Origin of the sequence: Stieleria mannarensis, assembly GCF_014154935.1 — a bacterium.
Taxonomy (GTDB): domain Bacteria; phylum Planctomycetota; class Planctomycetia; order Pirellulales; family Pirellulaceae; genus Stieleria; species Stieleria mannarensis.
In genome coordinates this window covers 1-57,671 of sequence record NZ_JACEHH010000023.1, presented here as the reverse complement: position 1 = coordinate 57,671, position 57,671 = coordinate 1, and the positions used below count along the sequence as shown (strand labels likewise).

Here is a 57,671-nt window from a genome sequence, read left to right as displayed (position 1 = left end):
GCGTCGCCGGCGGATTCCTGTCCGGCGAATTGCACTACACCGGCGACGAAAAACAACCGCGATTGACCCTCCGCCACCACAAGGTCGACGGAGCCCCCGTCAGCAAGTTCGTCTTCCCCGCAACAAAGGGGACGGGGGTTGATTCCGACGACATCGCCCCGGCTGCCGACCAAAACATCGACCCGAGTGCCGAGTGAAACTCACATTCCCAATCATTTAAAAACTCCCGTCCGAATGACACCGGCTTAAGCCAATACGCTGAGCCGTAGGCGCTAGCCTCGTGCCTTACCGCCGTGTTAAAGGCGTATCAAGGCCCGCGGCTAGCGCCGTCGGCTCACTAAGCCCGTGCCATTTGGGACGGGGGTTCATTCGGTTTTTCAACCCCCGTCCCCTTTAGCGTCAGGCGTCCAGGCGTTCGCGGATGAAGGTCGGATTGGGGGTTCCGCGGCCTTTGCGATCACAGCGAAAGAATTCCGAGACGTAACGCACCGGCGTCTTCTTTTCGGGGACTTTAAAACGGTCGCCTTTTTGCAACACCGGGCGGGTTTCGTCCATGCGGCCGAACTGGCGGGTTCCGGCGGCCTGACAGGGATACCAGTGTCCGATGCCGTCGGCGTCTTCCAGATAGAACTCGGGGTAGCAGTGATCGGGGATCCAGACGACCCGCGCGGGAATTTTTAGATTGCGGCAGATCGCGACGAACAAACTGGTCATTTCCTCGCAGTCACCCTTGCCCTCTTTCAAGGCCACCGAGGCGTTTTTCAGATCGCCTTCGACGTACTGCACCTTGTCGCGAACGTAGTCATAGGCGAGTTCGACACGTTGCCAATCGCTGTCGGCATCCATCTGCTCGACCTGTTGGGCCGCTTCGCGGATGGATCGGTGCGAGGCGTCGATGAAGGGACTGTTTCCGGTGTAGAGCCTTAGGTCACGCGACAGTCGTTTGGGGATCACCAGGGTCGACGTGTCGTCTGGGGGCAGAATCCGCGACCGCTGGATATCGACTTCGATCGTGAACTCGGCCGTCGATCCGGCGGTGACCCGAGGCATCTGCAGCACGACCTGTTTCGTCCCGCCACCGAGTTCACGGATCTCCCAGCGTGAGACGTGGGGAGTGATGTTCTGTTTGCGAACCGTAACGGTTTGTTCGGGCCAATCGGTGGGGATCGGAAACGTCGCCAACACATTCGTGCAGGTCACCGGGGTGGTCAGCACCAGTCCGATCCGCCAATGCGTCATCGGTTGGTCCTGGTAGCTGAGCGACTGAGCGCATGCCCGCGGTGTTGCACCAAGCTCAACCGAGCCGATCGCGGCGGCGCTCAAGACCAACGACTTCTTCATCCATTGTCGTCGCAGAATCGATTCGTCAGTTCGCATTACGTTGCCAGTGTTTCCGGGTAATCGGTAGTGGACGACGCGAGCAGTCCTCGCAGCGGGCAATCCGAATGGACTCGTCGCCTCTTCCACGACTCGAAAATCATGCTGCGGTGAACTACTAGCGTAGTCTGAACAATAAAATGCACGAAACGCAAACGTGTGAGCATCCCCGTGCCCGTCTCACCCGCTTGCGTTTCGTGCGATGGTCGCTGGTGTCAGTTGACCGCTCGTGCTCCGGGCGGAAGCGGATCTTCGTAAACGATCCGGTTGCCGTCTTCGTCCACCCGATAGCCGACATCGGGGTAACCCATGTAATTCGTCCGATAGCCTTGGGCGTCGGTAGGGGCGGGTTGCCAGACGCCGCTATAGGGTTGCACGTAACCTTGCCCGTCAACGATTCCACCGGCGGCGTATCCGGTCCCACAGCAGTAGGGATCGGCCGGGTAGGCCCGCATCGTCTGGCCCGCCGGGACGTAGCCGGTGGCACAGGGATTCGGGTTACAGCCATAAACGCTCGGCTGCGGCACGTAGCGTGGCTGCGCCGCCAGCGGTTGATTGCAGGTCGGCTGAGCGGCCGCGGGCGGGGCTTGCCGACGAAGCGGCGTGGACAATCGGTTGCACAAGCCGCACTCTGCTCCGCGGCCGAAAAAGAAGTTTCGGAACGGGGTGCAGCCGGAAGTCGTCGTTACGACAGCGGCAGTCATTACGACTAGAATAAAACGGTTGTTCATTGGAGTTTCCGCGATTGGCACAGGGAGCGTATTCGTCGGCCTCGGATCGAGAACCACACAAAACTAGGACGCTCTGAATGATGTGCAAACGCAACATCGTTTTTTTTCTGCAACAATTTGTTGCGTCTGGTCAGACGCTAGGTCTCACCCACCCGCCTTTGATCCCACCCTTAAGCCCGATGATGCGGATGTTCCCGCCGATCCGAATGTGCGTGTTGCTCGTCTGCCTCGCGTCGACGGCCCTGTGCGTCGATGTGTCTGCCTGTCGAGCCGACGCCCCTACCGAAGTCGCAGCCGAAGTCGCAGCCCACGCGGTTGATGCCCCGTCGACCGATGACGAGCCGACGCTCGTGTCGACTTGCGATCACGACTGTGCCGCCGCGGCCGACTTCATCGCCGACAGCAATGTGTGTGTCTGTGATTGCGACCGTGTCTTTCTGGTCTCGACGCGCCACTTGACGGCCAATGCCTGTTGCGCCCCGCTGGTCGACATCCCGTTCCGGATCTGGCGTCTCGATTCGGGTACACCCTGCGAAATCACTCACAATGATTATCTGGCCTCTCTTTCGCCCGATCGGCCTGTCGTGTTTTATGTCCATGGCAATCGAATGCCGGTGGCGGACGTCGTCTCGCGGTCGACGATGATTCGCAACCGGATTCGGATGCGAGGCGCCCGCGGCCCGATCGACTGGATCATCTACAGTTGGCCCAGCGAGAAAGAGACGATCGGCGTCAAGGATTTTCGGCTCAAGGCGGATCGCTGTGACGCGCAAGGTCTATACCTGGCTTCGTTCTTGCGTCAGCACGTCCAGACAGCGATTCCGATGGCGATGATCGGGTACAGCTTTGGAGCCCGGGTCGCGACCGGAGCACTCCACGCGTTGGCCGGAGGAAAATTGTCCGGGCGAACCTTACCCGACCCTCCAGTAGTCGGCGCGAACGTGCGCGTCGGGTTGGTCGCCCCCGCGATCGAATCGAAATGGCTGGGCGGCAACGGCTACCATGGCTGTGCGACCAAGAACATGGATCAGCTGGTGCTGCTGTACAACCGCCGCGATGTGGTGCTGAAACGCTATTGGCTGCTCGAAAAGATTCGTCGCGACACGGCGCTCGGGTACAGCGGACCGACGACCTTTGCCTCGCGTGTGGATGGAACGCGATTGCCCGTCCGATCGCGTGACTGTGCGTCGATCGTCAAACTGCGTCACTCGGAGATCGACTATTACCAGGGCGGATGCAATGCCGGAATCGATATGGCGAGGCTGATCAATGGAATCCGATCCATCAGCTTCTGATCCCGATCATCCCCAGCCGCCCCGTGCCGTGCGTCTGGCCTATCACAACGGCCAATGGGTTTCCGGCGACGAGGCCTGTCTCTCCATACGAGATCCGGCGATCACCCAGGCGGTGACCGCCGTCGAACGCGTCCGTGCCTACAACGGGCGGCTGTTCCAGTTCGACCGACACCTCGATCGCTGGCAACACACCACCGCAGCCCTGGCAATCACAGGGCTGCCGGCCCGCCAAGCACTCGCCGAGCAGATCGACGCAGTGATTCGGCGAAACGATGCTTGGCTGCAGACTCACAATGAGTTCGGCGTCGTCTGGTTCGCTTCCCCCGGCATCGCCGGTTCGCCGACTCTGGTGATCGATCTGTACCCGATCGATTCGGCGTTGATGAAGCGTCGAATCCGATCGGGCAGCCCGCTGGTCGTCACCTCGGTCCAGCAGCCCGCCGCGGAGTGCTGGTCACGAAACCTCAAAGTCCGCTGTCGACTGCACTACTACCTGGCCGATCGAGAGGCCGCGCGGCAGCACCCCGACGCGCTCGGCGTCCTGTTGGACAGCGACGGTTCGATCACCGAAACGAGCATCGCCAACGTGTTGATCGTCCACGCCGGCCAGGTGGTTTCGCCCCCCGACGATCAAGTCTTACAGGGCATTTCACGACAGGTCGTGCGTGAGTTGTGCGACGCGTCAGGCGTTCCCTGGCGAGAGCGACGCATTTACCCCGACGAGTTGCGTACCGCGGACGAGGTGCTGTTGACCGGCACCAGTTGCGGACTCTGGTTCGCCCACTCGATCGACGGATCCCCGCTGCGATCCGCCGGTCCGGTCTATCAACGGCTCCGTGCGGGCTTTGACGCTTTGGTGGCCTGAAAGCCTGTCCCACTTTTCCAGTCCGACATGGTTACAATGGCCGGTTGATTCCCAAGTCACCTCCAATGGCCAGAATATCAAATGGGTTTGCGTCTGCTTTCCATCGGGCTGATCGCCTGGATCGTCTCCTGCCACACCGCCGGGATTGCCGCCGAACGCGTCGATCCTGAACGCGTTGATTTTGCCCGAGACGTTTATCCGATTTTGGAAACGTACTGCGTCGGATGCCATAGCGTCGATGATCCTCAAGGCGGATTGGTGATGGATTCCTATGCCGGCTTGGCCAAGGGCGGTGATTCCGGATTGGCCGTCACGCCGGGGGTTCCTGCCAGCAGTCGGTTGTTGTTGATGATCACGGGCAAACTGGAACCGGTGATGCCGCCCGACGACGCCGAGGGGCCCGACGAAGGCGAATTCGACGTGCTGTCCCGTTGGATCGAACAGGGCGCGGCCGGCCCCAAAGGCGACCTGCCGATCCGACGCACGCTTCGCACCCCATCGATCGAACCGTCCCCCTCGGTCGCCGCACCGATCACGGCCATCGCTGTTTCCAACGACGGCCGATCGACCGCACGGGCGATGTTTGGTCGCATTGAAGTGCGGAAGGGTGAAATCGTCACGACGGAGATCCGTGATGAACAGCTGGGCAAAATTAATTCACTCGCCTTCGCTTCCGACGCCAGGCGCCTGTTGGTCGCATCGGGGCTGACCGGCGCCTACGGCCGTGCGGCGATCTATGACACCGACTCGGGCAAATTGATTCGGGAATTCGTCGGACACAAAGACACGCTGTACGCGGCGGCCTTTTCGCCCGATGAGTCGCTGTTGGCGACCGCCGGCTACGACCGATCGATCGTGTTGTGGGATGTCGCGACAGGCGAGGTGGTCCGCCGATTGACCGGTCACAACGGCGCCATCTTCGATCTGGCGTTTTCACCCGACGGCAGCGTCTTGGTCAGTGCCTGCGCCGACGAAACCGTGAAAGTATGGAACGTCGAAAACGGCATCCGGCTGGACACGCTCAGCCAACCCGAAGGCGAGGTGTTTGCCGTCGCGATCACGCACGACGGCAAATTCATCGTCGCCGTCAGTGCCGACAATCGGTTGCGTGCATGGCGGTTGCGGGCGACCACCCGTCCACGCATCAATCCTCTGGTAGCGACCCGGTTTGTCGACGAGACGGGAATCGTCAACTTTGCCATCGCCCCGGACGACCGCTCACTCGTCGCCATCTCCGAATCGGGAAACGTCAAACTGATTCGCACGGCCGATTGGCAACCTGTCGCGTCGCTCAAGGCACTGGGAGAAACCGGCACGGACCTGTTCATCACGCCGGACGGCCGGTTGGCCAAGATCGCTTTGATGAACGGTCTGGTCGTCTCCCGAGAACTGCCGCCGGTGGATTCGATCCAGACGAAACGATCTGGTACCGAGTTGCAACGCGTGCTGATGGACTTGGGGGAACCTGCCGCACTCGACGAATCCGAGCTGCGCGATGCGATCCGTCAGACCGGTGTTGCTGTCACTGCGTCCGAGAGTCCTGACGGCCAGATCCTGGACGTCGATCGCCATGTCACGATCAATGGAACGATCTCGCAAGCCGGCCAGGCCGACCTGTTTCGCTGGCGGGCCGGTAAGGGCGAGGTCTGGGCGATCGACGCCGATGCCGCGTCGGCCAGCCGCATCGATCCGATCGTCACCGTGCTTGATGCCAGCGACCAACCGGTGCTGAGGGTCCGGTTGCAGGCCGTCCGCGATTCCTACTTCACCTTCCGTGGCAAGGACAGCAACCAGATCAGCGACTTTCGCGTGTTCAATTGGGAAGAAATGAATCTGGGTGAATACCTGTACGCGGCCGGCGAAGTGACGCGATTGCAGATGCATCCCCGCGGCCCCGACTCGGGTTTCAACGTCTATCCGGGTGCCGGAAAACGATGGACCTATTTTGGAACCAGCGGGACGACACACGCGCTCGGCGAACCGGCCTACATCGTGCGCCCTCTGCCACCGGGCGCCGAACCGCTGGCCAACGGGTTGCCGGTGTTTGACGTGACGTACGAAAATGATGACGATCCGCAACGTTTAGCGGGAAAGAACAGCCGGTTGCTGTTCACCGCGCCCCAAGACGGCCTGTACACGGTGCGCATCGCCGACACACGTGGCGAAGGGGGCGACGGCTACGGGTACAGGCTTGCGATTCGACCGGCACAACCCGGTTTTCAGCCGTCGACAAAAACCGTTTCCAAACCGTTCCATCCGGCCAGCGGCCGTGAGTTCCAAGTGCAAGTCGATCGGGTCGATGGCTACGACGGCCCGGTGACGTTTGAAATCGACGGTTTGCCCGAGCGTTTGGTCAGCAACTTTCCGTTGACGATCGAAGCGGGCCAAAAATTCGCAACCGGAATGATTTGGGCCGACCCGCACGAGCAGGGCTGGGACGGCGAGATCGAACCGACGCTGACGGCCTGGGCGACGGTCGCCGGAAAACGTGTCGAGCGGCGGGCCGGATCGGTGGGGAAACTGAAGTTCGATTCTGCCCCCGCACAAGTCGTCTCGGTCATCAAACCCGTCGGCGCCGAGATCGCCGCCCATGAAAACTGGACCCTTCAAGTGCCTCGCGGCGAAACCGTCTCGGCGCGCGTTTTGATCCAGCGGCGCGAGGGTTTCAAAAACGAAGTTTCGTTCGGCAAAGAACAATCGGGGCGGAACGCCAGCCAAGGCGTTTACGTCGACAACATCGGCTTGAACGGATTGTTGATTCTGGCGGGACAGTCGGATCGCGAGTTCTTTGTGACGGCCGACAAGACAGCCGTCCCCGGGAAACGCTCGTTCTTCCTGACCGCCAACATCGACGGCGGCCTGACCTCACACCCGATCACCGTCGAAGTCCTGCCGTAGTCCCCTGTGAGACAGACTTCCAGCCTGTCAAACCGCCCCCATCATTCTGCCCCGTCTCATTCTGCCAACCCGTTGCCGCCGAAGAGGCAAGACACCATGGCTGGGTGGCTGGATGGAGAGAGGTAAGAAGATTTTGGAGGTAGGAGAATTAACCGCTACGCCAACACTTCGTCCACGATGCGTCCGTGGACGTCGGTCAGGCGGAAGTCGCGTCCGGCGTAGCGGTAGGTCAGGCGTTTGTGGTCCAGCCCCATCAATCGCAATAGCGTGGCGTGCAGGTCGTGGACGTGCACGCGGTTTTCGACCGCTTGGAAACCGATTTCGTCGGTCGCCCCGACGACGTGCCCTCCTTTGACCCCGCCGCCGGCCATCCACACGGTGAATCCATAATGGTTGTGGTCGCGGCCGTTCATCTTGCCCTGGTTGGTGCCCTTGCGCGGCATCTCGACCACCGGTGTTCGGCCGAATTCGCCGCCCCAGATCACGATGGTTTCATCGAGCAATCCGGTGCGTTTTAAATCCGCCAACAGCGCCGCGATCGGTTGGTCGACTTGTCCGGCCAGCCGCCGATGGCCCTTTTCCAAATCGTCATGATTGTCCCAGGGTTGTCCCGCGCCGGTATAAAGCTGGACGTAGCGGACGCCGCGTTCGACCAGACGCCGCGCGATCAGCGTTTGCCGGGCAAAGTCCCCTTCGCCGTAGGCGTCGCGGACCGACTGGGGTTCACGTGTGGTGTCGAATGCATCGGCCGCTTCACTTTGCATCCGATACGCCAATTCAAACGACTCGATACGCGACTGTAACCGTTCATCGTGCTGTCGCGCGGCGGCATGTTGCCGATTCAGGTTTGCCAACAAATCCAGTTGTTGGCGTTGGTCCGTCGGCGCGACCAACTCGCTGCGGATGTTCTCGAGCAATCGATCGACCTGGCGGTGGCTGGTGTCGACATAGGTCGCTTGATACTTGCCGGGCAGGAAAGCGTTTTGCCAGTTCTGTGATTCTTTGATCGGATAGCCGCCGGGACACATGGTCACGAACGCCGGCAGGTTGTTGTTTTCGCTGCCCAACCCGTACGTCAACCAGGATCCGACGCTGGGACGCACCAACCGCGATTCCCCGGTGTTCATCAGCATCAACGACGGTTCATGGTTGGGGACGTCGGCCCGCATCGAGTGGATCAGACAGATGTCGTCGATGTGCTCGGCCGTTTTAGCGAACAGTTCGCTGACGTGAATCCCCGCTTCCCCGTACGGTTTGAACTTAAACGGCGTGCCCAGGACATTGCCGGTAGGCCGTTCCGTTTTTAACGTTCCCGTCGGCGCGGTTTTGCCGGCATAGCGGTTCAGTTCGGGTTTGTAGTCGAACGTGTCGACCTGGCTGGGGCCCCCGTTCATGAACAAGTGGATGACATGTTTGGCCTTGGCGGGAAAATGCAATTCGGTGGGCGCGGCTTCGCGGGCGAGCAGATCCGAAAGCGCCAGGGATCCCAGTCCGGTGCCGCAGCTGGCCAGTAATTGTCGTCGTGTGAGCATCGTGTTCGTGGTGGAGGTCTCGAGTCAGAACAACCAGAATCGCTTCTTCGTGACGTCTTTGCGATTCGGGTCCAGGACTTCGTTGTAACCGGCTTTGTCGAAACGTTTCAGCAGGTTTTCGGTCCCGTACTTTAATTTGAAATCCATTTCGTTTTGGTACAACGGGATGGCGGCGAGAAAGTAGATCGATTTTTCCTCGGATACTTTCAGCCGAATGAAGTCTTCATCGGTCGTCGCCGGAAATGTCAACAGCCAACCGATGAAGCCCGTGCTTTCGTCCAGCGGGTCGGCCGGGTCGCCGTTGGGGATCGTATGCCCGTCAAACAGCCAGGTTTCGTACTCGTGCGGGAATCGGGCCAGGTACTTCAGCCACTGGATCGGCCAATAGTTCGCCGTGTCGCTGAGCGATTGTTCGTCGAGTTTCCAGTCCGGCGGCAAGCAGATCATCAGCTCGGCATAGGCCAATTCTTCGGCGCCTTCGGGAGGCGACATCGGCCGATCACTCATTCCGGTCGTGACCAGCGTGTGGAACGGCCGCTCGGGCGACGGTTTCACCCAGTGCACGTCGATGTGCACCAGGTCCGAAATCAATTCGTGCCAAACACTTTCCACTTCGCCGATATGTTTGGCGATGTGGGCCTCGACGCGTTCGATGTTCTCACCATCACCGATCGCCAATTCGAACTCCCGCGACCTCGCCTCATGACGGTAAACCGTACTTCCTCCGTCGGTCACTTCGTCCGGGATTTCCAGCGGCGGGTAGGGGACTTCGATCGTCTCGCCACAGCCACTGCACTTGGTCTTTTTTCCCGAGTGTGCTTCGCTGGTCTTGTAGCGTTTGGCACACTTGGGGCACCGGAATTCAACGTCCACCACGGTTCACCGTTCACAATTGCGTCGATCAATGTTTATCGACGCAACAGTCTAGCAGGTTTGCCGGGGGAGGGCCTTGCAGGGGGTTTGGACCGGCACGTGATAGGCGTCTATAACGACGTAGCGGAACTCGCCAAGAGTTTCGCTCCACGGCGAGGAGCACGGGACGCCGAAAGCCTTGGCGGCTTCCGCTACCGTCTCCCTTCCGAAAGCCTTGGCGGCTTCCGCTACCGTCTCCCTTCCGAAAGCCTTGGCGGCTTCCGCTACCGTCTCCGTTCCGAAAGCCTTGGCGGCTTCCGCTACGCTGTGGAGGGCTGGTCATCGCGCCCTCACTGGCGCTCGCCGCGGCCGGCGGCGGCGATGATTTCGGGGCGGTCGATCACCAAGTAATGTCCGTGATCGGCGGTGACGATCACGGCGGTGTGGTCCCAGGCGTTGTTCTCGTCGACCCAGTCCATGACTTTGACGAACGCCGCTTCACCGCTCAGCACTGCGCCGATGCTGTTGTCCAGATTGTTGGCGTGATTGGCCCAATCCACATCGCCGGCTTCGATCATCAACCAAAACCCGTCGATCGATTGCTCCAAAACCAACAGGGCGGCTTCGGTCATGTCGGCAAGCGTGGGGTTCTCCATCACGTCGGATTCGGTGTATTGCTCGGCACCGTTGACGTCGGTCGTCGGATCATAACCTCCGTCGGCGGTCGCATACGGCAGGTGACCTCCCGTGGTGCCAAAGAATCCGAGCAGACGTTCCTGGTTGTCGGCGGCCGCCTGGGCGGCTTGCCGCAATAACTTGCGCCCCGGCTTGCCCGGCGTTCGCTGCACCACGCGGTACCGGCCACCGTTGCGCAGATCGGCGACGCGGATATCGTCTTCATGCAAGTACGGGTTGCCTTGCAAGAAATTCATCCCCTGCTTTTCGTCTTGGTCCCGGTGTTCTCCCCAACCGCCGCCCAACAAAACATCGACACCGGGCAACGGCTCGCTGCGGTGGGCTGCGGAAGGCAAACCGATCAGATCACGGGACAGGTCTTGATAATCTTTTCGCGAGACGTTGTTCGCATAGGCGGCCGCGGACGTCGCGTGGCTGACCGGAACACTGGTCACGACGCCGACCATGAAGTCTTGGTCCCGTTGCAGTTGTCGAGCGATGGGAACGACTTGCGATCCGTCGAGCGCCACATTGATTGCGCCGTTGTACGTTTTGATGCCGCTGCAAAGGGTGGTCGCTGACGCGGCGGAGTCCGTCACGGTGTGGGGCCGCGAAAGGTCAGCTCCGATCAAGTAGCCGCTGCCATTGTGTTCATTCCAAGGCGTTCGACCGCCGAGCCGGGCGTCGTATCCGAAGTGCATTTTTTCGCTGACGCTGATCACCCGTTGTGCGTCGACATCCGTGGTCGCACTTTCTGCCGCCGCGCTCGTCCCGAGCAATCCGAAGTCCGTTTGAGTGCGGCGGTCGTCTTGAAACGCCAACCCCGTTCCGCGTCCGGATTCGTAAGCGATGCGTCCGGTCTTGTAGATCGCAGCGGCACGCGACGTCTGCCAATCCATGCCGTCAAAGAGGATCAAGATGATGTTGCTGTAACCGGCGTCGATGGCAGCTTGTTGCAACTGGTAGACGTCGACTTGGTCATAGTACATCGCGGTCGGATTCACCGAGCTATCATCCGAGGTGGGATCTAAGGTGTTCAATCGATCGGCGTCGGCATACACGCTGCCACGCTCGCGCAAGTCCGAAAGCGTCACCCCGAACGTGTAAACAGGTACCAAGCGGTTGCTATGATCGGTCCAACTGCTGTACTTCGACGCGTCCACACCCCAGTGACCATACACAGGAACCCTGCCCTCGGACGACCGGGTCTGCAACTCGCACATCGGGTCGCTGTGTTTCGCGTCCGTCGGCTGGACTCTCGCCACGTCCCGTTTCGCCGGACCGACCGGCCCGGGTTCCTCGGCCGAGGCCAGACCGGAGAACAAAACAATCGTTACCGGCAACCAGATCGACCATCGGAAAGCGACGAAGAAACGCGAATCAAAACCAGCTTGGCAAGGACGCATCTGTGTGAAGATTTGATGAAGGAAAGGGGCCTCCATTTCCGTCTCCGCAACGTTGACGGAGTACTCGGAACACAGGGGGCAATTGCGGCGGTCAGAATAGTCGTTCTTGCCCCGTTGTCCGAGTGGGGCTCACCCCAATTCTCGAATGCTAACCGAACCTTCAGACGCCACGACGATGTGGTCCAACACGGTGATCCCCAGCAACTTGCCGACTTCGGTCATCCGGTCGGTCACCTGATGGTCTTCGCGACTCGGTGTCGCATCCCCAGACGGATGGTTGTGCACCAGGATGACGGCCGACGCGGAGTCTCGGATGGCCGGCCGAAACACTTCACGGGGATGCACCAAACTGGCGTCCAATGTGCCTCGCGTGATCAAGTGAGTGTTAATCGGCAGGTGTTTGGTGCTCAGGGTGACGATATGGAACTCCTCCTGGACGCCGCTGATCGCCAACCCGCTGAAGGCATCGTCACAGAACTCGACCGCGGCACTGGTGCTGGTGATCGGTGCGTGGGCGCGGCGGTGCAATTGCTCATGACGGGCGACCCGGCGGCCCAATTCGACCCCTGCCATGATCGCGGCGTAACTGGTGACCGTGATCGCGGGGCTGATGTTCCGCAGCTCGTCTTTACCGCTGCGTCGCAAATCGGAAAGCTTCTCCGAGAAGGTTTTTGAAAGACGTCGCCCCGCTTCGATCGCCGATTCGCCCTTGACGCCGACCCGGATCAAAATCGCCAGCAGGTCGGCGTCGCTAAGTGTTTCTGCACCGGCGGCCAGCAATCGTTCCCGCGGTCGTTCCTGCTCCGGTTGGGCGGTGACCTGGTTGCCGCTGACTTGGCGATCGATCCAGTGCGACGGATCGACGCGGACCTGGGCGTTTCGCCAGGCAAAGGTCTCCTGGTCGGAGGACTCATAGCGGTCCAGGATGCCTTCGCGGACAAGGTCTTTGAGTGCCGAGGTGACAAATTGGGGCGTCAGATCCGCACAGCGTTCGCGCGCCTGCTGTTTTGAAAACGCACTGATCGGTGCGAGTGTTTCGAACAGTTGACGGAGTTTTTCTTTGCGTTTCTGTTGTTGCCCCATGGCCGGATCTCGCGGATTCCCTGCGTCAGGATCGGGTCTCGTTTTTCAAGATCGTAACGAAACCCGGATCGCCCGTGGGGCCGCGTCACCGGTCAACGGAAGGGCACGTAGGAAATCGCCACTTCATGGGCGACCTTCAATCGCTCCAGTTGTTCCGCCGTCGGCTGTTTCACGCGGGCGGCTTCGGCGATGTAGTCGTGAAGCACCTTGGGGATTCGCGCCAGCGTGGTTCGTTTTTGATCGCCGCTTTGTCGACTGTAGACGACCGTCGGCAACGGTTTGAACAGGTCGCCGGAGTGATGGATTTCGAAGAATGCTTCGTCGCCCTTGGCCACGAGTTGCTTGCTGACCCGTCGGTACTGGCGAACGAGTGCACGATTCTTTCTGCGCCGCTGTTGTTCGGTTTCTGCGTCGGCTTTTGATTCCTCTTCGCCCTCGCCGCCGGATGATGTTTCCTCCGGCGCTGCATCTTGGTCGGTACTGCCCGACGGATTGGGGTTGGAGATCATCGTGATCAGGTCGGCCAGATCTTGTCCCCCGAATGCATCGTCATGGTAAACCACTTCCACATCGCAGTAGCGGTTGCTGCGGTCGGGGTTGAGGACGTACGTGGGGGAGCGAAATGAGTTTTTGCCGGCATCCAAGGTGTGAGTTTCTTCGTAAATCACCTCATCGCCGCATTTGACGATGAAGTGCCGTTGGCCCAACGGCAGTTTCAGTCGCCGGCACCGCCCCGGTCCGATCCTGGCCTGCTGTTTGTCATCGACAAACACCACGATCAACTGCTCCGAACCGTTGTCCACGTGCACGTAGCCTTCGGTGGGTTTGGCACAACCGGGAATCATCACGAGCAGGGCGACGCAACAAGCAGCGATGGAAAGGCAGTGGCGAGGATTCACGGTACTGGCCCAATGACAGAAAGGATTCGGGGGGGGGAACGCGTTTCCAAACGTAGGACGGAGATGGACACGAAGGGGTGTCATGCCAGCGACAATTTGTCCCAACCTCGCAAGCTTCCAGACGGTCTGGACCGTTTGTCGCGAAAGATGGGTCGGGGAAATCGGGGCTGGCAGAGGGGCCGACATTGAACGGTTCGGGGAACGATGTCCGTGGGTCCCCGTCACGACCTGCACTGTCCGAGCTGCTAGAATGCCAGCGACAGGTTACCTCGGGTCCGAGAGTGCGGTTTTGCCGACGGATGCCATCAGAGCACGGTCATTTCACTTGGTGGTCCAAGGCACAGGCTCCGTTACCGCCGGCTGTGTGTTGACCTTCCCTCCTTTCTTTCAAAGACGAACGAACTGAACTGACGATGAAGTCTGCCTACGATTGTGTTGTCATTGGTGCAGGACCGGCCGGTGGATCGGCGGCTTCGATCACGGCCGAAGCCGGTCTTGAAACGCTGTTGATCGAACGCGAGCGGGTGCCGCGGTTTCATATCGGCGAGTCGCTGATGCCGGAAACCTTTTGGCCGTTGCAGCGTTTGGGGCTGAACGATCGCGTCCGTGGTGCCGGTTGGCAGGTGAAGAAGAGTGTGCAATTCGTCACCCACCGCGGCACCGAATCGGCACCGTTCTTTTTTCGCCAGCACGACGACCGCGATTGCAGCGACACGTGGCAGGTGGAACGCAGCGAATTCGACAAGATGCTGTTTGACCGAGCGGCGGAGTTGGGCGCCGACTGCTACGACGAAACCCGCGTGACCGACGTGCGTTTTGACGGCGAGGGGAAAGCGATCGGCGTGGTTGTCAAAGACCGCCACGGCCAATCCAGAGAGATCGACAGCAAGGTCGTCATCGATGCGAGCGGACAACAATCCTTGATCGCCAACAAGCTGGGACTCAAAGAGGTCAACCCGGACCTGAAGAAGGCGGCCATCTGGGGCTACTACCGTGATGCCGTTCGCGGAGACGGCGACAACGCGGGCGCGACGATCATCCTGCAAACCGAATCCCAACAATCGTGGTTCTGGTTCATTCCACTTTCACGCGGCATCACCAGCATCGGCTGTGTCGCCGACAACGACTATTTGCTGAAAGGCCGCGGAACCCCGGAGCAAGTCTACGCGGAGGAACTCGATCGCTGCCCCGGGTTGAAATCGCGTCTGGAAAACGCGACGCGACTGGGAGGTCTGAAGACGGCCAAAGAGTTTTCGTACATGACCAAGCAACACGCCGGCGAAGGCTGGGTGCTGATCGGCGATGCTTTTGGGTTCATCGACCCGGTGTACTCCTCCGGTGTCTACTTTGCGTTGGAAATGGGCGTCAAAGCCGGCGATTCCGTTGTCCAGGGCATTCGTGAGAACAACCTGTCCGGCGACAAGCTCGCCGAGTGGGCGGAGGACTTCAAGGAAGGCGCGATGTGGGTGCGGAAGCTCGTGCACGCCTTCTACACCAAAGAATTCAGCATCGGTCGGTTCATGAAAGAGCATCCGGAACACCGCGGAACGTTGACCGACGTGTTGATCGGTCGTGTGTTCAACGAAGCCGCCGGAAAGATGTTTGACGACATGGAAAAATCGATCGAGAAAGCAAAGACGATGATGGCGTCGTAGCGGGACTCGTCGAGAAGTTCGGCTCTTACGGCCCACCTTGCGAACGCCTTGGCGGCTTCCGCTACGCTCTAAACGTGGCGGACAGGACTCTCGGATGGGCATCGTCAGCAAAAAGCGGATTCTCATCTTTACCTTTTTACGAGCCCACGTCGTTCCGCCCATGTCCACGTCCTTCTCGATCTCCGTCAAAGCTGTCGCTGTTGTCGCGTTCCTCAGCGTTCTTCCTTGCGCCGCCTCGGCCCAGACCACGCCGCCGGAGACGCAACCGGTGCTGTTGCAGATGATTCGCGACGATGCGGTTCATCAAGACTTGGGCCTGTCGGAGGATCAGATCCGCCAGGTCTTCGCCGCCCTGGAACCGATCGATGGGCCATGGTTTCGTGCCCGCATCCTTGCGACCGATGAGCGGATCGAGACGATCGACCGATTAACCGCCCAGCTTGGCGACGCCTTGTCCGAAGTCCTGAATACAAAACAACTCGATCGACTGGATCAGCTGCAAAATCAAGCCCTCGGGACGCGGATGATCGTGCGTGACAAGACGGCCGCGGCATTGGGATTGTCAACGGAAGAACGCGACGCGCTGTACCAGGTGTTCACAGAAACGGACGACACGGTCGCCGACATCCAGAAACAGCTCCAGAACCAGCAATTGACCGACGCCGAAGCCGCTAAAAAAATCAATGCGGCCAAAGCGGGCGAGAAAAAGGCGGTCGTCGATGCGTTGAGCAACCAGCAAAAACGAACCCTCAGCGCGCTGACCGGGCCGTCCTTCAATTTCGCCGCCGTCAAACGCATTTATCCTGCCGCACCCGAATTGACGGGCGATGGAGCGACCTGGTTGCAAGGATCGCCGATTCAATTGGCGGATTTAAAAGGCAAAGTCGTCGCAGTTCACTTCTACGCCTTCCAGTGCATCAACTGTCGACGCAACCTGCCGCACTACAACGGCTGGCACACCGATTACGCCGACGACGGATTGGTGGTGATCGGGATTCAAACCCCGGAAACACCCGCCGAACGCTCGGCCGAACGGGTTGCCGCCGCCATCAAGACCGAACAGATCGAATACCCGGTGCTGATGGATGCCGCGTCGACCAATTGGAAACAATGGTCCAACACGATGTGGCCGACCGTCTATTTGATCGACAAACGGGGCTTTCTGCGGCGTTGGTGGCAGGGCGAGATGAACTGGAAAGGCACGCCGGGGGAACAGCAGATGCGTGAGACGATCGAGGAATTGCTAGCGGAACTCTGACCTTTCACTGATTCGTCGATCTTGGCTAGGATCTACGAATGCCGCTGGGCGAGCCGATGATGGACGTTCAGGCTGCGCGTCCGGTAGGGAAAACCGGCTCAATCACGCTCTTTGGAAGGATCCCCCCGTGTCTGCTGCATTGCCGCTGCCGCCAGATCGCACGCCCGATCAGCCGGGTGTCGGACGTTCAACAGCCCCCGAAACACCCCTGGAGCGGCTGCGGACGATCCGTGAAACCATCTCCAGAGAAGCCGCCGCGCTCGCGCGGACGGCCGAAACGATCGGGCCGTCGGCGGTCCGGGCCGCGGAATTGACGGCTGCCTGCAGCGGAAATGTCGTGGTGACGGGAGTCGGCAAAGCGGGCTTGGTCGGCAAAAAACTCGTCGCGACGCTCGCCAGCACCGGAACACCGGCCCACTTTCTGCACCCCACCGAAGCCGTCCACGGCGACTTCGGCCGCGTCAAACACGATGACTTGGTCTGGGCGTTTTCCAATTCCGGCCGCAGCGAAGAAGTCACGCAAATCGCGTCCCAGTTGCGTCGACAGGGGGCGGGGCTGATTTCATTCACCGCCGATGACGATAACCCGCTGGCGTCCGCATCGACGTGCAGCGTCGTTTACGGGCGTCATGCCGAAGCGTGTCCACATGGGCTGGCGCCGACCAGTAGCACCACGGTGATGATGGCGGTCGGTGACGCGGTGGCGTTGCTGGCGAGTCAATTGCGCGACTTCACCGCACGCGATTTCGCCAAATTCCATCCCGGCGGCGCACTCGGCCGAAAACTTGCCAACGTCGGCCAACTGATGCGACCGCTCGATTGCTGCCGCGTCGCCGAACAATCGGTCACCATTCGCCAGTGCATGGTTTCCTGTTCGATTTCCGGACGCCGCAGTGGTGCTGTGATGCTGACCAACGACGACGGCCAACTGACGGGGATTTTTACTGACAGCGATCTGGCCCGACTTTTGGAATCCCGCTGCGAAGAAGCCTTGGACGGGCCGATCGCCTCGAAAATGACGCTGGATCCGCACTGTGTCGCTCCACAAACGTTGCTTAGCGACGCGATCGCCCTGCTCAGCGAGCTTCGGATCAGCGAGTTGCCCGTCGTCGATTCGGAGCGTCGACCGGTTGGGATGCTGGACATCACCGACTTGATCGCACTGGGCGAGATCACGCCCGAGAGCGAAACGCTGTCGCTGCCATCGACGATTCCTTTTCGCGGTTAACCTCCCCTCCGGCCATCCCAGTTCGAATGCCAGATTCTTCTGACAGCGATGTTTCACTCGCCCTGCCGATCCGCTGCATCCTGTCGGACGTGGACGGAGTGATGACCGATGGGCGCATCATCTATGACTCGGCCGGTGCGGAAACGAAACAGTTTCATGTCCGCGACGGTTTGGGGATCAAACTTTGGATGCGGGCCGGGTTTCCGTTCGGAATCATCACGGCCCGCAACAGCCCGATGGTCGAGCGCCGCGCGGTAGAACTGGGCATCAGTCACGTCAGCCAGGGCAGCGGCGACAAATTGCAGCGCGCGATGCAAATCCTGCCGACCTGGGGCTGCGAACTATCGTCGGTGTGTTACATCGGTGACGATCTGCCCGATCTGGCCGTCATGACACGTGTCGGACTGGCGGTCGCCCCGGCCGACGCGGCAACCGACGTGCAAGACGCGGCGCACTGGATCCTTCGCGCCCCCGGCGGACACGGTGCGGTGCGCGAGGCGATCGAGCGGTTGTTGCGAGCCAAGCAATTGTGGTCGGCGACGGAGGCGTGAACATGGGGATGGTCAGCCGCAACGTGCGAAACTACTTCATCGCCCTGGCGGTGCTGGTGCTGTGCGCTTCGGCGTATCGTATCGCGGCGATCCGTTTGTTGACCGTCCCCGATGTCGCACGCGTCGAACCCCGCCCGCCGACACAACGCGTCGACTTGAAGGAAGACCTGGCCGACGTGTTTCCCGAGGACGCCTGGCAACTGGGCGATTGCAAACGCTTGCTGACCAGCAACGGGGCGTTGTTGTTCGAAAACTGGCGTCAGATTTCCGAGGACCAATGGAAACTGGAACCGTTGACGATCGTGGTCGGGCGTGGCTTGAGTGACGACGCCGCCGCGACCCCGATCGTCTTGACCGCGAAAGAAGGTGCGGAGATCCAATTCGCCCAATCGTTGGACATGATGGGTGGCAGTGCACCGCCGATCAAAATGGGCCGCATGATCGGAGACGTCGAAATCGAACGACGTGGGACCAGTGACCCCGCCGACGCGTTGGCAGTCAAAACACGCAACGTCCGGATCGACAATCAAAAGGTCTGGACGACCGAACGGATCACGATGCAAGTCGCCGGCGCCCAATTGCGGGGCAGCGACTTGACGATCTACCTGGCCGCCTCGGCGACTTCGGCCACCAAGGCGGAAACAGCCTCCACGCTGCTGGACCGGATGGATTTGGTCTACCTGGAAGAATTGCGGATCCCGCTGAACGGCCCTGCCGATGCTTCCGTCAATGCTTCCGGCCGGCCGCGAAGGATCGGGACGAAAGGAGCGGCCGACGAGAACGGTGAGGTCTCGATCAAATGCAACAACGGACTGGTCTATGACTTTGCCCTGGACCGATTGTCGTTGCGGGACTCGGTCACGATGGTGCGAATCGTCCGAGGACAAACCATCGACTCGTTCAACTGCGACACCTTGGATCTGATCTTGCGCGACCCGGCTAATCAATCGGTCGTTCGTCGCGGACCGCTGGATTGGGTCGACCGCGTGCATGCGACCGGACGTCCGGCCCGGATCCGGTTGACGTCTTACGACTTTGATCTGACCGCCGATGAAATCGATTTCGATTCCGTCGGCGGTCTGCTGATCGCCGATGCCGCCCCCGAACCCGACCGAGCTCACGACGTGACGATTCGTCGCGGCAACCTCCAAGCCACGCTTGCCCGGTTGGCCTACCAGTTCAACCCCGACACTCCGGAAACGATCGGAGTCATCGACGTCCAGGGGCACGGGCGTGTCTCGATCGACGATCCGGGAATCATGTTGCGAGACGTCAGCTGGAACGACAACTTCAAACTGCAACCGATCGGCCAGGCGACCGTCACGGCGGTCAAGGAAATGCGCGAGCAAAGCAAACTGCGCTTTCAAATCGATGGCGACATTCAAGCCCGCCTGTCCGACGGTGGCATCGCCCGCGCCGGGTCGGTCGAAGGCACCCTGAAACCGCATTATGTCGAACACAGCGACGACGAAGGCGGCAACCCGGCGTTGCCAAGACCGATCGCACAACCGCGTCAGCCACTCAAGCGGACGATGACGTTGCTGCCGGAAAGTTTTCATGCGTTCGAATCAGTCACCATCGATTCGAACGACCTGCTCGCTTCGATGAATCGATTGAGTCTGTTTTTTGAGCCGTCGGCTGATTTTGGCAAACGCGCACCGGCGGCGAAGTCCAGTGGCGCGATCTTGCCCGCGCCCGGTGGCCCCGGAGCCAGCCCTGCCGCAACGTCCCCCGGTGAACTGGCCAGCTTTGTCAATCAACCGGTCGCCGCTCGCCAGCTACGCGCCCCCGTCGCTCGCCCGCGTCCCTCACTTTCGGGCGACCACGTCAGCGCCGAATTGCTGGTCACGCCGGCAGGCATTCAACCCAAAGACGTCAGTGTGATCGGCGACGTGCTGATTGAGCACCAGATGAATGCGGGCTCCGCGACGCTTCCGGTCCAGATGGCCGGCCAGACGATGCGGTTGCAACGCAATGCCGTCGCACAGGCGTCCGGCCAGGATTACTTGCAATTGGGCAGCGGTCCCGATTCCCCGGCACGATTGCAAATGGGCAGCGGTTACTTCGTCGGCCCGATGATCAAGGTGTGGCCCAACGAGAACGTCGTGCAAGTCACCGGGGCGGGCGAAATGAAGGTCCCGGTCGAATTATTGTCGCGCAAAAAAGAACGCTCACCAGACGATGCCGCTCAGCCCACTGCCGGTGCATCGGTTTCCTCGATCAATTGGACTTCCTCGCCGCTGTGCCGCTGGGGCGGGAACATGCAATTCGATGGGCAAGCCGCGCTGCTGACCGGCGGCGTTCAAATCGACTCGGAATTCATCAACGGCGGCGATCCCTGGCTGACGCGAATGGTTGGCGGGGAAATGCAACTCTCCCTGGCCAATCCGATCGCGTTCAATGACCAATCGTCACTGGGGGCGGCAGCACTTGCCACCGTCAGCCTGGTCCAGACCGAACAACAAGACGTGGTCGTGCGAGCCGAACAGCGGACGGCCGATCTGACCACCCAATCCATCCACGTCATCACCGCAGGCCGGTTGGATTTCTCGCCGGGTGAAGGCGGCCAACTGGTCGGCAGTGGACCGGGGTGGTACCGCGGCTGGATGATGATGAACGAAAAGAACTCGATGCTCTCGCCCAAGGCGGCTCAAACCGATCATCTCGGCGGCATGGTGCTGCAGGGTGTTCACCTGACGTTCCGCGAAGCGATGCGCGGCGACCTGAAACACGAGACGTTGGCGTTCTCCGGTGGCGTTCGCACCGGAGTCAAAAAGCTCTCGTCATGGGACGAGGTCGTCGACGTCGCACAAATGGAACGTCTTGCGGTCGGCGAAATGACGATGGATTGCCAACAGCTGAAATTCGGCGTCGCCCCCGGCACCCCGGCCGACCTCCGCAGCATCCCCGGCATGCCGACGCCTTGGGAAATGACCGCCGAAGGTGGCGTTGTGGTTCGCACCAACACCGAAGCACGCGGGTTGATCGAAGGCACCGCGACCCGTGTGTCCTTCGAATCAAAGAAGTCGTGGCTGAACGTCCAAGGAACCCAAGGGCAAAGCGCCTTCATCCGGCAAACTTGGCCCGACGGTCGTAAAGGGGTTCAAATGCATTCCCCGAGGATGCTTCTGAACCTCAAAACCTTCGAGTTCCAAACGGTCATGCAAGACGCCCAATTCAACAACGTCACGCTGCCGAAATAGGCCAATACTCCGCCGCGGCTTGATTTTCCGGTAGTGGACGAGGCGACGGGTCCATTCGGATTGCCAGCTGCCAGGACTCCTCGCGTCGTCCACTACCGTCTACCCGAATGTCGCCCCGCGACGCTCTCCGCACTCAATCCAACTCGTCGTCTTCGACCACTTCCGGGCTGGCCGGGTCTTCCGGGGCACGTTTACGCAGCTTGCGTTGCAACGACCGTCGGTGAATTCCCAATCGACGCGCCGCCTCGCTGATATTGCCCCCGCAATCCGACAGCACCCGATGGATGTGTTCCCACTCGTTTCGGGCCAGCGACGGAGCTGGAAAACTGACTTCCCCGGTCGGCACCGAAGGTTCATCGCCGCGGGCAAACGCCGCCAAAATATCGTCCGCGTCGGCGGGTTTGCTAAGAAAATTGACCGCGCCGGCACGAACCGCGTCGATGGATGCGGGAATACTGCCGAAACCGGACAGCATGATGACCCGAACGTCGGGGTTCATCTGCAGCAATTTGCGAAGCAGATCCAATCCCGAGCGGCCTGGCATTCTCAAATCCAACACCGCCAACTCGGTCGGCGAATGATGGTAGACCTCGATCGCTTCGTCATAGCTGCCGGCGGTTTGCACGCGAAAACCGCGTTGCCGCAACGCCATCGCCAGCCGGTCACGCAGGATCAGCGTGTCATCGACGAGTAGGATACTGTCCGCGCCGATCGTTGCGGCGTTGTACACGGGGGCAATTTCATCTGTCATGATCATCGTTTCTGCGGCCTGCCATGGGGGGATCACCAAAGGGAACGCTTCCCCGAGATTGTAGACCGATGAACCCGATCAGCCATCCCACCGCCGGTGCCCCGGCAAGTAAAAACGCATGATTCGCTCGCCCTGACCCTGCAAGCCGCCCCCTCACGCCCCATAGCGACGACTGAACACCCCCAGCACGCCTCCGGAGAGACACAATCCGATCAATCCGAGCGCAAGCAACCCCGCCGTGGCCCGCATCCGCTCGCCGACCACCGAATTATTCATCGCGCGTCGGATTCGTTTTCGGTCCTCGGCATCAAACGTCAGCTCGACCGCGATTTCATGCAACGTTCGATCGCCCATTTGCAGTGTGCCGACGTACCGCCGCTCGACCAGTTCGTCTTCGATCCACTGCGGGTCCAACATCGCATCGTCGCAAACCCAACCGGTCGTTTCCTTGATGTACAACGCGACCGCGGCGGGTTTGAGCACCTCCAATTCGGCCTCACACAACTCCATGGTCTCTGATCCGCTGGTCGTCACCACCCAGCGATGGACCGGCGATTGCAAATCGGGTTCGGTTTCGATCCAAGCCGGGCGGTCGTCCGGGTAGGTGACATGATCCATCGGCGCCACCGACAATTCGGCGCGTTTCGGTTCGTCACCACGCTCGGGGGCGGATTCGATGGACGATTCCGCCAAACCGATGGACGCGACAAACGCGACGACAAAGCAAGCCGAAGCGGCGGGAAAAAGCGTTCTCATGCGTTGGCCTCCCGAAGATGGCGTGGTGTGGGACGGTTGCGTTTGGGCCAGGGGTTGGCGGCAAACATCCGTGGGTTGATCCACGGGGCCGACATTTGCGTGGCCATGGCCAGTCCGCCGGCGACCAACAGCCCCATCGGTTGCGGCACGGGAATCAACTGATGGACGCCCCAAGCCGCCACGCACACGACCGCCACGCTCCACAAGCTCAATCGAGTGCGTCGCAGCGGATCGACGGACTTCCACCAACGGATGCCGCCAAAGAGCAGCGCGAAGTGGGCCATCATGCCCGCCGCACGGATCGTCGAATCTTCGCGGTAGAGCGCCTGCGGAAGTTCGTCGCCCAAGAGTTCGCTGCCGCCGGGCAACAACGGCAACAGAAAGAACTCGTTGAGCGCATAGGCGAACAGACCGACGCCGGCACCGATGCCCGCGAGCACCAAGCGCCGAGGCAAGCCTTCGCCTTCATCGCGTTCCCAAAGTTTGCCCAGCCCCAAGATTCCCTGGGCACCGACCAGCACGACCAAGCCCATCCAGAAATACGGCGCCACGTCCACCGCGCTGACATCGCCGCTGCGAAGTCCGATCACGCCGGCGGCAACCGCCATGGTCAACACCGTCAACGACGACGCGATCCAGGACGTATTGAGTTCCGCCAGTCGGACCAGATTGTGCTTGGCACGCAACAAGTGACGAACTTCGCTTCGCCATTCCTGGCGTGTCCGCGGACGTGCGGGCGAACCGGATTGGGACGCGATGCGGTGGGCCTTGGCATAACTGGGCTGTTCGCTCGAATGCAGCACCATCTGCCGAATGATGTAGTAGGGAACATAGAACGCACCCAAAATCGACAGCGCCGGCAACAACCAGTGCGTGTTGATGAACAACACGAACGCCAGAAAGGCGCCGATCCAAAATCGCGATCGCGGCGATTGCTCCAGTGACTTCCACCAGCGACGCAGATCGTGCGCTGACGTGCGAACCGCGCGCAGCAGCGGTTCATCGGCGGCGATCGGGGCCGGTGAAGCTTCGGGATACGCCAGACCGATGACCGGTTCGTCAGACGCGGGTACGGTCTGCGACGACACGCGCGGATTTGGCGGATGTGATTCCGAGTGCGTCGTCGGACTTGCCGGTTCACCGGACGTTTCACTCACCAACGTCGGAATCGCAACGGCGTCGGCGACCGACAGGCCCAACGGCGCAACCAGTTCGGCAATCGTCGCCGGTCGTTTGGCCGGATCTTTGTTCAAGGCTGCGAGGATGGTTTCGCGATACGGCGACGCGACGCCGCTCAAATCCGGCAGGGCGGTCAGATGCTTGACGATGATCTCGTGACAACTCTCCCCGTCAAACGGTACCCGTCCGGTCAACAGTTCGTACAGCATGACGCCCATCGCATAGACGTCGATTTCGCGTCCGTACTTGCCGCGTCCGATCTCCGGGGCCATGTAGTGGAACGTCCCGACGCTTTCGGTGTGGCCGCCCCGCTGGGAGGACGAGATGTATTTGCTGAGCCCGTAGTCGCCGACCTTCACAATGCCCAGATCGTCGAAGATGTTGCCGGGTTTCAGATCGCGATGGACCAACCCCGCGCTGTGCAAGTGTGCCACGCCCGCGGCGATCCCCGCGAACCAACGCCGCGCCTCAGCCTCCGGCAATCCGTCCGGGTTGCGATCCAACACGTCACGCAGGTTCGCCCCCGCAACGTATTCCATCACCACCCAGGATCCACCGTCGGTGTCACGGCAAATGTCGTACAACGAAACCAGGTTGGGGTGTTTCAGGTTCAAACACTGCGACACGCCGCGGAGTTCGATCTCCAGGTTGCGTTGAATCCGCTTGAGCGCGACTTCCTTGCCCGCCTGGCTGACGGCAAAGTAGACTTCGCCGAATCCGCCCACACCGACCCCACGCCGTATCGTGTACGGGGGCAGCGGTTGCGAGCCGGGGGCAAAGGTGAAGGACATCGGTCGGTTTTCAGGCGGCGATCCGAGAGAGGTTTCGCTGAACGCAGATTGCATTCTATCCCCATTCCCGGCTCCGTCATCCGGATTTTGGGGCCGCCCTTGGACCGATTCCCGCGTTTTGCCGGGCGAATTCGATTTGCAGGACCGGAAGAACTTTGCGGCAAACCCGAATCCGTTTTTTCGTCCCTGGCACTTCATGCGGCTCACCTTACTGCCGTTGGGTGATGCGTCCGGATCCCCGCTGATCGGGGCGGCGGCATCGTCGGACACGTCAATCGGTTGTTCATTCATGTCTCGGCCAGCGAGGGTGCGGTGATCGGGGACGAGAGTGTTCATGCTTCTTCCAACATCATGTCGAGATCTCCCAGCGAAATCCGCTGGCCCGGGACAAGGTCGACCAACGGCGAGGGTGTCGCTGGACGTGCCACGTCGACTGCCGCGCCGGGTTTCAACTTCGCCCGCCACCGGCCGTCGCGAAACACCAGGACCGCCGCGGTGTCGACCGAGGAGCAGCAGATGTGGTCGCCCGGGTTGGGCCCGATCAACACCGTCTGGTCCACCAACAAGACGTGATCGACATGTTGGTCAAATCGATGCGGCGGATCGAGCGAAAGGACCGCCGAACGTGACAGCGGCGACGGTTGATGCAATCGCAGCGTTGCCGATCCGGGGATCGGAAATACACTGCCGGAACGCAACAGCGTCCCGGCCGAAGGCTGCCCACCCGGCGCCTGCCGCCCTGCATCCGCGCCGTCTGCTGCATTCCAAAAGTAGTCGCCGTTCCTGCGAACCAGCGTCCCTTCACAGCGTCGCCAATCCGATCGGACCTGGACGTCCGTGGTTCCCTCCAGACGGGCGCCTCCGACGGTCAGCCGGTCACCGGTCAGCAACGTGAATCCGCCACAACGATCGATCCACAGACGCCATGCGGACGTCGGCTCAAGATCGGTCATCGGGCGGATCACTTGGTTCATCAGAACAGAGGGCTGCAAGGACTTTGGGGCAGGAAAAGGTTCACCGGTCGCGGACGTTGAAAGCTCAGTCCAATTGAATCGCGACAAGTGCCTTGGGCTGTTCGCGTTCGGCATCAAAGTAGCTAGCGATGTCGTCCAACAGATCTTCGTCGCCGGAATCCTCCAAGTTGATTTCACCAAAGTACTCCGCATCGACGCTCATCGTTTCTTCCTCGACGTCGATCCGCGTTTCGATCTCATCGAGCAAGCGACGGGTTTGGGACAGGTGGCTGTCATCCAGACTCAGTTCGCTGGCCGTTTGAGCGACCCGCAGTGCTCCCAAGCGTGCTTGCAGATTTTCGACTTCGACTTCCAGTTGTCGCTTCGCACTCAACATTTCCTCCATACGGTGCTGGGCGGCGGTCAACGTCGATTGCCGAGCGGTCAACATTTGGTTCAGTTTGTCTGCGGTCGCGCGGCGCGTCTTGAATCGTTTGAAGCGGTTCTTCAAATCGTCTTTGACTTGCACCGAAGTGTAGGTGCGGCCGGCGTAGGTGAAGTACTTGTCGCCGCCTTCCAGGTCGGTGGTCAAGCGTTGGATATCGCTTTGGGCCGACGCCAGACGCGACTCGGTTTCATTCAACTGTTTTTCCAGCCGGGCGACTTCGATCTTTTCGCGGGCGATCCGCTTGGCATTGTCCGTGATCTCGGGCTTCAGATCGCTGATCATTTGGCGGGCCCGCTTCAGCTCCCACTCCAGGGGGACGGCATCGCTGGCAGAATCGCGGAGCCAACTGACGCCGCATCGGGTGTAACTGGCCAGCGGAACACCGACGGCCAAACTTGACAAAAGTGCGACGGCACCGCCGGCGACGATGGCTTTCTTCAACATGGACTTTAATCCCCAAAAATTGGCGTTCGAGAAGGAGCCTTCATTGGGTCGGCTCGGTTTTCGCCCTTCTGTTCGGCACGCGAACGCGATTCTTGGGGCGGAGCAATCGAAAATTTTGTGATCTTTCGCCGATTTCATCAAAAAACGCAGCCGACGGGGAAAGTCGGCTGCGTTGCGTGCAAATTGCCAGTGGTGTTCGCTCAATCGACGGGAGCACCGAATTCATTCGCCGTCACATAACGTGTTGCTGCGGATCAAGTAGTGCATCGGATCGTCTGCCGCATCGCGACGCAGAAACAACACCAGGTCTTGAAGATCGGCAACGGGATCGTCGACGCGATCTCTGGGTGCCTTTGCTGCCCCCTCGGATTGTCTCCGGTCAGAGACGTGGTCTCGGTCTAATTTTGACTTGTTAACGATCACAAGAATGCCCCTCGAAATGCCAACGGAAATCATTTCAGCGGAAACGAAAATGCAGCTGCACGGCGCGATAGCTTAACACGCGTCAATCCCGCCTCGAAAGCGCACGCCTGTGTTTCACGGTGTTTCATCATGACACCGACCGACGACACGAAGGCGCGCGCCCGTCGAAGCAGCCAGAACGTGGGACAAAGTCAGAGTTTGGGACAAGGCTGTTTTGGGGGTGCATGACACCCGTCTCAGCGTCCCCCATCGATCGGCAGAAACTGTCACTCCGATCGAGCGTCCCCGATCGGACCAGCGGCGATCGCCAGAAGAACGCTTTTGCGGTTTCTGTACAGAATGACCGGTGCGATCTGGTTGAATGAGCCTCCCCCTCGAAATAGTTTTGCTGTCCCAATCAGACCTAACGGTCTACCCACTCCCTCCTTCCTTCCCCTCTTAAGGATTGTCCATGCGTTTTTGGATGAAAGGCTTTCTTTGTGCACTGGCCGCAGTTGTGACACTCGGCGGCAGCCAAATCGTGTCCGCCGGCTTTACCCCGTTTGTGATTCGCGAAGGCGGCGGGTCCGCGCCGGCGATCAATTCGCTTCCCGGCGGCGGGACCGAGATTGTGATCACCCAAAGTGGTCAGAAAGCGGCGCTCGGTTCGTCAGACATTGATGGCACCAAGCTGGGCGACATCGGCCGCCTGTCGATCGAGCGTCTCGATAACGTCAACCGGTTTACCGCCGGAAGCGGTCCCGCGGTCGGGCCGTACTTGAACTTCTGGATCACCGACGGAACCAACTTCGCGGTCGTCGCCAACGAGCCCTCCAATGCCGCCTTTCAACCGCTGTTCAACAACGGCTATGACCTGACGTTTGCGGACCTGGCGGATAAGACGGCCAAGATCTACGAAGCGCACAGTTCATTCATTCTTCCCAATGCGAGCGGAACCTACACCTTCAGTGATTTTTCAAACTACACGATTCTGGCACCGACAGGCGTATCACCATGGCCGGAAATCGGCACCGGTGCTCCCATGGTGCTGGGCAACCGGCCTGCAATCGAAGCCTACGGCGTGAACTGGGTCTTCGGCGACACGTTGTCCAATTACGTCAGCGGCGACCCGGGCTACCAGGTTCAAAACGCGATGGTCAACAGCACCGTGCCCGAACCGACCGGCCTGGCCATCGCCTGCTGCGGCCTGATGCTCACCAGCCTCCGCCGCAAACGCCGCCGCTAGCCCCCCTTCTCAATTGGTGCCACCCATCAATTTCGTGCCAAGACGACAGCGCGACTGCTAGCAATCCAGATCGTGGGTGGCACCAAATGGAGCACGAGTGACCATGCCCCATGGGAAATGGAGCATTTTCGTAAACGACTTGGCACCTACTACGGCGGCATGGTCACCGACACGTCGGGAGTGACGATTCGAGATGAAGAGATCGCCAGGGAAATTCTGGATCACCTAGCTATCCAGACTGAGCCGCAGTCGATCAATGAAATCTGGTCCGTCGTCAAAGCCAAATTCGAAATCACGGATCGAAACCGTACGGTGGTATTGCTGAACTCCTTGGCCTTGGACCACTACCTGATGAGTGACACCAAGAAGCGGTACTCATTTCGATTCCCGCTGATTCAACGTTGGTGGATGATGGCGCAGGGGCTGGAAGGATGAACGCACGCCACAATATCTCTGCCTACACACCAAGCAACACCGACCCTGAAGTCCTCAAGAGGATCTTTGTTCAGCGGGAAAAGCTTCTTGAACGAATTGTCGATCGCTTGTCCCGCAGCATGACGTCCGGCGACAAGCACCACATCCTGCTCGTGGGCCCGCGTGGCAGCGGAAAGACGCACCTTGTCACTCTGGCGATTTGGGGTCTTCAAGGAAAAGAAGAACTGGCGGATGTGATGCGAGTTGCATGGCTCGGTGAAGACGATTCTTTCACAGGACTCGTGCATCTAGCCTTCGGTATTGCAAGCCAGTTGGCCCAGGAGTATCCCGACGAGTTCACGTCTGACTTCAAAACGCCTGTCCGAGGCCTGTCACAGGATGACGCGGCCCTGGCAGTCCTGCGGTCGGTGATCTCGCGACTTGGCGATCGCAAGTTGCTGCTCGTCACGGAGAACATGGATCAGACATTCCGCAGTCTGGGCGACTCCGGGCAAAAGAAGTGGCGAGCGTTTCTGCAGGAGACACGAAAAATCGCCACTCTTGCGACAGCCCAGCAGCTATTCGCGGGTGTGTCTGACCGAAAAGAGGCCTTCTTTGGGTTCTTTGACATTCAGCATATGGCCCCGCTTTCTGTCGAAGATGCCAGTGAGTTGGTTGGCCGTGTCAGCATCGAGCACTCGAAGCGGGAACTTACCAGCTATTTGAACTCTCCCGAGGGACGGTACCGCATTCGTGCGCTGCATTATCTCTCTGGCGGCAACCATCGAATGTACGTGCTGCTTGCTGAGTTTCTCACCAAGGATTCCTTAGCAGACCTTGTTGCGGCGTTTGAGGATTTGGCCGAAGAGATGACGCCCTACTTTCAGGAGCGCATCAGATCGTTACCCGACCAGCAACGACAGCTGATCCAGTGCTTGTGTGATGCCGAGGGCGCGCTAACCGTCAAGCGAATTGCGGGCGAAACGTTCATCGAGGAACGCACGTGTTCCAAACAACTCGGCAACCTGAAGGCCAAGGGTTACGTACGGTCAGAGAAACAGGGCAAGGAATCCTACTATGACATGGCGGAGCCGCTGATGCGTCTGTGCCTGGAAGTCAAGAATCGGCGCGGCCGCCCGCTCAGGATGGTGGCCCGGTTCCTACGCGCATGGTTTCCGGCAACGGCACTACAGTCAGAATTGACCGGGACAAACGCTGACCGAGTCAGCGAGTACTGTGCAGTCGCCTTGGAGTCAGAAGATACGTTTTCTTCAACGATTGCTGGAAAGCTTGTTTCAACGATTCGAGACAACATCAAGAGCGGCGCATTGTCATCCGCCAAGGAACTAGCGAGCGAGCTGCAATTCGCAGACGCAGTGAGAGCTGGTCTGTTGTCTGATGAGATTGAATTCATGGAAGGCGATTTGAATAGCTCGATCAGTTCTTCGACGATCATCATCGAGATGGCAGACACAACGGTGGAGCAGAAAGCCGAGGCACTCATCAAACGAGGCGTTGCGTACGGCCGGCAGGGTGACTTCGAGCGGGCACTGGCGGACTTCTCGGCGGTCATCGAAATGGCCGACGTGCCGATGGGCGGGAAAGCCCAAGCACACGTCAACCGAGGTGTTACGTACGGCCAGCAGGGCGACGTCGATCGGGCACTGGCGGACTATTCGGCGGTCATCGAGATGACAGATGCCCCTGTGAACCTGAAAGCCAGGGCACTAGTCTACCGCGGTATAGCGTACGGCCAGCAGGGCGACTTCGAGCGGGAGTTGGCGGACTACACGGCTGTAATTGAGATCGAGAGTGCCCCGGCGGACCAGAATGCCAGGGCACTCTACAACCGAGGTGTAGCGTACAGCCAGAAGGGTGATGTCAAGCGGAGTTTGGCGGATTACTCGGCGGTCATCGAGATGGCGAATGCCCCTGTGGACCAGAAAGCTCGGGCACTGGTCAGCCGAGGTGCCACCTATTGGCATCAGGAGCAGTTCAAAGAAAGCACTGCTGATTTTGATGCCGTGTTGGGGATGCCGGGAGTATCACCCGAACGACGCACCGGGGCTCTTTTTGCAGTGGTCGAACCGATGGTCGAACTTTGTAGTCAAGACGAAGTCGGAAAAGCGCTGTTGAGGGCATTTGAAGAAGGTGATGCGCAATCGAGTGAATACGGGGGGACGCCGCACGATCTGTTACGGATGGTGCTGCGACGCGGGCCGGTCCAGTGGCCAGACTACATCGCGGAGATCGCATCGCTGTTTGTCAAATACGGTGTTGCTGAAAAACTTGGACAGGGCATCACCAAGTCGATCCAATACCTTGACGAAGGCGGCTTTTCCGAAACTCAGATTGACCGCTGGAATTCGACGTGGCAGCAAGTCGGCGAGGGCTGTGAAGACTTGGAGCTTCCGCTTCGTTGTCTTGACGCTGCAACAGAAGTGATGAAAGCCGATCCGCCTACCGAGCGGCCGCTGTTTCAGCTACCGCTTGAAATCCGCAAACTCGTGCGTCCTTTGTTGAATCGTTCGCTCGGCGAACCTAAGCCGGACGGCGTCACTTGATGCGGAATTGAATCGAATCCAAGCGAGCTCCTAAAACAGCCCCGCAATCGCGAGGTCAATCACTTGCTCCGATCGGTCGCGTTTTCGCGTTTCGATTTCTAACCAATCCATCAACCCACCGGCGTCGGAACCAGAAAAGCCGTCGCGGTGACGAACCGACTCGGCTTCTCCGCCAACAACTTGTCGTCCCAAATGGTTGATGACCATCAACGCGTCGATCGGGCTCAACATCGAGTCACCCGAGACGTCGAAATAGACCGGGCTGGTCTGCTGAATCTCGCTCGGCGTCCCAAGAGGCAACTCATGATCACCCCGACGCGCGATTTCATTGATCACGTTCAGTGCGTCCAGCGGTGAAACCGATGCGGATCGATCGACGTCATAGCGATCGATCGGGTTTTGCCAAAGCGACTCTCCACCCACGATGACTCGATCCGCCCCGCGGACGATTTGGCGATTCCATCCGTCATCGACCCAAACCAATGTTCCCGTGGCCCATCGCGGACCGGCAACGAGCGTTTCACCCGCCGCAAGCGTCAGCTGTGATTGAGAAGTCCGACTTCCTTGAATCGCAGCCCGATAAACTTCAATGTTTTCTGAATCAACGATTTGGCCGCCTTCGTCGACCGCAACGAGTGATAGCTCAGCTCCCCCCGCCTGGTCGGCACTTGCAATCTGGTGCACGGTCACGAATTGGGGATCGCTCCAGTTTTCGCTATCGAACACAAGCGTCTGATGGGACACCGACAAAGTGTCTTGAAAGGAATGACTGACATGAACCGTGTGATCGGAATCCGGCTGGCTGCTGAGGTGGACCGCAAAACGGGTTGATGACTGCGGGTTGTCCGTGGAAAGAGCGTGACCAGCAGTTCCGATGACAAGCTTGGGCGTCGAAGGCGACGGCGACTCGGTGACAAACACCGCCGTATCGATGACCTCCCCATCGGGCGCCACACCCACCGGGCCCAGCTCCCGCTCCGTACTGACACGCGTACGCAGGAACGTGATTTGTCCACCCACCGTTTCGGGAATCACGACCGGAATCGAGTGCTCGGCAACACTCTCCCAAGAACGAAGTTCCAGCCAATGCCCACGCACGATCTGCTCACCCGGATCGTCCCAGTCACCATCACGGTTGAAATCCAACCACGCGTTAACAAAACCGCTTTCACCCCGAATCGGCACCTCCAGAACACTCGCCCCACCGGCAGCAAAACTTGTGCGGACGGCATTTCCATCGCTGCGTTCTTCGGAACCTGCAATCCAGTCGGGCGTCGCATCTTCCTCTGGATCCACCAAATTGGACATTCGCGGTCCGCCTGTGATGTGCCGGGCACCATTGTCGACCAGTCGTGTCGGATAGCTGGAAAGGAGGTCGCTTTGGAAATCAGCGGGTGCATCGCCGAAATCCATCAATCCGAAATCGACAATCTCGACCGGATAATCTTCGACCTCACCGTCCAACGCGGTTCCATCGACGCCGACATCGGCGGAGTCACTCAATCGGATTCGTGCCCAGGTCTTCCCCAAGACCGCATCCTGCGGAACATCAAACTCAAAGAGTTGCCGATCGAACTCACCGACAGATGCACCATGTACAACCTGCTCCCCGTCGGACCAGGTGCCGTCTTGATTGAAGTCGATCCAGGCACTGACGAACAGATCGACGCCGTCAACGCCGCGCACATCAACATCGAAGTAATTCACACGATCACGAACCAGCCAAGGGGACAACGCGAGCGAACTTCCATCATCGCGTGAACGGCCCCAAAACACACCGATTCCCGATTCCAAATAGATCAAATCCTGTCGCCCATCACCATTCAGATCGCTGCGGACGGCAGCCGATGTCCTCCGCCAACGTCCATCCCTCTGCACTGGATCGATGACAACCGTGCCGTCCAATGCGTAAACCAAAAGCGTGCTGCGGTCACCTTCAACCAAGACCTCGTCAATTCCATCCCCGCTTGAATCATCCGCACTAAGCCTTACGGCATAGCCTTCAAGATCCAATTCGACGAGATCGTATCCCCCCACAGCGTCGCTCACATAAACTTCTTGCGGTGAATTGAAGACACCGCGACTGACAACCACGTCGGCCGATTCATCCCCGTTCAGATTGACAGCGAGAAATCGGCGGATTTCTTCGGGCGAATCGACGGTGAATAAGATCTCGGACGTCGCGATCGATCCATCCGCTTCGATTCGAGTGCTTCGCACCGCACCGTCGGCATGGACGCTCATCAGCAGTCGGCCATCATGCAATCGCTCGGATGCAAACAACGTTCGCGACGAGATAACGCTCTGATTCGACTCACGGATAAAGTTGCCCGTACCGTCTCCACGCCAAATCTGCCACCGGGTATCGCCCGCCAGTTCGGTGATTGCCCCCAAGTCGACGTTGCCGTCGCCTGTGATGTCATCGATCACGATACCGTCAAGTGTCCCAGCGGAGTCCAGAAGCAGAGGCTCGGGCGGAGCGAACGTCCCGTCGCCGCGTCCCGCCATCCGCACGACGGTTGCCGCCCCGTCCTCGGGCACACCGATCAGATCGACGAAACCGTCACTGTTGAAGTCCGTTGCGAACGCCTTGCCGATTGCGAGGCTACCTGGCAAGTCGTGTCGCGTCACCGCGATCTGGCTGCTGTCTTCCAGACCGCGCGCCCCCTTGATCAGCGAAAAATGGTCGGCGCGCCGATGAAAGTACACGACATCCTCGACCCCATCTCCGTCAAAGTCTGCGGCGATTTGCGAGATCGGTGACGGACTGTCAAACAACGTCACCTCGCGAATCTGCGAGAAATGAAAGGAATCATCGACATGCACAACGCTGGCGACCGTCGCGTGCTGGATCACGACGTCGTCGATCGAATCATGATTGAGATCGGCCAGTCGCAGACCGGAGCCGTCCGGCACGTTGATCGTGTCCAATCGATTCACAGAGGATTCGTCAACGATTTGAAGCAGGTCGATTCTCCTGGTGGGAAAGTCGGATGTGTTTTGCAACATGACGTACACCAGCGGCCCACCATCGGTCGCTGCCTCTGACACCTCGAGGTCGAGGACATAGTCCGGCATCGCAATCGTCTCGAGCCGATACCCGAACGACTCCTGGTACCAAACGTTGATCTGCCTGTGGTAGTCCGACGTGATCAGGTCGGTCGTCCCGTCGCCATTGATGTCGGCCGCGGCAATCGAGTGATACCCCCTGTTGCTGTCGATACCGACCAGCGGCTCAAGATCACCAAACGTACCGTCTCCGACTCCGCGCTGAACCAACACCTGATCGGTATCGTCCAAGATGAAAAGGAGGTCGTCCTTGGAGTCGTCATCGACATCCCCCAAGAAAAAGTGGCGCACGAACAGATCGTTGGTTTGCATCGTTTGCTGCGGTACCAACGTGCCGGTCCCGGTTCCCAACAAGACACGGGTTTCGCGATGCCTCTGGTGTGACACGAAAACAAAATCGGCAATCCCGTCTCCGTTCAGGTCTGAAGATGCAGCCATGTCTGCGCTGAACCGAAGTTCTTCCGATTCGTAGAGCACACGGTCAAACCCGCTCTGCGCATCAAATTCCATCACCAGGACTTCGTCCAAACATGAAAAAACCGCTTCCGATGCTGAATCGCCGTTGGTATCGGCAAGGGAAAAGTCCTCATTGACGCACGAATCAAACGGTGAGAAATCGCCGAGCTGGCTGTACATCCTGGGTCCGAGCGAACCGTCCGGTTGTTGCAGCTGAGTCATCAATGTGGTGTACGACAGGCTGACGACATCGGAAAGACCATCGCCATTGACATCAGCGACGCGTGTGCTTCGCGCCGCCTCTCCCAGCGAAAAGTCTCCGTGTTGGCGGGGTACCTCGAATAGCTGATCGAACATCTGGTCCTGCGTCGGGACCAAGTTTCCGCCGATCTGGCCGAGCGTCGCGTCCAGCTGCACGTGCGTGGCAACTTGATCCAACGGAGCCCAACCAGCGTCTACCGCGAGCAGTCGTCGTTCTTCGAGTTGTTGAAACCGGCGGATCCATCGTTTCATCATGATTAATCAGTCGAAAAGTCGCACGCCACGAGCCCTACGAGAGGGCTAAGCATAGCCGGCCGAAAGGCGGGTCGCAAACAAACCGGCCCCTTCAACCGGATCATGCCACCGTCAGGCCGCTTTTGCGACCAAGGCGTGACGAACCGCCGGACGCGTTTTTGAGCGTCGTGGGCGGCGTGATTGGCGTCCCCCAATCGCTTCACGATCGCACGACGAAGAATGGCCGGCCGGGATTTCTCAGCTGACGCCAGTCTGCATCACTCGGGTTGGTCCAGTCGCAAGTTGCGGGTTTCTTCGCCGGGGTCGTCCTCGTCCTCGTCGTCCCAGTCCTCCATGGCTTCAACGTCATCATCGGTCATCAGGAACGGCACCTGGCCGTCGCCGAGATGCTGGCCGATCGTGTTCATCACGCGATGAACAAACTCGGGGCTGTCGTTGGGGCCTTGGATATAACACGGGACACCGTCGCGGCCGAACCGGAATTCCTGCTCGCACGCGGTTTCATCCACGTCCTGCCAAATCCGGCTGACGCGTTGATAGTCGCCCATCGGTGTCAGACCGAATTGTCCCGCCCAGCGAACTGACTCGCTGACCAACTTTTTCGCGAGCGACGGTTCGCACTTGGTCATCGGGTCGCGCGATGAGAACCCCCTGACTTGCTCGGAGAACTGCTGGGGCGTCACCAAACGGGCGAACGCGTCCTTGACCCCCAAACAAGCTTTGTCGACCAGGAAACATACGAACACCACTCTCCCATCCGGCAGGGGGCGGCCGACCAAGACGCCACCGATCTCGTCGGAGCGTTCGTTGTCGAGCAACCCATTGGCGACGTAGCAGCCCATGATCGGCGCCCGCTGGGCCGCGGAAATCTGGCCGACGATCGACTTCATCGCATTTTTTTCCGCCGCCAACTGTTTCCGCTTGGCGATTTCCTTCTTCCGCTTCTTTGCCAGCTTCTTTTGGCGACTCTGTTCCGTTTTGCTCATCGCTCGATTCTCCGTAATAACGACGTGTTGTTGGTCAGCCGAATCCCACCGGGCTGCCGAAAACGGGACCTGCGTCCGTCGCCCGGAATGTACGCCCCATTTGACCGGCCCACCGACGGAATTGTCCAGCCGGCTCGACTCGGCCGCATCAACCGGAACTCCCGTCGCCGGATCGGTTTCCATCGCACCCGACGGAACTGTCCAGCTGCCAATGTCGTCAAAACACGTTCTATCTTCTGCATAGAGTGGGTTTCCGGCGCAGGATCGCTAGAGTACCAGAGTTTTTCGTGTGTCATTGACCGATCCGTACGGAAAAGGGCCCGATGCGCAAGGGAGTTGAATCGAAGGCCTTGAACCGAAGGCCTTGAACAGATCGGCCCGTTCCCGGCCGGCGGAGTTTCGTCGCCGAGCACCATTGCCAAACAGATCCATGCCGAACATCTCCATCGAACCCGAAGCCGACATCCAACTCGACGTTCCGCAATTGCTCGGCAGGGCCCGCCAAGCTCTCCGCGGCACGGCCGTCGACGCGGACGAAGACCACCTGAGTGGCGGCAACGACAACCACCAGGCGTTGGGGCAACTGCTGCAACTGTATCGCAATTACCTGACCATCCTGGCGACGACCCAGCTTGACCGGCGACTGCGGCGACGGATGAGTCCGTCGGATTTGGTCCAAGACACGATGCTGGCCGCCCACCGTGATTTCCGATCCTTTCGAGGCTCCAGCGAACCCGAGTTGCTGTGTTGGCTGCGACAGATCCTGGTGAACTGTTTGCGTGACGCAATCGACATGCATCTGAACGCCCAGAAACGGGATCTGCGTCGTGAGGTGTCGATCGAACAGGTCGGACAGTCGCTGGACCAAAGTGCTTGCCAGCTGGCCAACGTGTTGGCCGATCGCGGCCCATCGCCCAGCGAACCGGCACGGCGGCGCGAGCGTGCGGTCGAACTTGCCGATCAACTGGCCAAGCTGCGGCCGGAGTACCGCGACGTGATCGTGCTGAGGAATCTGCAGGGACTGTCGTTCAACGAGATCGCCGACCGATTGGATCGCCGGCCCGGCACCGTCCGCATGCTATGGCTGCGGGCGATGGACAAGTTCAAACAGACCTACGATCAACCTCGAGCCTAGCGCCTCAGCGACGTGTTGGACTATTCCTCCATTTCCGACTTGAGTGTCGAGCCGTTGGCGACGCGACACTTGTCCGACGCCCAAAAGGATCGGATGACGTTGCTGTTGGATCGCTATTTATCGGCATTGGAAAAAGGCGCGCCGCCGGCAGCGGAGGATCTGGCGGTCGATGATCCGGAGCTGATCGAACCGCTGCGGTGCTACATCAACGGGCTGGAAGATTTGCACCAAATCGCGGCGGGGTTTGCCCCGCATGGCGAAAACGATGCCGAGGCGGACGATGAAAAACGACTGGGTGATTTCCGTTTACTCAACGAAGTCGGCCGCGGCGGCATGGGCGTCGTTTATCGCGCCCGACAGTTGTCGCTCGAACGCATCGTCGCCATCAAATTGTTGCCGTTTGCGGCGGTCTTGGATGCCCGTCAGATCGTCCGATTTAAAAACGAAGCCCATGCGGCGGCGCAGCTGAATCACCCCAATATCGTTCCGGTGTACACCGTCGGCGTCGAGCGCGGTGTCCATTACTATGCGATGCAGTTCATCGAAGGGCGGTCGTTGGATGCGGTGATTGCCGATCAAGCAGACCGTGACGAGATGCCCGACATCCCTGTCACACTGCGACGAGCGATCGACGTCGCCGGCGCGCTTCACGCCGCCCACGAGTTCGGCGTCGTGCACCGTGACGTCAAACCGTCCAATTTAATTCTGGACACGGACGACAAGATCTGGGTCACCGACTTCGGACTGGCACGCTGCCAGACCGACGCCAGCATGACCCAAACGGGCGACATCGTCGGCACGATGAAGTACATGAGCCCCGAACAGGCGCGGGGCGAATCGGCGATCGTCGACGGCCGCACCGATGTCTATTCCTTGGGCGCGACGCTGTATGAAATGCTGTGCCTGCGGCCGGCCTACGACGGCAATGACACTCCGGCCGTGCTGCGACAAATCGAAGAACGCTCGCCCGCGCCGTTGCGGTCACTGCGTCCGGAGATCCCCCAAGATTTGGAAACCGTGATCGCCAAGGCGATGTCAAAATCACGTGACCATCGCTATGAAACCGCGTTGCAATTCGCCGAGGATTTGCAACGCGTTCTCGATGGCCGACCCACCGTCGCTCGCCCGCCCACGCTGGTCGACCGTTTGGCGCATTGGGCCCATGCCCATCGAAACGCCGTTGCCATGACCTTCGCGTTCGGATTGTTCACGCTGTTGGGGATGTCGATCAGCATCGCAATGATCGCCGCGGCAAAACAAGAATCCGATGCCAACGCAATTCTCGCCACACGCAGCGACCGTCTGGCCCGCGGAACCGTCGATCGACTGGGCGCACAGATGGCCGAACTGCTGGCCGACATCCCTGCGGCCAGTTCCGTCAGACAGCAATTGTTGCGTGAAACGCTGGCCTACTACCAAGCGTTCGCCGACCAGGCCGATGACGACGAAACGCTGACCGAAGACCTGGCGATCACCTACGGCAAGATCGGGACGTTGCAAAATGAAATTGGATCTCCGGCCGAAGCCATCGCGTCGTTGGAAGCATCGATGCGGTTGTTCCAACAGTTGGCCGACGCCGGCCAGCCGAATGGAACACTGCAAAACCGTTTGGCCAGCAGCGAAAACAACTTGGCACTCGCGTTGGACCGCGCCGGCCAATATCAAGCCGCCCAACAACATTACGAATCGGCGATCAGGCGATGGCGGGCGCTGGCAGAAGTCGATCCATCGGACGTCGACGCCCGCGCCGGTTGGGCGATGGCCGTGGGCAACTTTGCGTTGCTGTTGAGCAAGACGGATCGCCCGGATCAAGCCGAAGCGATGTTCCACCGCAGCCTGGAAATCGCGCAAACCGCATCTCCGGCCGAATCCGGTTCCCCCAACGTCCCCTTGGCGAAACAACTCGCGTCGACCTACCAAAACCTCAGCGGACTGTTGGCCGAACGCGATCCGGGACAAGCCGTCACCTATGCCCAACAAGCACTCCAATACCAGATGCGAGAGCTTGACGACGCCCACGCCGGTCCGAACGCCGCGGCGCGTGTGGCGTTGACGTTGAACAGCCTGGGCGCGGCCCAATCGGCCTGCGGAGATTCCGACGCCGCGATCGAATCGTATCGTCAAGCGTCCGATTTTCAACAACAACTGGTCGACCGCTGGCCGGGCGAATTGACGTATCAACGTGATCTGGCGGTGACACAGAACAACTTAGGAATGGCGTTGGCCGCGCAAGATCAATTTGACTCGGCCAAACGCGCATTCGATCAAGCACTTGGTTACCAAATCGCCCTGACCGAAGCGTTTGCCGATGACGCGGAACTGCAAAGCACACTCGGCGGGATCTACAACAACCACGCCTTTGTGTTGGAAAAACTCGGCCGCCGTGCCCACGCGTTGGAGTCCTATCGACTGGCCGTCAAGCATCAACAACAGGCTCTGCTGGCAGCTCCGGAAGTGCCGCGTTATCGCGACTACCTGAGCAAGCATTTTTACAACTGCGCCCGACTGCTACGCGAGAGCGACGACTTTGACCAAGCGGTCCAGTTCGCACTGCGGCGACGCGAGTTGTGGTCCGACGATGGCAACCGTCTGACGGGCGTCGCCGAAGAGTTGCTGACGACCGCCTTGCAGATCCGACAATCCGGTCCCCCGAACGCCCCATCACAGCCCCAAGCGTCCGTTTGTATCGACTACGCCAAAGAAACCCTCAAAATGGCGACTCTGGCGGGCAATCAACACGCGTCCGACTTGCTGAATCGGCCCGAGTTTGCGGAATTGATCCAAAAGCCGCAACTTGATGAGACCTGACGAACTAATCTTCTACATGATTCATGAAACCGATTGACGGCAAGACGCGCCCCTCCATGACCAACCACCACGCCAACCGTTCATCACGCCGCCGCAACCGCGCCTCGCGCAGGCCGCCGTTGAACGTCGAACGCTTGGAATGTCGCACGCTGTTGGCCGGCGACATCGGGTTGGCAATTGGCCCCGAGGACGCTTCCGTTTTACACGATTCCAATGTGTACGACGGTTGGTTTCCGGCAGTCGTCGCCCCACCCCAGCATGCCGAGTCGATGGCTGAAAACGCGATGCGGCGAACGGCTGAAGCGATCCGCCCCCTGGCGGCCAGCCCGAAATCGGCTGCGGCGGAGCGGGTGTCGCTGGATGAATCGATCGACACGTTGGCGGCCGATGTGGGTTACACGTCGGCTCACCCCCGGCGCAAAGCCGGTCTGCCGCAGCCGGCCGATCGGCCAGAAGCTGACGGGGCGCCCGACGACCAATCACGCACCGATCGCGAAGGCGGAATGATCTCGGTCGACTCCCACCCCTTGCCCTCCAATGACACTTTGGACCTGGCGGGGCAATTTGAGACCGCCGGCTTGGAATTCCATTTAATGAGCGGCGATTCCGCCTGGAGCGACGCTCCCCAATCGCCGGCGCATCAGCCCACGCCACTTCGCGTTTCGAACTTGGGGCAAAGTTCGGTGACGGCATCGACCACGCCTCCAATCGAAACCGGCCCGACGCTGCCGCAGAATTCGCTGCCAGAAAATTCTCTGCCAGGGAAACACCTCGCGTCGACACCTGCCTCCCAGAATAACGACGGTGGGATGATTCGTGTCTACAGCACCGCGCTGCCGACGACCGGGCCGACGACACTGTCGTCCAGTGTCCCGATCCAACTGGCCCCCAACATGGGACACTATCGTAACTTTCGACTTGCCGATGCTCCGGGGCTTGATTCGAAACAAGACTCCGACCGATCGGCCACGCTGGTCAGCCGAAGTGAATCAGGGGAATCGATCGAAAAGTTGCGTTCAAAACGAAAACTTCGTTGGGCGAGCCGGCTACCAACGTCTATCCGTTCGTCGGTGTCCGTCGTTTCCGGAAGCGCCCTGTTGAGCGGTGAATTGCAACGGTCGCAAGTCATCAAAAACCGTTGAACGACTCGCCCATCAAGGCGTCGACATCACTCGGACGCAGCGGCCCCATCGGCGGGGCACCGGATTGATTGGCACCGCTCACCCGTGCATGGCTTTCGCCCCGCGGACCATCGTCAAGGTTCTCCGCAGCGACCGGCGGTGCGACCGACAATTGCGTGACGTTCTCATTGACTCGCACCTGGGCGATGTGGATCGGTGCCGCGCGATAATCACTCACGCAAGCCTTTTCGCGGAACCCGACGTTGATGACTTCCCCCGCATCGGTCTGAACCGGATCGGCCGAAAACAGGAACGCCGTGATCGTTCCCGCGTCGTGATCGATGTTGACGGCCATGGCGACATCGCCGTTCCAAATCGGGCCGGGCTGGATGTTCAGGTCGTCGGTCCGGACCACGGCGGGATCATAACGGATCTCGATTTCAGCCGCGCGAAGCTCGTTTGCGCGTTCGACATGAAATGGCAAGCTGAGCTCTCGCGCGGATTCGTTCCACGATTGCGCCACCGAGACGCTCGCCAACAGCCGTCTACATTCCAATCGCTCGGCGGCAAGCCGACGTTTCTGAAGTACCATCCTTGGACCACCACCAGAAGGAGAGGAGCATCGCGCCCGGCCACGTTGCGTTCACGACGAAGCGACGTTTACCTGTGGATGCTCAAGGCGGGCAAGACCAACTGATCCCTGATGGGCGAGTTTGCGATCGAATTGGATGATTGGACAAGCCGATCCGCTGTCGCCGTCGGTGGCCGCTACCACAACGGCGTTGTCGCATGGACCTGATCGACCAGATCTTCGTCCCGCTCTTTCGATCCAGACGACGACAGATCGAGTGCGGCGGCGTGGGCGGAGCTGGCAACGATCGTTTCGGTGAACGCTTGAACCTGTTCGCCTTCCCCGTCCGACGCGGTTGTCAACGACGCGGATTCAGAAACCGCGGCGGCGGACGACGTTTCACCGGCAATCGATGCCATCATGGTCGCCGCGGCGGTTGGCGTCGGTGCGGTCGGTTCACTGCCGGTTTCCGCATCGGTGTTGATCCGTTCGATCTGACTGGTCCAGGCATCCGAGCCGACCGGCAAGACGAGGGTCGTGAACAGACGGTTGTACAGGTACGCCGGATGCAAACCGATTTCAACGAAATCCTGACCTTCCAAGGCTTCGCCGGCCGACAGCGTCGCCGTCACTTCATTTTGCCCGCCATCCAAGTACGCGACCGGTTGTTGCTGGGTGATGGTGTAGGTTCCAGCCGCCAGATCGCTGAACTGGTAAGTTCCATCGGCCGCCGTCACGGTTTGTTGCTGTGTCCCGGTCGCCGTGTCGGTCAACGTGATCGTGACACCAGGAATCGCTTCCCCCGAATCGAGACTGTCGTTGTCGTTGGCGTCGGCGAACACGGCCCCGGAAATCGTATCGGAACCCGTTTGAATGATCGTCAACGTCCCGTCGGTCGAATCGGCTCCGGCCACCGGGGTCGGCGTGACGTCAATTTGACCTTCGTTCAGCACAACGGATGTCAGGTCCAACGTGGTCGTGCTGCCGAGCGTCGCGTCGCTGTCGACGGTGAAGTTCAATTCCACCAGGCTTCCCGCCCCGCTGGCCAGGTCGGACGAGGCGGCGACAAAGACAATCGCCGTTCCGGACGCATCATCGACGTTGACGGTCAATTGTGCGTCGCTGCTGCCGTCCCACACCGATCCGACGGAAACGTCCGCTTGTTCCAAGTCCAACACGTCGGTGTCATAGCTGAGCCGGATCTCGGCACCACGAACTCCGACGGCATCGTCGATGTCCACCGGCACTGAAACCACGGCGGCCGGCGCGGCGGTCAAATCATCGGCAATTTCAACGGCGGCCAACAAACGACGGGCCGAAAGCGTTTCAAAAGCGGGACGGCGTCGTTTGGTGCGTGGAGTTAACTTCATGGTGCTGGGCGCGGAATCGGTCGGAGTCGCATTGACGTGGGGCGGGACGCACTCGGCACGTCCCCGCGTGTCTCTAGGGAAGGATTTCGGGGTGCCGGTGTCACGAACTTTCTCGAAAAACCACGCGCGATGTCGAATTGAACGAGCGACCGAGCCGACTTGGCAGCCCATTCGGCATCTCCGGATCGACCAGAAAAGTTTAAAAAAGACGCTTCGATGTGTGACATCATGACCGACGATTCCGCCAGACAGGCACAGGCAGATCGTTAAAAATCGTCGATCCTGCCCTGTCCCCTGGTGCCGCGAACCGGATTTTCGACGGCGACTGATCTTTTGCAACGGATTGCCTGCCCCCACTTCTGTACCGGCTTTCCCCCTCGTAAGGTCTCACGTCGATATGCGCCACATCAGCAAGGGATTATTTTCGCTCCTGTCGTCACGTCGTTCATCCGCCGGGGAACCCCGAAAGCGTTTTTCCAAACGATCCGGGGCTAAACGTTCCGGACGGCGCGTTCGATTGGAAACACTCGAATCACGGCGAGTGTTGGCGGCGACGATCGCGTCGTTCACCCCGACCGCGAGCGGATTTGTGGCTGAATTGAGCGAGGAAATCGATTCCTCGGTCATCAACCTGTACGACGCCGAGAACGGATTGGCCGGGGCAGCGGACGTCACACTGACCGGTGCGACATCCGGTGACGTCGACGGTTCATTGATCATCGACGGCACCTCGGTGACCTTCCTCGCCACCGGCGGACCGCTTGCCGCCGACACCTACACCGTGACGTTGCGCAGTGCATCGGACGGATTCAAAGACCTGGCCGACGGCGAACTGTTGGACGGTGACGACGATTCGGTCGCCGGTGGGAACTACGTCGACACCTTCACCATCAGCGGCGGCGGCGACCTGATCGTCAGCTTGCCGGACTTCGTCCGCGGTCCCACCCAAACGGTCCAGGTGCCCGCCGGCGGAAGCGGCGTCGAATTACCCGACGGTTTGCCGATCCAGTTGAGTGACGCCGATGGCGTCACTTCGGTGACGTTGACGATCGAGTACGATTCGGACCTGTTGGACATCAGCGGCGTCCAGCTCGGTAGCGACGCACCGACAGGCAGCCAAGTCGACGTCAATTTGACGGTCCCCGGCGTCGCCACGATTTCATTCTTCAGCATCGCGCCCCTGGACGCCGGTGCGGCAGACATCGTGGACATCATCGCGACGGTCCCCGAGGACGCGGACTATGGCACCAGCCAAGCGATTCGCATGACGTCGATCGAAGTCAACGCAGGCGCGATGGACGCCACCACCGACGACGCGTTGCACGTCGTCGCGTTCCCGGGCGACGTGAACCAGAACCGACGCTACGATGCCGAAGACGCTCGGCTGATCGCGCGGGTCGGTGTCGACCTGGATTCCGGGTTCGTGTTTACCAACCCGACCAGCTCGACCGCGTCGACATTGCTGTTCCCGACCATCGATCCGACCGTGTTGGGCGACGTCACCGGCGTCGACGGGGTCAGCCCGTTGGACGCCAGCGATGTGCTGCGGCAAGTCGTTGGACTTTCGACACCCAACATCCCCGCCCTGCCCGACGCCCAAGCACCGACCGGAATCAGTTTGTCGACCGACACGATCAACGACAGTGTTGCGGTCGGCACGACGGTGGGAACCTTCACCACGTCGGATCCCGATTCAGGTGACACCCACACCTACGCATTGGTCAGCGGCACCGGCGATACCGACAACGCCGCCTTCACGATCAACGGCAACGCCCTGGTCACCGCTCAAACCTTTGACGCGTCGGTCCAGGATTCGGTCACGATCCGGGTTCGATCCACCGACTCGACCGGGCGGTCGATCGAGCGCGTGCTGACCTTGACGGTCTCCCACACCAACACGGCTCCGACGGCACTGGCCATCACCGACACCACCGTCGACGAAGACGCGTCGGTCGGTTCGGCCGTCGGAACGTTCAGCACCACCGATGCGGACAGCGGTGACACGCACACCTACAGCATCGTTTCGATCGACGGCAGCACCACCAGCACGGCGTTCACGATTTCCGGCGATTCGCTGCTGGTCGGGGCGGCGTTGGACTTTGAAACCAAGTCCAGCTACAGCGTGATCGTTCGCAGCACCGACGCGGGCGGATTGTCCGTCGACCAGACCTTCACGATCACCGTCGCCGACGTGAACGAAGCACCGACCGCACTGGCACTGAGCAACGCCACCGTCGGAGCGGGCGCCACGGCCGGAACAACCGTCGGCACGCTTTCCAGCACCGACGTCGATGCGGGCGACACGTTCACCTACACCCTGGTCAGCGGCACCGGGGACGATGACAACGCGTCCTTCGCCATTTCCGGCGACCAACTGCAAACCGCCACGACGCTCGATTTCAGCTCCCAGTCCAGCTACAGCGTCCGCGTACGCTCGACGGACTCCGGCGGCGAAACGTTCGAGCAAACCTTCACGATCACCCAAGGCGATTCGGCGCCCTCGGAAGTCACGCTCAGCAACGACACGGTTGCCGAGAACAGCGCGTCGGGAACCGTCGTCGGCGACCTGCAATCGACTGACTCCAACCCCAGCGACACCCACACCTACACGTTGGTGTCCGGTGAAGGAGACGATGACAATGCCTCCTTCACGATCTCCGCTGGTCAACTCCTCACCGCCGAATCGTTCGATTTCGAATCACAAGATTCCTACTCGATTCGTGTCCGCAGCACCGATTCCTCGGGCCTGTCGGTCGAACAAGTGCTGACGATTTCCGTGACCAACGTCAATGAAGCCGCCACCACGGTTTCGCTCGGTCATTCCAGTGTTGCCGACGGCCAACCCAGCGGCACCACCGTGGGCACACTCTCCAGCGATGATCCCGACGCCGGTGACACGCTGACCTACACCCTGGTGTCCGGCAGCGGCGATACCGACAACGCATCGTTCACGATTTCCGGCGACCAACTGCAAACGGCATTCGCGGCTGACCAGAGCACGCAATCGAGCTACTCGATTCGGGTCAGAGTCACCGACGCCGGGGGCCTGTCGACCGAAACCTCGTTCACGATCGACGTCACCAACGAAAACGTCGCACCGACCGCCGTCGCACTCAGCAACGCCACCGTCGCCGAAGACGCATCGATCGACGATGTGATCGGCACCTTCACCACCACCGACGCCAATTCTTCGGACGTCTTCACCTACACACTGGTCTCCGGCACGGGCGACACCGACAACGCCTCCTTCGCCATCAACGGCGACACCTTGACGCTCAACAGCGCCCTGGATTTTGAAACCAAGTCCAGCTACAGCGTCCGCGTTCGCAGCACCGACCCGTTCGGGCTGTTCGTCGAAGACGTCTTTCAAATTACCGTGACCGACGTCAACGAAGCGCCCGATTCGCTGACCATTGATTCCGACCAAATCGACGACGGAGATCCCAGCGGGACCACCGTCGGAACCCTCAGCTCCACGGACCCCGACAGCGGCGACACGGTCACCTACACGCTGGTCGCCGGCGATGGTGACAGCGACAACGCATCGTTCACGATTTCAGGATCCGACCTGGTCACCGCCTTTGACGCCGACTTCTTCCAGAAGAGTTCGTATTCCGTTCGCGTCCAAGCCGAAGACGCCGGCGGGCTGACCTTCCAACAGATCTTGACGATTACCGTCGCCGAACCCGACAGTGCTCCGTCGGCCATCGCCCTGTCGGCGAACACCGTCGCGGAGAACTCGGCCGCCAACACCGCCATCGGAACGCTCTCCAGCACCGATGCCAACGCATCCGACACGCATACTTACACCCTGGTCAGCGGCAGCGGTGACACCGACAACGCCTCATTCACGATCAGCGGAGACGAATTGCAGATCGTCGACGTCGCTGATTTCGAAACCCAATCGTCGTACGCAATCCGCATCCGCAGCACCGATTCGAGCGGGCTGTTCGTTGAAGAAACCTTTACGATCGACGTCACCGATGTCAACGAAGCCCCGTCGACACTGACGCTCAGTTCGTCCCATGTCGCCGACGGCGAAGTTTCGGGCACCGTGGTCGGTGTGCTGGGCAACGACGATCCCGACGCATCGGACACGTTGACGTACACGTTGGTCAGCGGAACCGGAGACGACGACAACGCCGAGTTTACGATCAGCGGTGACCAGCTGCTGACCGCGTTTTCGGCCGACCAGTCGACCAAAAGCAGCTACTCGATCCGCGTCCGCGTTCAAGACGCCGGTGGATTGAACACTGAAGCAACCTTTACGATCAACGTCACCGAATCCAACGTCGCGCCCACCGCGGTCGCGTTGTCGCAAAGTGCGGTCGACGAAGACGCCGCCGTGGGAAGCGCGGTCGGGACATTGACGACGACCGACGCCAACGCCAGTGACAGCCACACGTATGAACTCGTTGCCGGGACCGGCGACACCGACAACGCCGCCTTTGTGATCGTCGCTGGCGAGCTTCAAACGGCGACCGATCTGGACTTTGAAACCCAGTCGACCTATAGCGTTCGAGTCCGCACGACGGACAATTTCGGCGAATCCTTCGAGCAAGCCTTCACCATCAACGTTTCAGATGTCAACGAGGCGCCCGAAAACCTGAGCCTGAGCCATTCCGCGGTCGCCGATCAACAGCCGGCCGACACGGTGATCGGTGACCTGTTCGCCGACGATCCCGACAGCGGCGACACATTGACATTGTCACTTGTCGCAGGCGACGGTGACACCGACAACGCCGACTTTAAAATCGAGAACAACCAACTCGTGATCACCGAAGCGGTCGACGATGCGATCCAGTCGCTGTACTCGGTGCGAGTGCGTGCCGAAGACTCTCAAGGGCTGTTCACCGAACAGGTCTTCAGCATCGACGTCAGCGAAGAAAACGTCGCCCCCACGGCGGTCGCGCTCAGCAGTTCCACCGTCAACGATGGTGATCCGTCCGGAACCGTCGTCGGCACCTTGACCGCGACGGACGCCAATGCAAACGAGCTTCACAGCTTTAGCTTGGTCGCCGGCACCGGTGATACCGACAACGCCTCGTTCACGATCGATGGTGATCAATTAACGACCGCCGTGACGGCCGATTTTGCTACCCAAAGCACCTACAGCATCCGTGTCCAGGCACAAGATCGCTACGGATTGACGGTCGAGCAAGAGCTGACCATCACCGTGCAGTCGTCCTAGGACCGCTGGCCTTGCCCGACGTCTCTAAAACGAAACCACCGCACCGAACGTCAGCCCGTGGGCGATGAAGGTGTCGGTTTCAAATTCGAACGACGGGTTGAGGGTTCCCGAAGCAACCTCCGGAGGAAACTGCGAGACGTTTCGATCGATCAGATCGCCGACTCGCAGCGCGTTGGACCAGATCAACACGTTGTAGCCGACCGAAAGGTCGATGTAGTTGTCCAATCGCGTCGTGAACATCACCCCCAACTCCGGAATCACGCTGAATTCGGATTCGTCGTAGCTGCCGATGTTCGTCGACTGAGCCAGTAACCCGCCCGTAAAACTGCTCGACCCGCCGCCGGGCACCGTGTTGATGGTTTCGCCAGCGATTCGCGCGTCGGCCTCGTTGACACCCATCCCCAGCTTTGCCATCACGTTGAACGTCGACGCGCTGCGGCATCGGCGCCGATAATGCAAACCGATCTGGGCACCGTTGAATCGGTTCTCTGCTCGAAAGTCATCGAACAGGGACTGGGTCGTCCCGGCGACGATTTGTCCCTGGGCGGCGGTGAAGGTCCCGGACTGATCGACGCGCAAGGATTCATCCAGTCCGCCGTGACGGTATCCGATCAACAGGTCCAATTGATCGCAGGCCGAGGTGCACAGTCGCTGACGACGCATGACATCAAAAGCGAACAGTTCGCTATCCACGCGGACCGAAAGGCTGCCGGACAAAAAATCCGGGTGCGCGACCAACATCGCACTTTCGCTGCCCGATCCGGTGTCGAACACAGGACGAGCCAACAACGCACGGCTATCTCGAAACGTTTCGGTGTCCTCAAAAACGCCCATGCCGACCAGTTCAAACCCGTCGCCGCAATCGTTGACGCCCCAAGACAGCGTGACCCGCGCTCCCGACCGCATTTCATCGCCGACGCCATCGCCGCCAAACAGAATCGACGTGCCCGCCTGATCCAGCCGCCCCGTGTTTTCCGGCGATGTCCCTGCAGGGCTGGTCGTCACCAATGCTGGCAAATCGATCGCATCGAGCGACCACAGTAGGTACTCGCTGTGCACGGAAAACAAAGGCCGACGACGCGGTTTCTGGCACAAGCCGTCACCGCCGATGCTATCACAGCTGGCACCGACACAGTGGCCGCCGCAAGTCGAGCCCCCGGCCGAAACAAAGTCGGTGGCCGGTGGTTCGATAACGATCGTCTCGTGCGACACCGGTGCGACCGTTTGTTGGCTGGGGTTTCGCCTGCGGGTCTGCTTGGCCACCGCTTGCTGCGGCGAGACCGGACGCCACGTCATCCGCCGGGAATCCTCCGATTCCGCCGAAACGTTACGGGGCGGAGCTGCGCGACCGTCGGCGGCTGCCGTCGTTTCGACGGTGACGCCGCTGGTGACGAGCATGCAGCTGAGGGTGAGAGCGGTCCACGGGGATCGCAAACGCGAATAAAACGACATCATCCAGACTCAACGTCATCGAACGGGTGAACGAATGCACTACCACAATGCTTCCATGATCTGTTTATCGTCCACATTCAGCACAATCGTTAATCCTTACCCAATCGATAAACTCATTTGTTGGATCGGGCGGTCACCGACCCCGCAGCGAAGTCCCGCGGTGGATACAAAAAGAGGAAATAGGCCCCATGGGACGTCGCGGACGCCGGTGGGAACACAATTCAGGTCAAAATCACCTCCAGCGAGTTCAAAACAAGACGACCAAAAGAACTCTTTGAGTGTCTAAACTGGGTAAGCTGGGCTAGCAACAGATGCCATGTCAATTACGGACGCGTGTTCGATGATTCTCGAGCATACTGGACAGCCTGCCTGTGTGACTTCGCTAGCTCTAACTCCCCCATCGAGGCGTAAATAACGGCCAGTTGCTGATGCGCCGCAACCAGTACCGGGTCGATTCGCAAGGCCTCATGGAATGAGCGAATCGCTTCCGTTGAATCCCCGGTGTTCACGCAGCATAGCCCGTGCAGATAGTGATCACCCGCAACACGTCTCAAGGTGGTCAACCTTTTAAAGAGCGGCTTGGCAAGAACACTGTTTCGTTGCCGCAATCTTATCTCCGCCAAGATGGCAAGCGCCTGGATGCCGGGCCGATCGACGATCGAGGCGTCGGCTGCCAGAGCATCGACCAGGCGCTCTGCCTGATCAACGCGATCGTGGTCCAAGTATTCACGCGCGAGCGCAGTCCACACCGATCGATCAAGGGGGCGATCCTGAACCCTATCGAAAAGGCGACTTCGTGCCCAATCGAGATCCTGTTGCCAATCTGGCCCGGAGGCCCCATTAAAGATCGCACTATAAACTGCGAGGGCTTGGCGTCGATGCAATTGCTTTGTCCCGATTGGTTGCTCTACCAAGTCTTCTGGGGGAAGCAAGGGATAGAGATTTTGCGTTTGCCGGCCCAAAGCTCGTTGCTGTGGCCGACTCTCCATTTCCGAAAGCGAACGATCGGAGGCGACACCCGGCGGATAACTTTGCGCGTAAATTCCAATTCGGTGCTGGTGAAGAGCGGCGTGAACGACATCGGTGGCTTGCTTGGGCATGTGGCAAGCGACACAGTCGTTTCCGTGCGTTGTCATTCGGATGTCTTGCTCCAAACCACAGGCATCATCGCTATGACAGTCCGCACAGACCTTCCGATAAATGTCGCCTTTAGCCGACGCCTCTTCGCCGTGCGGATCATGACACGTCACGCAGGTGAGTTGCTTGCTTTGCGTGTAGCATTGACTCTGTCGGAGTTGTTCGGTGTGTCCGACAATTCGATTCTCGCTGCCGCCGCTCAAGCGGAAATCCGTCCGGTTTTGTTCGATCGCCTGCCCCGGCACAAAGTCCCAAACGTCCGTTTGGTTGGCGACGATCAATTGATCGCCCTGCAGATGGCACTGCGTGCACACGGCCTCGGCGGCTGAAAATGAAAGCTTGGCCGGATTCACGATTGGATCAACCGCTTCACCACGTTCGGTCTCCTCGGACGAGTGGAATTGAATATGCTCATAGCCGCCGCCGTGGCAGCGCTCGCAACCAATCGCTGCCTGCCGTATCTCAAAATGGTTCGGGCTGTGATTCCATTGCTCAATCGCGCCGACGTGGCAGAAAACACATCGATTGGTGATCGCGCGGTCGAATTCAGGCTGTTGACGGGTGTCGAATCCGGGCGACAGATCCCAACCGACACCTTCGGCGTACCAACTTAACGGAGACTCGCACCAGAAAACGCCATCGCGAAAGGCGTAGGTATGTGCGTGGGTTCCAGAACCAAACTCATAGGCAATCTCCGCAATTTGGTTCGAGATCGGAGAGTCATCGGCTGCTGTTCTCCTGACCTGATGCACCATCCGACCCTCGCTGACCTTTGCTTGGAGGCGCCGCCTGCCAGAAACGTCATCCCAAGTCCGCCCTTGAGTGACTTTCGTGGCTTCAATAAAACGTCCCGAGCGCGCATGAGCTGTTTCAAGATAGGAACGCGCCCTTTCGGCATGGCACTCCGCACAAGCATGGCTTCCGCTGAAGCCGCGTGGGAGGACCCTGCCAGCAGTCTTAACGGGCGCAGTGTCAGTGTGATCCGGCGGCGCGGAGTGGACTTCCGTCAAACCCGTAACGCTCTGCCACACCGGTGCCTGCTCGGGAGTCTCGACTCGCCCTCGACCGCAACCAACCGTGGCTCCCAACACAGAGCATCCCAAAAGGATCAGACTAATCGGCTTCATACGTCCATACCCTCTCTTGGCCTTGGACGATCAAGTGTCGATGGCGAGCGGGTACCTCGCTGAATGACTGCCTCGATCCATCGGGCCAGTGGACCAACAATCCGACCACACCCTGATGCCGTCCGAGCCCGACGTGGAGAATCGATTCGTCGTGGCTGCTATAGCCAGCCCCACTGACATGCCAAGTTTTCAAAGTCCGATCGCCGGCTTGCACCGTGACGGACGCCCCAACGGCGGAGCGTTCACATGATGTTCCCACAAGAAGAAACTGTACCCAAGAGTTGTCGGTTTTGCTCGCGTTTTCCACGAGGACTGCGGCACGATCAAGGTGATTGGCAACAAAGTCGACTCGACCGTCGGCATTCCAGTCGAGAGCGGAAAGACCGCGTCCCAAAGTCTTTCGATTGAAGAATTCCCCCAGGTCACGACCGGGCAACAAGCGAAAGTTGCCGTTTGAGTTGACAAAACACTGTGGAAGCATCTTGAAGTCAGCGCCTTTGAATTGCAAGTCTTCGATATGTCCATTAAGGACGATCAGGTCATCGTCGCAATCATTGTCGATATCGCTGGCAATCGTCCCAAATCCGAGGACGGGCATTGTCGGTGCGAAAAGGCCCGCGCTGGGCACGCCATCGAGAAACGCATTCGAATCGGTCTGAAGGAAATGATGGACCGGTTCGTTCAGAAAATTGGTCACGTGAAAATCAATCTTTCCGTTGCCGTCGAAGTCTCCCGTTGCGATCCCCATCGAAGCACCGGCGCTTCCCTGCCGGCCGAAGGCGCAGCCGCGTATCATCGCCGACTCGCGGAACACGCCGTCTACGTAAGTCCAGTAGTGGTTCGCTTGCATATCGTTGGCCACGTAAACATCCACCCGGGCGTCTTCGTCAAAGTCACCCGCGACGACCCCCAGGGCAGGCGAGGCACCATCGGCCGCATTGAGTTCGAATGCTTGAAATCCCCCCTCGGGATCCCCGACAAAAACGCGATCGACTGCGTTCTGATAAGACTCTGGACCTTTGAAGACCGAATACCTGCCATCCTGGTCTCGCGGTGGAATTTCGAACAGGGCCGGGTCGTCTACATAGTTGGCCTCGAAGAAATCGGGCAATGAATCGTTGTTCAAATCCGCGACCGCGGCAGAGGACGTCCAGTAAGAGGGGAGCGAAGCGTCGGGCGTCCGTCTCATGAACGTCCCGTCACCTTGATTGATGAACAAGACATTGACCCCGAAGTTGCAAACCAGAAGATCGTCCCATCCATCTTGATTGAGATCACCGACCGAAATGCCCATCGCGTAGCGTCGGTCATCGCAACCAGCATGTTGAGTGACACTTTCAAAACGCTGATCAAGTTGACGATAAAGCTCGTTCGGACTTGTCCCGTTGTTCTGGTTCGGACTGCCTGATGCCTGCGGGAAATAGAGATCAACCTGTCCATCCCGGTCGAAATCAATCGCAGCAACTCCGGCACCAAACTGTTCATAAAGTTGAAAGTCACGCTGCTTGATCGGTTTCGCGTTGGAATACCGAAACGCAAGTCCCCAGTTGTCAGGCGATGTTTTCCATCGGATCGAAACATTCCCTTCGTCGTCAATCGTCTCAGACGCGACACTTTTGACCGCCCGCGGTTCCGGTTCGACTCCCTTAAAGACAGCTTCTTTGACAGTGTTGAGGAACGAGTCTGCCATCGCCAACAAGTGACTTTCATCGTCGAGCGGTGAGGTCTGTTGGCTTCGTTCTGTTTGATCGTTTTGTTGTAATCGGCGGACGTCTGCAGCCAACGTCTCTTGATCGACCGGGTCACTCGTATCGGTGCGGAAATGGCTCGCGTGAACCAATCCCCACAGTGCTGCCTCCAAATCACGATCAAGTTTTCGTAAAGAGTCGATCAAGCCCTGGATCGCGACAGACCGCTCCTGGTTTTCATCTGCGGCTGCCAAGCGGTTTGACGCAAGAAGTGAGCTTTGAATCAACAATGCGCTGTTGCGGTACGTTTCGGCATCCGTGTGGTCGCCGATTTGCGTTTCAAGACTGCCAAGGTAGCCGGCGGTGGACCAGTCCGTTGGGTCCAATGCAAGAGCTGCCTCGCAGAATTCAATCGCGTCTTCGATTGCGCCGATGTCAGGACGGCCCGCCAAGAGCCCGAGAGCACACCAGTGATCGGCGGATTGAGTCACTTCTGGTGTGAGGGACGCAAGCCAGAGAGAAATCGCTTCATTGTCGTTCAATTCCACAGCGGTCCGACCGAACAGCGAGATCATCCACGGATCGCGGGCGGTGTCTCCACCCCGGTTCATTTCGATGACGCGGTCACGCATCAGGGCGAGCGCTGCAGCCGATTCACCACGCTTGAGCAATTCGCGAGCTTGAGCCAGATCGCTAGGCCATTGCACTTCGTTTTCTTGCGCGCCGATTGCCGTGAGCGCATCCTCTTGACGCGTATCAAAGGGCAGTCGCAACGAGAGCAGCGATGCAAGTTCGTTCTGCGTGACGTCTCCAAGTGCACAGAGTTCGCGAACGTGTTGGGCAGCTTCCTGGCGTCGGCCCATTAGATTGAGGACCTGATGGAGTTGACGATGAACCAAAGCTTCATTCGGCATTCGCGAAAGGATCGCTCGCAAGCGAGTCAACGCTTGGCCGAATTCGCCCGTCTCAATCAACCATGTCGCGAGAAGCCCCGATGCCGGAATTCCATACTCGGGAGTATCAATTCCAATCTCTCGCAAAAGATCAATGGCCTGGGCGCGGTTTCCGGCTTCGTATTCGATCTTCGCGAGCCATGTGGTGGCAACGGGATCATCGGGCCGTTCGACCAGACGTCGACGGATTAACCGTTTCGCAGATGCGAGTTGACCGGCCTGCAGTTCGCCGCGGATTTGTTCCCATGAAACACTGTTCGCCGCGTTTTTGTTTGCAACGTCTTTGTTCTCAGCGGTCTTGTTCGCCGCGGCGACGGGGGGGCCATCTGCTGAGTTTGCGGGTTGTTCTCTCGGCCCGCTCGACACCGGGATTGGCGCGGATGATCCTCTGCCTGTCGGCTTCGAATCACATCCGCCCAAACCCACACAGGCTGCGACCACGAGTGCCAACAGCCATATCGCTGAAATAGAAATCGAGGAATCAACGGCCACGATTAAATTTCGTTCATGCCCTGCTCATACTCTTCTTCGGTGACACCGGACAACTCCGCCTCGCTCTTCAGCAGTTCTTCTTCGGAGGCGGGTTCCACCACGGTGTTGTCGCCCCCACCGCAGCCAGCCAAAGGAATCGCGATCAATCCGACAAAGACGATGCATGCAACTCGGTGCCAAAACGCCAAGTAATTATTATTCACTGATTAAGCCCATTGAGAAATGTAAAAGAGAAAAAACTGTCGGTCGTTGATGTGGTGTTCCACATCACCAACCATGCCCCTAAGCCTGCCTCGACCGAAACCGAGGATTCGACCGAGCCAAACTAAACTCGTTGCCTACGAGCAACAAGACGAATGGGAGCCCCACCCCTCCGGTCGCCCGTTGGCGATCGCGACCGTTACTGGTTCAACTGTTCTTCGATGACCTCACTGTTGGCACGGGTGCCCAGTGCACCCCAGAGCCCGAATGGGCTTGGAACCCCTGCATCCACTTGCGCAGAGGCATTCGGGTCGCCAGCCTCGACCGAGTCCGTCATGAAGATCACCGCACCATCGCCCATCAGGATATGCGCGCCACCCTGGTGTCGACTACTTGCCGAAAGCCCGCCGCCTGACATACCCCATCGTCGCACGCAAGCCTCGGAGTTCGGTGGGAGATTGGTTTGGAACGCCGTACAGACCGGGTACGCAATGGTCCACTGCATCCCGCGATTCAAGTTCGAGTTGGCTCCTTGGAACGTCGTTCCGGCGACCGTTCGGGCCGGCACGGGACAGGAGCCTCCATTACACCAGAATCGAGGGCGATCGGGATCGATGTGGCCCAGTTGCCGACAAATCGAGGGAGCGACATCGTTTTGTGTTCGATTGATTCGCGTCCGAATATCGCTATCCCCCAAATCGCTCAAAATTTCGCCCATCATGATCGTGTTGGAGAGCCCGTCCAAGATATCGCGAAACTTGCTGAACTTGCGGTTCTGAAAGACGCCTCGATCCCAACGGTTTTGATTCCGGGATCGGCCCGTCACCACATCGTACGGGCTTCCGCCGTTGCTGTTCCAACGAATCGGCCACGTGTACACCGGTTGACCGGCATAGGCATCACCAATGCAGACGGCATAGTTGGTGCGTCCCGATGCAGGCAGGCCGACACCAGGATCACTGGGGCACCGATACGTCGGGATTTCAGTTCTCCAGGGAGTGTAATCTCGGCTCACTGCATGCTGCCGCCCCGTCGGCCCCATCGCCGGGTAATCAATGACGCCGTCCCCATCGAAATCAAGGGGGTTTGAGATCTGATCCCAGAGCCCCTGCTGCTCCATGTAGGGCAGCATACCGACCAAAGCGCTTAGGCCACCGCTGTTGTTGGTCCTGCGAGGGGCCCAAGCGTTGGCGTCACCATCATTCCAAGTGCCGGTCGCTTGACGAGGCAGGTTCTTGAAGGCGGAATGATAGTTGTGAATCGCAAGCCCGAGTTGCTTGAAATTGTTACTGCAACTCATCCGTCGCGCAGCTTCGCGCGCCGCCTGAACTGCAGGCAGCAACAATCCGACCAGAATGCCAATGATCGCGATGACCACCAACAACTCGACAAGTGTGAACCCTCGGCGGGCTCGAAAAGAAGGACGCATCAAAACACTCCAAAAACTAAAAAAAGCGCGAAAAGAAACGAAACCAATCCCCCGAAAGAACCAAGCCTGCCAGAATCTGCGTACGAAGTCAACAAAATTCGTCAGATTCAAGCAATTCGTCCACAAAGAAACGCTGCGCCCGATGTCGATCAGATCCGGCGGATAAGACCAATCGCGCAGATGTTGGACAGATCAGTGGAGTGCATGACAGGGTTGGTTAGACTCCCTACACGTTCGCCTCGACGGTGCCAGAACGACCGCAATTGGTGCCACCCACCAATATTGAACCGGACTCCTCCGGAGTCGGTGCCACCCACCAATCAGGCGCCGGGGCGAAGCCCCGCGGTGGGATGCTGGGGGAAATAGGACCAATGCGACGTAGGGGACAAATGAGACCAGGGAGTGGTCGGGGGCACACGCCGACCAATCGGTCGCATAGGTCCCATCGCTCCTCTCTCCCCACCCGCCCAACTCCCAACTCCCAACTCCCAACTCCCAACTCCCAACTCCCAA

General features: G+C 59.5%; 38 protein-coding genes (1 of these 38 running past the window's edge). 16 read left to right on the top strand and 22 right to left on the bottom strand.

Annotated elements, in window-relative coordinates; genetic code table 11:
• On the top strand, positions 1 to 197 hold the end of the coding sequence (locus tag H1B37_RS16585) for a 3-keto-alpha-glucoside-1,2-lyase-like domain-containing protein (RefSeq protein WP_182867771.1). 2,026 nt of this gene lie to the left of the window's left edge; the window shows 197 of its 2,223 coding nt (coding positions 2,027-2,223); its start codon lies beyond the left edge, outside the window; the stop codon is at positions 195 to 197.
• A 202-nt stretch (positions 198 to 399) separates the two neighbouring features.
• On the opposite strand, the gene H1B37_RS16580 is transcribed toward H1B37_RS16585, so the two are convergent.
• Positions 400 to 1,377, bottom strand: a complete 978-nt coding sequence (locus H1B37_RS16580) for a transglutaminase-like domain-containing protein (RefSeq protein WP_182867770.1) — start codon at positions 1,375 to 1,377, stop codon at positions 400 to 402.
• A 215-nt stretch (positions 1,378 to 1,592) separates the two neighbouring features.
• Positions 1,593 to 1,988: a hypothetical protein gene (locus H1B37_RS16575; protein WP_182867769.1), complete on the bottom strand. Its 396-nt coding sequence runs from the start codon at positions 1,986 to 1,988 to the stop codon at positions 1,593 to 1,595.
• 308 nt (positions 1,989 to 2,296) lie between these two features.
• Here H1B37_RS16575 and H1B37_RS16570 point away from each other — a divergent pair, with 308 nt between their 5' ends.
• From H1B37_RS16570 to H1B37_RS16560, 3 genes are all read left to right on the top strand, one after another.
• A complete protein-coding gene (locus tag H1B37_RS16570; protein ID WP_182867768.1) occupies positions 2,297 to 3,403 on the top strand; it encodes an alpha/beta hydrolase in 1,107 nt (368 codons plus the stop codon).
• On the top strand, positions 3,378 to 4,268 hold the full coding sequence (locus H1B37_RS16565; protein ID WP_182867767.1) for an aminotransferase class IV: 891 nt from the start codon (positions 3,378 to 3,380) through the stop codon (positions 4,266 to 4,268). The genes H1B37_RS16570 and H1B37_RS16565 overlap by 26 nt, the downstream gene beginning before the upstream one ends.
• Before the next feature lie 81 nt (positions 4,269 to 4,349).
• Entirely contained in the window at positions 4,350 to 7,166 is a 2,817-nt protein-coding gene (locus tag H1B37_RS16560; protein ID WP_182867766.1) for a c-type cytochrome domain-containing protein, read from the top strand.
• A 155-nt stretch (positions 7,167 to 7,321) separates the two neighbouring features.
• On the opposite strand, the gene H1B37_RS16555 is transcribed toward H1B37_RS16560, so the two are convergent.
• The 5 genes from H1B37_RS16555 to H1B37_RS16535 all read right to left on the bottom strand — a co-directional run bounded on the left by H1B37_RS16555 (position 7,322) and on the right by H1B37_RS16535 (position 13,613).
• The gene (locus H1B37_RS16555) at positions 7,322 to 8,698 is read right to left on the bottom strand and encodes a DUF1501 domain-containing protein (RefSeq protein ID WP_182867765.1); all 1,377 of its coding nucleotides are present in this window, start codon (positions 8,696 to 8,698) and stop codon (positions 7,322 to 7,324) included.
• A 24-nt stretch (positions 8,699 to 8,722) separates the two neighbouring features.
• Positions 8,723 to 9,571 carry a suppressor of fused domain protein gene (locus tag H1B37_RS16550; RefSeq protein WP_220498234.1) on the bottom strand — a complete coding sequence of 283 codons (849 nt, stop codon included), beginning with the start codon at positions 9,569 to 9,571 and terminating at the stop codon, positions 8,723 to 8,725.
• Positions 9,572 to 9,900: 329 nt separating this feature from the next.
• Positions 9,901 to 11,631: an alkaline phosphatase gene (locus H1B37_RS16545; protein ID WP_286177828.1), complete on the bottom strand. Its 1,731-nt coding sequence runs from the start codon at positions 11,629 to 11,631 to the stop codon at positions 9,901 to 9,903.
• A 129-nt stretch (positions 11,632 to 11,760) separates the two neighbouring features.
• A complete protein-coding gene (gene radC, locus H1B37_RS16540) occupies positions 11,761 to 12,714 on the bottom strand; it encodes a RadC family protein (protein ID WP_182867764.1) in 954 nt (317 codons plus the stop codon).
• Positions 12,715 to 12,806: 92 nt separating this feature from the next.
• Positions 12,807 to 13,613: a hypothetical protein gene (locus H1B37_RS16535; RefSeq protein ID WP_220498233.1), complete on the bottom strand. Its 807-nt coding sequence runs from the start codon at positions 13,611 to 13,613 to the stop codon at positions 12,807 to 12,809.
• A 413-nt stretch (positions 13,614 to 14,026) separates the two neighbouring features.
• On the opposite strand from H1B37_RS16535, the gene H1B37_RS16530 reads away from it, so the two are divergent.
• From H1B37_RS16530 to H1B37_RS16510, 5 genes are all read left to right on the top strand, one after another.
• Positions 14,027 to 15,268, top strand: a complete 1,242-nt coding sequence (locus tag H1B37_RS16530; protein ID WP_182867762.1) for an NAD(P)/FAD-dependent oxidoreductase — start codon at positions 14,027 to 14,029, stop codon at positions 15,266 to 15,268.
• Positions 15,269 to 15,428: 160 nt separating this feature from the next.
• Entirely contained in the window at positions 15,429 to 16,526 is a 1,098-nt protein-coding gene (locus H1B37_RS16525) for a redoxin domain-containing protein (protein ID WP_286177827.1), read from the top strand.
• A 127-nt stretch (positions 16,527 to 16,653) separates the two neighbouring features.
• Positions 16,654 to 17,754: a KpsF/GutQ family sugar-phosphate isomerase gene (locus tag H1B37_RS16520; protein ID WP_353620854.1), complete on the top strand. Its 1,101-nt coding sequence runs from the start codon at positions 16,654 to 16,656 to the stop codon at positions 17,752 to 17,754.
• Between the two features lie 26 nt (positions 17,755 to 17,780).
• Entirely contained in the window at positions 17,781 to 18,305 is a 525-nt protein-coding gene (locus H1B37_RS16515; protein WP_182867760.1) for a KdsC family phosphatase, read from the top strand.
• Positions 18,306 to 18,313: 8 nt separating this feature from the next.
• The gene (locus H1B37_RS16510) at positions 18,314 to 21,508 is read left to right on the top strand and encodes a hypothetical protein (protein WP_220498232.1); all 3,195 of its coding nucleotides are present in this window, start codon (positions 18,314 to 18,316) and stop codon (positions 21,506 to 21,508) included.
• Between the two features lie 133 nt (positions 21,509 to 21,641).
• On the opposite strand, the gene H1B37_RS16505 is transcribed toward H1B37_RS16510, so the two are convergent.
• The 6 genes from H1B37_RS16505 to H1B37_RS16480 form a co-directional block, all read right to left on the bottom strand.
• Positions 21,642 to 22,259, bottom strand: a complete 618-nt coding sequence (locus H1B37_RS16505) for a response regulator transcription factor (RefSeq protein ID WP_286177825.1) — start codon at positions 22,257 to 22,259, stop codon at positions 21,642 to 21,644.
• Positions 22,260 to 22,412: 153 nt separating this feature from the next.
• A complete protein-coding gene (locus H1B37_RS16500) occupies positions 22,413 to 23,015 on the bottom strand; it encodes a hypothetical protein (RefSeq protein WP_182867757.1) in 603 nt (200 codons plus the stop codon).
• Positions 23,012 to 25,321 carry a serine/threonine-protein kinase gene (locus tag H1B37_RS16495; RefSeq protein WP_286177824.1) on the bottom strand — a complete coding sequence of 770 codons (2,310 nt, stop codon included), beginning with the start codon at positions 25,319 to 25,321 and terminating at the stop codon, positions 23,012 to 23,014. Before H1B37_RS16495 ends, H1B37_RS16500 begins: the two co-directional genes overlap by 4 nt.
• Complete coding sequence (locus H1B37_RS16490; RefSeq protein WP_182867756.1) at positions 25,318 to 25,938, bottom strand: hypothetical protein; 621 nt, start codon at positions 25,936 to 25,938, stop codon at positions 25,318 to 25,320. Before H1B37_RS16490 ends, H1B37_RS16495 begins: the two co-directional genes overlap by 4 nt.
• Positions 25,939 to 26,023: 85 nt before the next feature.
• Complete coding sequence (locus H1B37_RS16485; protein ID WP_182867755.1) at positions 26,024 to 26,830, bottom strand: hypothetical protein; 807 nt, start codon at positions 26,828 to 26,830, stop codon at positions 26,024 to 26,026.
• A gap of 222 nt (positions 26,831 to 27,052) precedes the next feature.
• A complete protein-coding gene (locus tag H1B37_RS16480) occupies positions 27,053 to 27,253 on the bottom strand; it encodes a hypothetical protein (RefSeq protein ID WP_182867754.1) in 201 nt (66 codons plus the stop codon).
• Between the two features lie 451 nt (positions 27,254 to 27,704).
• On the opposite strand from H1B37_RS16480, the gene H1B37_RS16475 reads away from it, so the two are divergent.
• From H1B37_RS16475 to H1B37_RS16465, 3 genes are all read left to right on the top strand, one after another.
• On the top strand, positions 27,705 to 28,478 hold the full coding sequence (locus H1B37_RS16475; protein ID WP_182867753.1) for a hypothetical protein: 774 nt from the start codon (positions 27,705 to 27,707) through the stop codon (positions 28,476 to 28,478).
• Positions 28,479 to 28,595: 117 nt separating this feature from the next.
• Positions 28,596 to 28,913 (top strand): P-loop NTPase family protein, encoded by a 318-nt coding sequence (locus H1B37_RS16470; RefSeq protein ID WP_182867752.1) that lies wholly within the window; start codon positions 28,596 to 28,598, stop codon positions 28,911 to 28,913.
• Positions 28,910 to 31,456 carry a tetratricopeptide repeat protein gene (locus H1B37_RS16465; protein WP_182867751.1) on the top strand — a complete coding sequence of 849 codons (2,547 nt, stop codon included), beginning with the start codon at positions 28,910 to 28,912 and terminating at the stop codon, positions 31,454 to 31,456. Before H1B37_RS16470 ends, H1B37_RS16465 begins: the two co-directional genes overlap by 4 nt.
• A gap of 30 nt (positions 31,457 to 31,486) precedes the next feature.
• Here the strand turns inward: H1B37_RS16465 and H1B37_RS16460 are convergent, their stop codons facing one another.
• Positions 31,487 to 35,497, bottom strand: a complete 4,011-nt coding sequence (locus H1B37_RS16460) for an FG-GAP-like repeat-containing protein (protein WP_182867750.1) — start codon at positions 35,495 to 35,497, stop codon at positions 31,487 to 31,489.
• A gap of 257 nt (positions 35,498 to 35,754) precedes the next feature.
• Complete coding sequence (locus tag H1B37_RS16455) at positions 35,755 to 36,483, bottom strand: hypothetical protein (protein ID WP_182867749.1); 729 nt, start codon at positions 36,481 to 36,483, stop codon at positions 35,755 to 35,757.
• A 430-nt stretch (positions 36,484 to 36,913) separates the two neighbouring features.
• Between H1B37_RS16455 and H1B37_RS16450 the strand changes: the two genes are divergently transcribed.
• Genes H1B37_RS16450 through H1B37_RS16440 form a run of 3 tightly spaced genes read left to right on the top strand, consistent with a single transcriptional unit; the run spans position 36,914 to position 41,568 of the window.
• Positions 36,914 to 37,618: a sigma-70 family RNA polymerase sigma factor gene (locus tag H1B37_RS16450; RefSeq protein ID WP_182867748.1), complete on the top strand. Its 705-nt coding sequence runs from the start codon at positions 36,914 to 36,916 to the stop codon at positions 37,616 to 37,618.
• Between the two features lie 15 nt (positions 37,619 to 37,633).
• Positions 37,634 to 40,426, top strand: coding sequence for a serine/threonine-protein kinase (locus H1B37_RS16445; protein ID WP_286177823.1), 2,793 nt, complete (start codon positions 37,634 to 37,636; stop codon positions 40,424 to 40,426).
• 23 nt (positions 40,427 to 40,449) lie between these two features.
• Positions 40,450 to 41,568, top strand: a complete 1,119-nt coding sequence (locus tag H1B37_RS16440; protein WP_182867747.1) for a hypothetical protein — start codon at positions 40,450 to 40,452, stop codon at positions 41,566 to 41,568.
• On the opposite strand, the gene H1B37_RS16435 is transcribed toward H1B37_RS16440, so the two are convergent.
• Positions 41,555 to 42,139, bottom strand: a complete 585-nt coding sequence (locus H1B37_RS16435) for a cohesin domain-containing protein (RefSeq protein WP_182867746.1) — start codon at positions 42,137 to 42,139, stop codon at positions 41,555 to 41,557. The two genes, H1B37_RS16440 and H1B37_RS16435, sit on opposite strands and share 14 nt — an antisense overlap.
• A 176-nt stretch (positions 42,140 to 42,315) precedes the next feature.
• Complete coding sequence (locus H1B37_RS16430) at positions 42,316 to 43,488, bottom strand: cohesin domain-containing protein (RefSeq protein ID WP_182867745.1); 1,173 nt, start codon at positions 43,486 to 43,488, stop codon at positions 42,316 to 42,318.
• A 517-nt stretch (positions 43,489 to 44,005) separates the two neighbouring features.
• Between H1B37_RS16430 and H1B37_RS16425 the strand changes: the two genes are divergently transcribed.
• On the top strand, positions 44,006 to 48,679 hold the full coding sequence (locus tag H1B37_RS16425) for a beta strand repeat-containing protein (RefSeq protein ID WP_286177822.1): 4,674 nt from the start codon (positions 44,006 to 44,008) through the stop codon (positions 48,677 to 48,679).
• Between the two features lie 24 nt (positions 48,680 to 48,703).
• On the opposite strand, the gene H1B37_RS16420 is transcribed toward H1B37_RS16425, so the two are convergent.
• The 5 genes from H1B37_RS16420 to H1B37_RS16400 all read right to left on the bottom strand — a co-directional run bounded on the left by H1B37_RS16420 (position 48,704) and on the right by H1B37_RS16400 (position 57,158).
• Positions 48,704 to 50,134 carry a BBP7 family outer membrane beta-barrel protein gene (locus H1B37_RS16420; RefSeq protein ID WP_286177821.1) on the bottom strand — a complete coding sequence of 477 codons (1,431 nt, stop codon included), beginning with the start codon at positions 50,132 to 50,134 and terminating at the stop codon, positions 48,704 to 48,706.
• A 320-nt stretch (positions 50,135 to 50,454) separates the two neighbouring features.
• Positions 50,455 to 52,023: a tetratricopeptide repeat protein gene (locus H1B37_RS16415; protein ID WP_182867743.1), complete on the bottom strand. Its 1,569-nt coding sequence runs from the start codon at positions 52,021 to 52,023 to the stop codon at positions 50,455 to 50,457.
• A 358-nt stretch (positions 52,024 to 52,381) separates the two neighbouring features.
• Complete coding sequence (locus H1B37_RS16410; RefSeq protein ID WP_182867742.1) at positions 52,382 to 54,997, bottom strand: FG-GAP-like repeat-containing protein; 2,616 nt, start codon at positions 54,995 to 54,997, stop codon at positions 52,382 to 52,384.
• Between the two features lie 533 nt (positions 54,998 to 55,530).
• Complete coding sequence (locus tag H1B37_RS16405) at positions 55,531 to 55,731, bottom strand: hypothetical protein (protein WP_182867741.1); 201 nt, start codon at positions 55,729 to 55,731, stop codon at positions 55,531 to 55,533.
• A 197-nt stretch (positions 55,732 to 55,928) separates the two neighbouring features.
• Positions 55,929 to 57,158, bottom strand: a complete 1,230-nt coding sequence (locus tag H1B37_RS16400; RefSeq protein ID WP_182867740.1) for a DUF1559 domain-containing protein — start codon at positions 57,156 to 57,158, stop codon at positions 55,929 to 55,931.
• Between the last annotated feature and the right edge of the window lie 513 nt (positions 57,159 to 57,671).

Coding starts and splice junctions, on each gene's coding strand:
- H1B37_RS16580 (WP_182867770.1), bottom strand. CDS start 1,377: ATGCGAACTGACGAATCGATTCTGCGACGACAATGGATGAAGAAGTCG.
- H1B37_RS16570 (WP_182867768.1), top strand. CDS start 2,297: ATGTTCCCGCCGATCCGAATGTGCGTGTTGCTCGTCTGCCTCGCGTCG.
- H1B37_RS16565 (WP_182867767.1), top strand. CDS start 3,378: ATGGAATCCGATCCATCAGCTTCTGATCCCGATCATCCCCAGCCGCCC.
- H1B37_RS16560 (WP_182867766.1), top strand. CDS start 4,350: ATGGGTTTGCGTCTGCTTTCCATCGGGCTGATCGCCTGGATCGTCTCC.
- H1B37_RS16555 (WP_182867765.1), bottom strand. CDS start 8,698: ATGCTCACACGACGACAATTACTGGCCAGCTGCGGCACCGGACTGGGA.
- H1B37_RS16545 (WP_286177828.1), bottom strand. CDS start 11,631: ATGCGTCCTTGCCAAGCTGGTTTTGATTCGCGTTTCTTCGTCGCTTTC.
- radC (WP_182867764.1), bottom strand. CDS start 12,714: ATGGGGCAACAACAGAAACGCAAAGAAAAACTCCGTCAACTGTTCGAA.
- H1B37_RS16530 (WP_182867762.1), top strand. CDS start 14,027: ATGAAGTCTGCCTACGATTGTGTTGTCATTGGTGCAGGACCGGCCGGT.
- H1B37_RS16525 (WP_286177827.1), top strand. CDS start 15,429: ATGTCCACGTCCTTCTCGATCTCCGTCAAAGCTGTCGCTGTTGTCGCG.
- H1B37_RS16515 (WP_182867760.1), top strand. CDS start 17,781: ATGCCAGATTCTTCTGACAGCGATGTTTCACTCGCCCTGCCGATCCGC.
- H1B37_RS16510 (WP_220498232.1), top strand. CDS start 18,314: ATGGTCAGCCGCAACGTGCGAAACTACTTCATCGCCCTGGCGGTGCTG.
- H1B37_RS16505 (WP_286177825.1), bottom strand. CDS start 22,259: ATGACAGATGAAATTGCCCCCGTGTACAACGCCGCAACGATCGGCGCG.
- H1B37_RS16500 (WP_182867757.1), bottom strand. CDS start 23,015: ATGAGAACGCTTTTTCCCGCCGCTTCGGCTTGCTTTGTCGTCGCGTTT.
- H1B37_RS16495 (WP_286177824.1), bottom strand. CDS start 25,321: ATGAACACTCTCGTCCCCGATCACCGCACCCTCGCTGGCCGAGACATG.
- H1B37_RS16490 (WP_182867756.1), bottom strand. CDS start 25,938: ATGACCGATCTTGAGCCGACGTCCGCATGGCGTCTGTGGATCGATCGT.
- H1B37_RS16485 (WP_182867755.1), bottom strand. CDS start 26,830: ATGTTGAAGAAAGCCATCGTCGCCGGCGGTGCCGTCGCACTTTTGTCA.
- H1B37_RS16475 (WP_182867753.1), top strand. CDS start 27,705: ATGCGTTTTTGGATGAAAGGCTTTCTTTGTGCACTGGCCGCAGTTGTG.
- H1B37_RS16470 (WP_182867752.1), top strand. CDS start 28,596: ATGGAGCATTTTCGTAAACGACTTGGCACCTACTACGGCGGCATGGTC.
- H1B37_RS16465 (WP_182867751.1), top strand. CDS start 28,910: ATGAACGCACGCCACAATATCTCTGCCTACACACCAAGCAACACCGAC.
- H1B37_RS16460 (WP_182867750.1), bottom strand. CDS start 35,497: ATGATGAAACGATGGATCCGCCGGTTTCAACAACTCGAAGAACGACGA.
- H1B37_RS16455 (WP_182867749.1), bottom strand. CDS start 36,483: ATGAGCAAAACGGAACAGAGTCGCCAAAAGAAGCTGGCAAAGAAGCGG.
- H1B37_RS16450 (WP_182867748.1), top strand. CDS start 36,914: ATGCCGAACATCTCCATCGAACCCGAAGCCGACATCCAACTCGACGTT.
- H1B37_RS16440 (WP_182867747.1), top strand. CDS start 40,450: ATGAAACCGATTGACGGCAAGACGCGCCCCTCCATGACCAACCACCAC.
- H1B37_RS16435 (WP_182867746.1), bottom strand. CDS start 42,139: ATGGTACTTCAGAAACGTCGGCTTGCCGCCGAGCGATTGGAATGTAGA.
- H1B37_RS16430 (WP_182867745.1), bottom strand. CDS start 43,488: ATGAAGTTAACTCCACGCACCAAACGACGCCGTCCCGCTTTTGAAACG.
- H1B37_RS16420 (WP_286177821.1), bottom strand. CDS start 50,134: ATGATGTCGTTTTATTCGCGTTTGCGATCCCCGTGGACCGCTCTCACC.
- H1B37_RS16415 (WP_182867743.1), bottom strand. CDS start 52,023: ATGGTGCATCAGGTCAGGAGAACAGCAGCCGATGACTCTCCGATCTCG.
- H1B37_RS16410 (WP_182867742.1), bottom strand. CDS start 54,997: ATGCCGAATGAAGCTTTGGTTCATCGTCAACTCCATCAGGTCCTCAAT.
- H1B37_RS16400 (WP_182867740.1), bottom strand. CDS start 57,158: ATGCGTCCTTCTTTTCGAGCCCGCCGAGGGTTCACACTTGTCGAGTTG.